We start from the raw sequence: 46,279 nt of genomic DNA, 5'->3' as shown, positions 1-46,279 counted from the left end.
ACCCTTCGGCCTCGCCGACCGATCCCTCAGCCCGGTGCTCGACCCTTCGGCCTCGCCGACCGATCCCTCAGCCCGGTGCTCGACCCTTCGGCCTCGCCGACCGATCCCTCAGCCCGGTGCTCGACCCTTCGGCCTCGGCGACCGATCCCTCAGCCCGGTGCTTGACCCTTCGGCCTCGGCGACCGATCCCTCAGTCGGCGAGGCCGACGAGCGCCGTCCGCTGCAGCAGCCCCCACGTGAACTCGGCGACCACCTCCAGCCGTACCCCGTCCCGGTCGGGCGCGGTTAAGGCCAGTCCCCAGCGTGTGGGGGCCGTGCCCTCCAGCGGGCGGGCCGGGGCGAAGGCGCGAGCGGCCTCGTCCACGGTGCAGGACCACGGGGTCAGGTCTTCGAGGGCGCGCAGGTCGGGCACGGGGGCGCCCGGTGCGCGCACCAGCCACTCGTTCCAGACCGCGCCGTCGGGGGAGACCAGGATCTCGAAGCGCAGGCCGGGCCAGAGGGGCAGGGCCCACTGCCGGGCCTCGCAGTCGATGTCGCCGAGGCGGCGCTTCACGACCGCCTCCGGTTCGCCGAGGACCGAGCGGTAGCGGGCGGCGGCGGACCGCGACCGGGGCGACCGGACCATCGCCTGCCAGCGCTTGTTGGCCTCCCGCATGTCCGCGAGCGAGGCGCCCAGTTCACGCCGGGCGTCCTCGACCAGGTCCGGGTTGTGGTCGGCCATGCGGCGCAGCAGCACCAGCTGGAAGTCGAGATGCATGGCACCCATGGTGCCCGGCCCGGTCCCGGCCATTGCCCGCGCAACCCTCCATGGCTAGCCTGTGTTCGTCATGCCGATCGCCTGTTGAAATCTCGAACAGGCTGCTCAGACCAAGGGAGGGGGCCGGACGTGGGACGCCTCGTGCCTGCCGTGACCCGGGCTCTCGACATTCTGGAACTGTTCCTCGACGGGGACGGGACGCTCTCCGCCCCCGACATCGTGCGCAGACTGCAGCTGCCGCGCACCACCGTGCACGAGCTGGTCACCACGCTCGCCGCTCGCGCGTACATCGTGCAGGTGCCGGGACAGCCCGGACGGTACCGGCTCGGCGTACGCCCGTACCAGCTCGGCAGCCGCTACGCCGAGCAGCTCGACCTCGCCGCCGAGGGACAGCAGGTGGCCCGCTCGGTGGCCGAGACCTGCGACGAGACGGTCCACGTGGCCATCCTCGAAGGTACCGACGTCATCTACATCGCCAAGGTCGACTCCACGCACGCGGTGCGCATGGTCTCGGCCGCGGGGCGCCGACTGCCCGCCCACTGCACCTCGGTCGGCAAGATGCTGCTGGCCTCGCTGCCGGAGCAGGAGCTGGCGGCGCGGATTCCGGACGGCACCGAGCTGACCTCGATGACGCCCAACAGCATCACCGATCCCGCCGCCCTGCGCGAGGCCCTGGCCGGGATCCGGCAGCGGGGCATCGCGCTGGAGAGCCGCGAGTCCAACCCGGACGTGTCCTGTGTGGCGGCCCCGGTGCGCGACCGCGCGGGCCAGGTGGTCGCCGCCCTCTCCATCTCGGTCCCCATGATCCGCTGGAGCGAGGAGCGCCGGGCGGAGCTGGAGCAGCTGGCCGTCAAGGGGGCCGGCGAGCTGTCGGAGCGGCTCGGGCACCGGGGCGGCGCATGACCGGGTACGAGGTCGCCGTCCGGGCCCGGGCGACGCTCGGCGAGGGCCCCACGTGGGACCCGGCCACGGGCCGCCTGATCTGGCTGGACATCCTGGGCATGCGCATCCACACGTACGAGCCCGCCTCGGGCCGCCGGACCGTGCGTACGACGGAGCAGCACGTCGGCGCGGCGAAGCCGCGCTCGGGCGGCGGCCTGGTGCTGAACCTGCGCGACGGCGTCGGCCTGCTGGACCCCGACGGCACGTTCCGCTGGCTGCACCACGAGCCGGTGCCCGGCCGCCGCGCCAACGACGCGGCGGTGGCCCCCGACGGGTCCCTGTGGGCGGGCACGATGCGCTACGACGAGGCGCCGGGCGGCGGCACGCTGTCCCGCCTGACCGGCGACGGAGAGGTGCGCGTCGTCCTCCCCGGCGTCACGGTCAGCAACGGCACCGGGTGGAGCCCCGACGGCCGCCTCCTGTACTACGCCGACACCCCGACCCGGCGTGTGGACGTCTTCGACCACGACGGCGAGGGCCTGCGCAACCGCCGCACCCTGACGGAGATCGAGCAGGGCGCCGGCTTCCCCGACGGCCTGACGGTCGATGCGGAGGGGTGCGTCTGGGTCGCCCTGTGGGACGGGGGAGCGGTGCGCCGCTACACGCCGTCCGGCGAGCTGGACCGCGTCATCACCCTGCCGACGCCGCGCACGACGGCTTGCGCGTTCGGCGGCCCGGACCTGACCGACCTGTACATCACGACGGCCCGCGTGGGCCTGCCGGCCCCACACCCCCTGTCGGGCTCGCTCCTGGTCGTGCCGGGGGCGGGAAAGGGCCTGCCACAACCGCCGTTCGAGGGCTGAACGACGCCGGCGACCGACGCAACGGGAGGACCCCTCACCCACCCCGGCCACACGACCACCCACAGCCAAGCCCCCTGAAGGAGCGCGGGGAACCGCGCGATCACCCCTCACGCACCCGCACCCGCCTACGCACAGCAGCCAAGCGCCGGCTTTGTAGGGGCGCGGGGAACTGCGCGATCGGCCCCCACGCACCGTCACCCGCCCACGCACGCCAGCCAAGCGCCGGCCTTGTAGGGGCGCGGGGAACTGCGCGATCGGCCCCCATGCACCCGCCCCCGCCCACGCACAGCAGCCAAGCGCCGGCCTTGTAGGGGCGCGGGGAACGGCGCGATCGGCCCCCACACACCCGCACCCGGCACCGCACCGCACCCACCCACGGCGCCGATCACCCCGCACCCGCCCCTACAAAACCCCCGCAGCCTTTCGTTCCTCCGGTGTCAGCGGCGGAGCCACGAGCCGCGGTTTCAGCGGCCCCACCGCGGCAGCGACCAGCATCCCCGGAGCCAGCAGCGTCTCCGGCCCCCGCTCCAGGGACGTCACGTCGGTGACCCTGCGGGCGACACGGCCGTTGCCCGTCGCGGCGTGCAGCAGGCGGTTGACGTAGGCGGACAGGACCCGGTCGCGCAGGGTGGGGCCGGACTCCGTGGCGCCCGGGTAGAACACGTCCGCCCCGATCGCCAGGTCCCAGGCCGTACGGACCGTACGCCCCACTTCCTTCTGGACGTGCCGGGCCAGACCGGCGGCTCCCAGTCCACCCCGGCGCCGCAGCACGTTCCGCAGCGTCAGCGCCGACTGGGCCGAGACCGACATCCCGTGCCCGTACACCGGGTTCAGCGCGCACACCGCGTCCCCGAGGGCCACGAAGTTCTCCGGCCACACCGGCATCCGCTCGTAGAAGTAGCGCCGGTTCGCGGTGGTCCGGGTGACCGTGACCTCGCTGAGCGCCTCCGCACCGGCGAGCAGTTCGGCGATGATCGGGTGCCGCAGCTCCTGCCCGGCGTAGCGCAGGAAGTCGTCGGTGTCCGCGGTGGGTTCGCCGCCCCGGGAGCCGTGGAGCGTCACCAGCCACTGCCCGTTCTCCACCGGCAGGAGCACACCGCCGCGGCCCGCCTCTCCCGCCTGCGGATCCGGCTGGAGGTTCACCACCGGGAAGCCGTCCCGCGCCTGCTCGGGCGCCCGGTACAGCCGGCTGGCGTAGGTGATGCCGGAGTTGACCTCCCGCCGCTCGGGCGCGGGCAGCCCCAGCCCGGCCAGCCAGCGGGGCGCGCACGAGCCCCGCCCGGTCGCGTCGACGACCAGCTCGGCCGCGACCGTGTGCTCGTCGCCGTCGTGCGGGTGGATCCGGACGCCGGTGACCGCCGCGTCCGTGCCGGCGAGCCCGACCGCCTCGGCCCGTTCGACGACCTCGATCCGTTCGTCGGCGAGCACCTGCGCGCGCACGGTCGCGTCCAGCAGGTCGCGGCTGCACAGGATCATGTGGTGGGACTCGGCCCACCGCCGGTACCAGCCGTGCGGGGACAGGCACACGATGTCCGTGGTGACCGGAAGCCGGTGGGCCCCCGCCGCCCGCAGCAGCGCCGTCATGCCCGGCAGCAGTTCTTCCAGGGCCCGCGCCCCGCCCGACCACAGCTGGTGGACGTGCCGGGCCTGCGGCAGGCCGCGGCGCGGCCGGGGGCCTTCGGGCAGCGTGTCCCGCTCGATGACGACGACCCGGTCGGCGAAGGAGGCCAGGGCCCGGGCGGCGAGCATGCCGGCGAGGGAGCCGCCGAGGACGACGGCGGTGGTGGGGCGGTCACTCATGGACGGGCACGCTCTCTGCTGGGGCGGCCGCACGGGCACGTACCGCCTCGATCTCGTCAAGGTGGCGCAGGGCCCGGGACACCGCACCGATCTCCTGCAGCAGGCTCGTGGTGTCGGGCCCCTCGGCGGGTTCGGGCGGCTCGGGGTGGCGGTGCCTGGCCTCGATCGCGTCCAGGATGCTCACCGCGGCCGCCAGGGCCCGGGCGCGCTCCGGCGGGTGGCCGAGGCCGAGCGCGGCCTCGTACGAGCGCCGGCCCAGGCCGGTGTCCATGTGCCGGGCCAGCGGCAGCAGCACGTCCCGGATGAAGGTCTCGCGCCGGGTCAGCCGCAGCTCGGGGGTGGCCCGCAGCACGAGCGGCACGCCTTCGCCGCTCGCGGCCCGCATCAGCTGGTACAGCGGCCCCAGTTCGCGGTGGGCGCGCCGCACCCGCCAGCGGTCGTGCAGGTACTGTCCGGCGTGCGGCAGGATGAAGCCGACCGCGATCAGGATGGCGGACAGGGCGGCCTCGGGCGGGGCGAGGTCGGTGCTGAGCCAGTCCAGGTTCCGCCCGAACCAGCGCGCGGTGACGGCGGTCAGCTTGGACGCGTCGAAGATCAGGTTCATCACGTAGCCGGCGCCGAGCAGCTTCAGCCCCCAGCGCAGCCAGGCGTCCAGTCCCTCGGTGCGCACCCAGTTCCAGATCAGTCTGGAGGTGATCAGGACGGCCACGGCGTGCGCGACGAGGTAGAGGAGGATCTCCTCCCTCATGAACGGGGTGGTGGCGTAGTACGTGTCCAGGTCCCGCAGCCGCTCCACGGGGGCGTCGGCGAGCAGGAACAGCCCCCACAGGGCGACGATCACCCCGGAGTAGACCGAGACGACCCAGCGCAGTGCCCGCCGGGTGACGGCCGAGCGGTCGGGCAGGCCGTTGCGCCAGGTGATGATCAGCAGCAGACAGGACCCGCAGAACGCGGTGATCAGCGAGTAGCACCAGGGTGCGGAGATGTTGGGTACGCCGGCCAGCCGGTTGACGGTGGCGATCGTGGAGGGCGTGCAGAAGACGAACACCCCGCAGGCGAGCAGCAGCAGCCCGCCGACCGCGCGCAGCAGCGGGTCCCGCCACAGCCGGATGATGGTGGGCAGCTTGATCACCAGGGCGGCGGTGAGCACGGCGGTCGGGATCCAGAAGGAGATGTAGAACTCGCTGAGGATGCCGGCGGGGTTCAGCGCCAGGGTCACCGCGTGGCTCCGCCGCGTCCGCGATAGCCGAGGGAGCGCTGGACCGGGTCGAGGGGTGCACCGGGGCCGGGACTGGTCAGCCGGGGCCGCAACAGAGTGGCCAGGCGGTGACCGAAGTCGTCGGCGTCGGCCTCGTCGGCTTCCCGTGAGCCGTTGCGGGCGGCCGCCGTCAGTGCCATGTCGCGCAGGGCGGGCTCGTCCGCGAGCGCGCGGGCCGCGGCGGCCCCGGCCAGGTCGTGGTGCCGGTGACCTGCGTGCAGATGCCACAACTCGTGCCCGAGGATGACCAGTTGCTGCATGGCTGCGGCCCGTTCCTCCACGATGACCAGGTCGAAGTCCTGGAACTCCACGCACAGACCGGTGACTTCGATCTCGTCCGGGAAGCGCTCGAAGCGCAGCTCCACCGGCCGCCCGGCCCGCCGCGCGCTCATCTCCTCGCACAGCGCCCGGCACAGGTCCCGTACGCCGCCCTGTGTCTGCGGTCGTGCGCAGACGGCGGCGGCGAGGTCGGCGGCGAGTGAGCGCATCGCCGAGCCCGGACGGGAGCGACGCAGCCGTGCGGCCAGCCGTGCCGCTCGCTGTCGCGCGCCCGCGATGGTCATCGGTCCCCCTCCTCACCGCCGGTGTGCGGCTCGTCAGAGCGTACGCGCCCGCGTGTGGTCACGTCATGCGATCCGGCGACCGTTGTTCAACGAGGAATGACCGCATGTGTGTACAGGTGAACGGAGGTCCGCGTACGGCTCGTTGACGCACGCGCCGTCGAATCCACGGGTTCCCTCAGAGCGTGGTTTCCGTCCGACATGTCGAGTGAGGGGGAGCGCCGGGGCCGCTCCCACGCCCTTGAGGGGCGCGGGGAACTGCGCGCCCGCCCGAGGACACCCGCACCCGCCGACGCCCCACCGGCCACCCGCCCCGGAAGGCGCACACCCATCCCGGAAGGCGCACACCGGCCCCGCCGGCCCGCAGCCGTGAAGCTGCGTCTCCGGCGGGGCGGACCCTCAGCGGCCCGGGGAAGGCACCTCGGCCACCGGCGTTCCCCCGGCCGCCCGGCCCAGCAGCGTCAGCTCGGCCTTCCCCGGCCCGGACAGCGTGGTGTACTCCGACAGGACCGCCAGGGCGAGCGTGTTGGTGCCCCGGGTGCGCAGGATGCCGTTCGGCAGGACGAAGGTGTGCTGCGGGCCGACGTTGTTGATGTACTGGCCCATGTTCCAGCCGTTGAGGAAGATCTGCGCCCGGTAGGCCCGGTACGGGTCGTCCTGGAGGGTCAGGCCGACCGAGGCGTCGATGTCGGACGGCACGGACAGCCGGAACGTCGTCCGGTACCAGGTCACGCCCTGGCGCCGCTCCGCCCGCGGGAAGGTCACCGCCTCCCAGTCCCGGTCGCGGAAGCCGGGCAGGTGCCAGCCCTCCCGCTCGCCGTACAGTCCGCCGTTGTTCAGCGGCCCGCGCACCGGATCCGGCGCCGCCTCGCCCTGGATGCGCCAGGTCACCTCGGGCGAAGCCCCCTTGAAGAGGGCGGCGCTCAGCCCGCGGGCCGCCTTGTGGGTGTCGAGCGCCTTGCCGTCCATGTCGCGCTGCATGCGCCGGACGAGGACCGACAGCACGTGCCGGCCGGGCGTGCGCAGCCGTTCCCGCACCGGGAAGACGGCGGTGGCGTCCCAGCTGCCCTTCCTCGCCGTGCTGTCCTTGTCCGGCACCGGCATCCGGTGGGTGCCCAGCGGCTCCCCGTCCAGCCATGCCATCAGCAGGCCCTGCGTGCCGGTGCTGTAGGCGAGCGAGACCTCCTCGATGCCCGAGGAGTCGGTGAAGGTCCCCCGGTACCAGACGTCCCCGTAATGGAAGCCGTAGTCGTCGGCGAACAGCACCGGCCGGCCCTTGGGGACCGGAGTGACGCTGTACGACGACGTCTTGTCGGCCCTCCGCCAGGAGGAGTCGTCGAAGTTCGGCCCGGCCTCCGGGTTCTCCGTGCGCATCCGCCAGCCGCCCAGCCGGGGCAGCTGCACCTCGGGCACGGCGGGCAGCATCCCGGTGGTCATCAGGCTGCCGGACATCGTCACCCGGGTCTCCACCTTGCGGCCGTTCCACACCAGGCTCCCGATCCCGCGCGGGCCCCACACCTCGATGCTGGTCGTCCCGATGACGTCACCCGTCAGATGCACCTCGGAGCCGCGCAGCTCGGCGTGGCGCAGCAGGGCCGGGCCGTACACCAGCAGGGTGCCGGACGGGGTGTCGTACGGGAAGATCCGCACGGCGGTGTCGTCGTCGGCGAAGAGCAGCAGCAGCGGGGTGTCGCTCTCGCCCTTGTCGACCAGCACACGGGTGAGACCGCCCGCCCCGAGGGGCGTGTTGACGTGCAGTTCGTTGCTGTCGTACGCCCAGGCGGCCTCCGGGTCGAGCCGGGTGACGACGGGGTCCTCGGGGCACTTGAGGACCAGCTCCGCCATGTCGCCGCGGCGCCCCGTGAACGCCGCGATCTCCTGCCGCCCGGCCGTCACGCACAGCATGGGCTGGGCCGTGGAGTACTTCATCGTCCGCTTGCCGAGCGGGAGTCCGGTGGCCAGCATGCGGGCGTCGTGCGCGGGCACGGTGATCGGCAGCTTTCCGGCGTCCGTGGGCAGGTCGGTGGTGACCTGCTCGCTCCCGTCGTTGCGGGCCACGTACACATGGGCGCCGGTGTCCGGGTTGGTCAGGTGGTAGACCTTCAGCCCCTCGGCCTTCACCTGCGCCGCCCGGTCTAGGCGGGCGAAGTCGGGCACGCGCTGGAGCAGATGCCCGAGCGTGTGCATCGCGGCGATCTTCTCGGTGACGTTGCGGCCCTCGTCGATGGCGGCGCCGTAGTCGTACGACGTGTAGACGACGGGCGCGGGCAGCCAGCCCCACGACGTGCCGCCGAAGGTCATGTACACGTTGTGCAGGGTGAGGCCGTTGGCGAGGTTGGTCAGGTAGAAGCGCCGCTCGTAGGCCGAGTCCCGGGTGCGCCGCGACTCGGCGTACCCCTTGCCGTCGAACCAGGCCCCGCCCCACGGGTCGAACCAGCCGCCGCCGAACTCGGGCACGAAGCCCGGTGTGCGCGGTGAGGCGGTGGCCCCGCCGGTGAGCCCGCCGGGCCCGAAGTGCCCCCAGTCCGGCGGCGTCTGCGCCGGCGACGGATACCCGTCGAAGCCGTACAGCCAGCCGCCCTTCTCCCCGCCGGTGTCGAAGGAGCCCGGCGTCCAGTAGCCGTTGCGGCCCTTGTCGTTGTGGAAGAGGGGGACGTCGATCCCGTCCGCCCGGACCTTCTTGTACAGATGGGACATGTAGTCCCGGCCGGCCGCCTCGTGGACGTGGGCGTCGTACTCGTTCTCGATCTGGTAGAGCAGGATCGTGCCCTTGCCCCGGGTGAACAGATGCCGGTGGGCGATCCGGTTCACCTGGGTCAGCCACTCGTCCACGTGCGACAGATAGGTGGGGTCGGCGGTGCGCGCCGTCCCCTTCGTCGCGGTCAGCCAGCCCGGGAAGCCGCCGCCGTCGATCTCGGCGTTGATGTACGGGCCGGGCCTGAGGATCACGTACAGCCCGGTCTCGGTGGCCATGCGCAGGAACAGGTCTAGATCCCGGATGCCGGAGAAGTCGTACTGCCCCGGCGCGGGGGAGTGGTAGTTCCACGACACGTAGATGCTCACGGCGTTGTACCCGTGAGCCCGCATCTTCTGCAGCACGTCCCGCCACAGGGAGGGGCTGGGCAGCCGGAAGGGATGCATCTCGCCGGACCACACGACCAGCCGCCGGCCGTCGACCAGCAGCGAGTACTGGTCGTACCCGATGGTGTGACGCTCTCCGTCGGCGCGCGGCGGGGCGGGCGCCGGGCCGGTCGGCACACTGTGCGCGGCGTAGGCCGAGGAGGCCCCTGGGCCGCCGCTGCCGCCCAGGGCGAAGCCGAGCGCGGCCGAGCCGGCCAGGGCACTGAAGGTACGTCTGCTGAGCGCCAAGGTGGATCCTCCCGGGCGATCTTACGGGGGCGCGGTCCGGCCATTGTCCATGGAGGTGCGCCCCACAATGGACGCATGAGGATCTCGGCACGGGCGGATTACGCGGTACGGGCGGTACTGGAGCTGGCCGTACGGCAGGGCGACGGCCCGGTGAAGGCGGAGGAGATCGCCGCCGTGCAGGACATTCCCCACAAGTTCCTGGAAGGCATCCTGGGCGACCTGCGACGTGCCGGAATCGTCGACAGCCGGCGTGGCGGGGGCGGTGGCTACCGGCTGGCCCGGCCCGCCGCCGCGATCACTGTGGCGGATGTCATCCGGGGGGTGGACGGCCCGATCGTGTCGGTACGGGGAGAGCGCCCCACGGGCTTGTCGTACACGGGAACCGCCGAGCCGCTGCTGCCCCTGTGGATCGCCCTGCGCGCCAATGTGCGCCGCATCCTGGAGGGCGTCACCATCGCCGACCTGGCGACGGACACCCTGCCGGAGCCGGTACGGGCCCTGGCGGCGGAACCGGCGGCGTGGGAGAACCCCTAGCGGCCGGACAGGTGTGAACGGCCCGAAGTGAATGGCCGGAGTTCACCCTCGCACGTCGGCGCGGGGCTTCCTACGATTCCCTCGCCTCCCCCTCCTTCACAGTTTCCGCACAGATTCTTCAAGGTTGAACGGATGGGCCGGAGGCTGAAACCCCCCACTCGACAACCGGGAGAGACCATGGCTGGTGGACTCTTGCTGAGCGGTGCCTTAGCCGCTCTGCTCACCACCGCGATACCCGCTTCGACCTCCTCGTCCCCCGTCTTCGACGACCCGCCCCCGGACAAGATCGTCATCGACGTCGCCACGGTGAACGGCTCGGGCTGTCCCGCGGGAACGGCCGCAGTCGCCGTGTCCCCGGACAACACCGCCTTCACGGTGACCTACAGCAACTACCTGGCCCAGGCCGGCGGCAACTCCGACCCCACGGCCTTCCGCAAGAACTGCCAGCTCAACCTGGTCGTACACGTCCCGCAGGGCTTCACCTACGCGGTCGCCAGCGCGGACTACCGGGGCTTCCTCTCGCTCCAGCCGGGTGCGTCCGCCACCCAGAAGGCCTCGTACTACTTCCAGGGCTCCTCGAGTACGGCGGCCAGGACCCACCCCTTCAGCGGCGCCTACAACGACGACTGGCAGGCCACCGACAGCACCGACTGGGCCCAACTGGTCTGGTCCCCCTGCGGGGTGCTCCGCAACTTCAACATCAACACCGAGCTGCGGGTGAACGCGGGCAGTTCCCCGGGCAAGGTCAGCTTCATGACGATGGACTCGACCGACGGGGACATCAGCACGGTGTACCACCTGGCATGGAAGCAGTGCCCGCGCGCGTGAGCTAGCCGATCACTGCCGAGGCGCGTCGAACTCCCGGGAGACCACTTCGACGCGCCCGGTTGCGGCATCGGACCGTACGGTGTCCAGGCCCATGCGCTCCAGTTCGGCGATCGTCGCCGCGTGGGTGGTGGTGTTCAGCGCGAGCAGCCCCACCTGGGGAGCGCCGTCGGGCAGTACGACATCCTCGGCGAGCAGCGTCTCCATCAGCCGGTGCGCGGAGGCCGACGGCAGCGGCTCGTCCACGGCCACGTGCAGCATCAGGTGTTCGAAGCCGGTGTCCATGCGGCGGGCCTGCGACACCCAGACCGTACGGACGGCCGGGAACCGGCGCACCCGTCCCACCAGGGCATCGCGCAGCGCCACCGCGACGGGATGCGTCGACCAGGTGAGCCTCAGCTGCTGCCCTCCCACCTGCTGGCCCCGCTCGCGCAACGTCTGGGACAGCAGCGGCAGCGGCACCCGCGCCCAGTTCGTGGCCGAATGGAGCGCGAGGAGGCCGACCCCGGTCTGCTGCGAGATGTCCAGCAGCCGCAGGGCGTCGCAGTGGACCGCGCCGACGGCCTCCGGCAACTGCTCGGCACAGCACTCCTCGCTGACGTAGCCGGGAAGGACGGGAGCGCCGTCCTCACTGTTCTGCAGGAACAGCACCGAGCCGTTCCCCTGCACGGGGACGTACACCCCGTGGTCCGCGAGAGCGGCGAGCAGTTGCTCCGACTCGGCGGCGGCGGCACCGCGATCGAGGATGTCGGCCAGGGCCCCGTTGATGGTCATGCCGGGGAGCATAGTGGCGGGGCATCGAATCCCAACGGCCGGTTCGCGGCGTACGCGAGGAAGCCGGCCCGGGCGGTGGGGGAGGGAGCGGGGCCGTGTGCGTCGAGGGCGGCCTGGCGCCGACAGGCCGTGGATGTGGAGTACTTACGTTCTCACAGTCGACTACGGTGAGTGTTTGCCACCTTCACGGGTACCGGCGTCCCACGGGTTGACCTCCGATCGATCTGAGCAGTGCATCTCGTCGGTCGGGGCGCACGGGAGCGCAGACTGCGGGCCGGACTCCCTTCATGCGCCGCCCGTTTCCCTTACTCAACGTGACGGCGCCTCTGATAGTCCTGTGCACGCAGTGTGACGACGACGGGTCGTCGCGACCTCTTGTGCCACGGGAGACGAGGGAGAGTCATGCCACTCGACACGGCGACAGCACCGGCGGCGGGACCGGACGCGGGGGCGGCCCAGCAGCGGGGGCAGCAGAGCCTCAGCACCGCGGCGGCGCGCAATCTCGCCACCATCACCAAGTCCGAACCCCAGATGCAGGGCATCAGCTCCCGCTGGGCGAGCCGCATGCTGCCCTGGGTGAACGTGCCCGGCGCCACCTACCGGGTCAACCGCCGTCTGTCGTACACGGTCGGCGACGGCCGGGTGTCCTTCGTGAAGACCGGCTCGAAGGTCCAGGTCGTCCCCACCGAGCTGGGCGAACTGCCGCTGCTGCGCGGCTTCTCGGACAGCGACGTGCTCGGAGCGCTGGCCGACCGGTTCGTGCAGAAGGAGTTCGCGCCGGGCCAGATCATCGTGCACGAGGGCCGCAAGGCCGACCACGTGTACCTGATCGCGCACGGCAAGGTCGAGAAGATCGGCGAGGGGCCCTACGGCGACGAGACCGTGATCGGACTGCTGGCCGACGGGGACACCTTCGGCGGCCGGCTGCTGGCCGGACAGGCCAAGAAGTGGGACTTCACGGCCCGCGCGGCGACCGCCGCCACGGTGCTCGCGCTGCCGCTGACGGCGTACAGGACGGTCGCCGACCGCCACGAGGCGCTGCGCACGCACGTGCAGCAGATCAGTTCCAACGGGCACCGCAAGCTGAACCGTTCGGGCGAGGCGGCGATCGCCCTCAGCTCGGGGCACGTCGGCGAGGAGACCCTGCCGCAGACCTTCGCCGACTATGAACTCGCCCCGCGCGAGTACGAGTTGAGCGTGGCGCAGACTGTCCTGCGGGTGCACAGCAGGGTCGCCGACCTCTACAACGAGCCGATGAACCAGACGCAGCAGCAGCTGCGCCTGACCATCGAGGCCCTGCGTGAGCGGCAGGAGCACGAACTGGTCAACAACCCGGAGTTCGGCCTGCTCCACAACGCCGACTTCGACCAGCGGATCTCCACCTACTCGGGCCCGCCGACCCCGGACGACATGGACGAACTGCTGAGCATGCGCCGCAAGACCCGCTGTTTCCTCGCCCACCCCAAGGCGATCGCCGCGTTCGGCCGCCAGTGCAACAAGCGCGGCATCTACTTCGGCGGCGTCGAACTGCACGGCAACCACCTGCCCGCCTGGCGCGGAGTGCCGCTGCTGCCGTGCGGCAAGATCCCCATCAGCGAGCAGGGCACGTCGTCGATCATCGCCCTGCGCACCGGCGAGGACGACCAGGGCGTCGTCGGCCTGTACCAGACCGGGATCCCGGACGAGGTGGAGCCGGGCCTGAACGTGCGGTTCATGGGCATCGACGAGAAGGCGATCATCTCCTACCTGGTCAGCACCTACTACTCGGCGGCCGTGCTGGTGCCCGACGCCCTCGGTGTCCTGGAGAACGTCGAGATCGCCCGCACGAACGGGAGCTGACGACGGTGTCGTTGATCTCCCGGGTCACGGCGCCCGCCGCGGCCCATGACGTGGCGGGACTCGTGCGGGCCCTGCTGTCGGGCCCGCCGGCGCCGGTACGGGGGCCGTCCGGCGTACCGGCGCCGCGCGGGCCGAGACTGCCCGCTGGCCCGACCGGGCCGGGCACTTCCGCAGCCCGCAGCGTCGCCCGTACCGCCGCCCGCGCCGCCATGCCGCCCCTCCCGCGGCGCCTGCCCCTCCCGCTGCCGCCTGCGGTGACCGGCCGGCCTCCCGGGGCGTCCGGGCCTCGCGCGGCCGTACTGCCTCCCGGCCCCACCGGGCTGGGCACCTCGGCGGCGGCTCTCGGCGCCGCGGCAGCGCTCCGCCGGGCGGCGGGGCCGGCGTCCGATCCCGCCCCCGGCCTCCACTGCCCGCCCGCCGTGCGGGACGACCCCGCGCTGGGCGAGACGGTCACCGCGGGCCTGGTCGAGTGGGCCGAGCAGATCGGGATCTACCCGGGGCAGCTCGACAGGATCCGCTCGGCCGACTTCGGCCGGCTGATCATGCTGGCGCATCCGGAGTCCGACGACCCCGAACGGCTGCTCGCGGCGGCCAAGTGTGCGCTCTCGGAGTGGGCCGTGGACGACCACTGGGTGGACGGCGACGCGGCAGAGGCCCGGCACGACCTGCTCGGCAGGCGGCTCGCGATCGCCCACTCGGTGGTCGACCAGGCACATCTGCCCCTCGCCCACGCCGCCCGGCTGGAAGCGGTCGTAGGGGCGGATCCGGTCATGCGGGCCCTGCGCGACTGCCTGCGCAACCTCGCCGGGTACGCGACCACCTCACAGGTGCGCCGACTCCGCCACGAGCTGGCCATCATGTTCGTCGCCTACGGCCAGGAGGGCTACTGGCACACCTCCGGGCACACCCCACCCGTGTGGGAGTTCCTGATGCACCGGCACGAGAACAGCTTCGTGCCGTGCATGGTGCTCGTCGACGCGGTCGCCGGTTACGAGATCCCCTACGGCGAGTTCGCCGACCCGCGCGTGCGGCGGGCGTTCACCATGGCGGGCACGGCCGGCGTGATCGTCAACGACCTCTACTCCATGGGCAAGGAGGACCCGAAGGACTTCAGCCTGCCCCGGCTGATCGCCGCCGAGGACGACTGCTCGCTCCAGGAGGCCGTCGAGCGCACCGTCGGGATCCACAACGAGCTGATGCACACCTTCGAGGCGGAGGCGGCCGACCTCTGCCTGACCGGCTCGCCGGAGCTGCGCCGCTTCCTGGCCGGCACCTGGGCATGGCTCGGCGGCAACCGCGAGTGGCACGCCGGCAGCGCCCGCTACAGACCCCTGACGGCGAGGGCGTAGAAGCGGGTCGTCTGCCGGGCGTTGTCGTTGTCGTCCGTGACCAGGTACAGCGGTCGCCGGCCCGCGTACGGCTGCCCCTTCGCCAGGGGCCGACGCCTGCTACCCCGCCTGTCCCATCCCGGCCGCGTTCGGCCAGCTCTGGGCGTTGGGCCAGCCGGTCGCGGGCGCCGGGGTCAGGCCGGGAGCCGGGGTTCCCGGCGCCGTCATGCCACGGACCTGGGCAGCGGTGAGACCCCCGCGGGCCGGGACGCCCGGAGGGGTGGGACCGGCCATGGCGGCCGGAGCGGGAACAGGGGCTGGGGCGGGGGCCGGGAAAGGGGCGGGGACGGGGACAGGGGCTGGTGGAAGGGGGGCCGGGACAGGGACGGCGGCCGGCGGAGCCGACATGGGGACGGGTACCGGCATGGGGGCCGGTGCGGGGGCCACCGGAACAGGCGCCTGGACAGGCACCGGTATCGGGGGCGGAGGCATGACCGGTGCGGGCATCGGTGCGGGCGGCGGCGTCGGAGTCGCGGCAGGTGCCACCGGCTGCTGCACGGGGACCGGCTGGGCTGCCGCCGGCATCGGCATCCCGCCGCCGGGCGGGGGTACGGCGGCGGGGAGCGGCATGCCGGTGCCGGCGGCCGGGGCGGGCGCGGCCGCGGTGAGGCGCAGGCCGGACCCGTTGGTCTCGCTCATCAGGCGGTCGACGGCCGCCGTACCCGAGCTGTAGCTGGTCCCGGTACTCAGCTCGGGTACGGCGGCTCCCCTCCTGGACCCGTAGAGCACCTGCTCCAGGCCGGACACCAGGCGACGCACGTCGACCTGGGGGCGCACCACGAGTCTCAGGAAGCGGCTGGACGAACCGATCTTGTTGCCGCACTCGCGGACCAGGATCCGGTGCTCGGTGAGCAGCCGGTCGCGGACCACGGTGCCCTCCGCACCGACGGGAAGGCGCACGAAGAGGAAGTTGCCCTGGGAGGGGTAGACGGTCAGGCCGGGCAGGGCCGAGAGATGGCTGGCCATCTCCAGGCGGTCACGGCGCACCTGCATCAGGCTCTGCGCGTACTCCGCGCCGTGCTCCTTCAGCATGAACACCACGTGCTCGGCGAAGGAGTTGAGGTTCCACTTCGGCAGCATCGAGCGGACCCGGCCGGCCAGCGCCGGGTTGGCCACCAGATAGCCGAAGCGTATGCCGTGCAGGCCGAAGTTCTTGCCGAGGCTGCGCAGGACGACGACGTTGGGCCGCAGCATCGCCTCCTGGACGACGCTCGGCTCGGCCTCCGCGTCGGCGAACTCCAGGAACGACTCGTCCACGATCACCAGGTCCAGGTCCGCCATGGCGTCCATGAACTGCACGACGGACTGCTTGCGCAGATAGCCCCCGTCCGGGTTGTTCGGGTTGCAGATCACCGCCACCCGCGTGCCCCGCGCCCGGATGAAGTCCGCGTACTGGGCGAGGTCCAGCGCGAAGCCGTTCGCCTCCTGGAGCGGGAACATGTCGACCCGCTTGCCGGTCTCCATCGGCTGGTCCGTCCAGCGGCCGAAGGTGGGGACCGGGACGGCCAGGGACTCCCGGACCAGCAGGTGGTCGATCCAGGTGATGAGCTCCGTGGAGCCGTTGCCCATCGCCACGCACTGCGGGGGCAGCTGGAGCAGGCTGCACAGCTCGGCCGTGATGGTGTCGGCGCCGCTCGGGTAGTACGTGACGATCTCGCGCAGCCGGGCCGCCATCTCCTCGAACATGGCGGGGGTCGGGAAGTAGGGGTTGCACGGAATGCAGAAGTCCACCGGGCCCGACCCGTCGCTCTCCCGCGTCAGCGCCGCCATCGAAGGGCTGTGCGCGGCGGTGTTGCGGAACAACGAGGTGACGTTGTCAGGCAAGGGAACCTCCGTCCAGGGTGGCCCGTGCGGGGGAGCACGGGCCGCCCATGGATACGGAGGGGACAGCAGTGGCGTTCAACTCGTGCGGTGTGTGAGCCGGTTCACGCCGAGAACGAGTGGATCGTCGTCGTCCGGTACGTCCGGCCAGGTCGCAGCACGGTCGAGGGGAACGACGGCTCGTTCGGCGAGTCCGGGAAGTGCTGGGTCTCCAGGGCCAGGCCGTCACCCTGCCGGTAGGTGCGCCCGGACGGGCCGACCAGTGTGCCGTCGAGGAAGTTGCCCGAGTAGAACTGCACGCCGGGCTGGTCGGTGAAGATCTTCAGGGTGCGGCCGGACCCGGGGTCGCGCAGCGTCACCACATGCTCCGGCCCCGCGGTCACCCCCTTGTCGAGCACGAAGTTGTGGTCGTAGCCCTTGGCGGTGACCAGCTGCGGGTGACCGGTGCGGATGTCCCGGCCGATCGGCTTGGGCCGGGTGAAGTCGAACGGGGTGCCCGCGACCGGCGCCAGCTCGCCGGTCGGTATCAGGCCCGCGTCGGGGGGGGTGAACCGGCAGGCGGCGAGCCACAGTTCGTGGTCGTGGATGCTGCCGCTGCCTTCGCCCGCGAGGTTGTAGTACGTGTGGTTCGTGAGGTTGACGACCGTCGGCCTGTCGGTGGTGGCCTCGTAGTCGATGCGCCAGTCGCCGTGCCGGGTGAGGGTGAAGGTCACCTTCGTCCGCAGCGTGCCGGGGTATCCCATCTCGCCGTCGGCGCTCGTGCAGTGCAGGCGCAGCCCGGTATCGGGGCCCGAGACGAAGGGCTCGACGTCCCACACCTTGGTGTTGAAGCCCTTGGCGCCCCCGTGCAGGCTGTTGACGCCGTCGTTCACCGACAGCTGGTAGGACGTGCCGTCCAGGCTGAAGCGGCCCCTGGCGATGCGGTTGCCGTACCGGCCGATGGTGGCGCCGAAGTAGGTGGTCCCGGCGGCATAGGAGGCGAGGTCGTCGTAGCCGAGGGAGACGTTGGCGTACCGGCCGTGCCGGTCGGGGATCTCCAGCGACTGGACGATGCCGCCGTAGGACAGCACCCCCAGCCGGGTGCCGCCGTTCTCCAGCGACCAGCGGTACACCTTCGTGCCGTCGGCGAGCGTGCCGAAGAGCTCCTTCACCGGTCTCCTGCCCGGGGCGGCCTCGGCGGCGGAGCCGAGCGTCGTGGCGGCGAGGCCCGCGGCCGCGGCGCCGGCGATGACCGTGCGTCTGTTCAGTTCCATGTACGGCTCCCTGTCTGCTTCTCTGCTTCTGGGTGCTCACGAACCGGACTTGCGCTTGTTCCACACATCGAACCCGACCGCCACCAGCAGGGCGACGCCCTTGATGACCTGCTGCCAGTCGGTGCCGACGCTCAGGAGGTTCATGCCGTTGTTCAGCACGCCGAGGACGAGACCGCCGATGATCGCGCCGAGGACGGTGCCGACACCGCCGCTCATGGACGCGCCGCCGATGAACGACGAGGCGATCGCCTCCAGTTCGAAGTTGACGCCCGCCTTCGGGGAGGCCGCGTTCAGACGGCCGGCGACCACCAGACCCGCCAGGGCCGCGAGCACGCCCATGTTCAGGAAGACGTGGAAGGTGACCTTCCTGTCCTTCACACCGGACAGTCTGGCCGCCGGCAGGTTGCCGCCGATCGCGTAGATGTGGCGGCCGAACACCGCGTTGCGCATCACATAGCCGTAGCCGGCCACCAGCGCGCCGAGGATGATCAGCACGATCGGGGCGCCCTTGTAGCTGGCGAGCAGCAGGGCCGGCACGAGGACCGCGGCGACGAGCGCGGTCAGCTTGAGCAGGAAGAGCCGCACGGGCAGCACGTCCAGGGCGAACTCCTGCTGACGGCGGCGGTCGCGGACCTCCTGCCCCACCACGGCCGCGATCAGCACCAGCCCGAGCAGCAGGGTGAGGTTGTGGTAGTTCGTGTCGGGGCCGGCCTCGGGCAGGAAGCCGTTGCCCATCTTCTGCAGGCCGTCCGGGAACGGGCCGAGGGTCTGCCCCTTGAGCAGGATCTCCGTCAGCCCGCGGAACAGGAGCATGCCGGCGAGGGTGACGATGAAGGAGGGTATGCCGAGATAGGCGATCAGAAAGCCCTGGACCGAGCCCGCCACCGCGCCCACCAGCAGGCACAGCACCACGGCGATCGGCCAGGCCATCCGGTGCTGCACGGTGAGCACGGCCGCGAACGCGCCGACGAACGCGGTGAGCGAGCCGACCGAGAGGTCGATGTGCCCGGCGATGATCACCAGCATCATGCCGATCGCGAGGATCAGGATGTAGCTGTTCTGCAGCACCAGGTTGGAGACGTTGCGCGGCAGCAGCAGGTCCCCGCCGGTCCAGATCGCGAAGAGGACCACGATCAGTCCGAGCGCGATCAGCATGCCGTACTGGCGCATGTTGCGGCGCAGGCCGTCCAGCACCAGCCGGAGCAGTCCGGACCCGGCGGCCGGTCCGCTCCTGCCCGGCGGCGCGGGGGCCGGGCTCTTGGCGGTCACATCCGTGCTCATCGCGTCACCTCTTCGTCCTTCGTGTTCTTCCTGTCCCTCGTCATGTGGCGCATCAGCACTTCCTGGGTGGCCTCGGCCCGCGGCACCTCTCCGGTCAGCCGGCCCGCGGCCATGGTGTAGATGCGGTCGCACATGCCGAGCAGCTCGGGCAGCTCGGAGGAGATGAGGACGACCGCCTTGCCCTGGGCGGCGAGCCGGTCGACGACCGTGTAGATCTCGTACTTGGCGCCCACGTCGATGCCGCGCGTGGGCTCGTCCAGGATCAGGACGTCGGGACCGGCGAAGATCCACTTGCTGAGGACGACCTTCTGCTGGTTGCCGCCCGACAGCTTGCCCACCGGCTCGAAGACGGTCGGCGCCTTGATGTTCATGGACGTGCGGAAGCCCTCGGCGACCTGCCGCTCCTCGTGCTCGTCCACGACGCCCCTGCGGGCCACCTTGTGCAGCGCGGTCAGGGAGATGTTGCGGTTGACGGTGTCGATGAGGTTGAGGCCGTAGTGCTTGCGGTCCTCGGTCACGTAGGCGATGCCGTGCCCGACCGCCTCGGCGACGGTCCTCGTCCGGATCTCCCTGCCGTCCTTGAGGACCGTGCCGCCCGTGTACCGGCCGTAGGTGCGGCCGAAGACGCTCATCGCGAGTTCGGTGCGGCCGGCGCCCATCAGGCCCGCGATGCCGACGATCTCCCCGCGGCGCACCCGGAGCGACACGTCGTCCACGACCTTGCGCTGCTGGTCGATCGGGTGGAGCACGGTCCAGCCCCGGATCTCCAGCGCCGGTGCCGCGCCCTCCTCGGGCCGGTGCGCAGTGCGTTCGGGAAAGCGGTGGTCGAGGTCGCGGCCGACCATGGCGGAGATGATCCGCTCCTCGGTCGTCCCGGGCGCCTTCACCTCGAGGGTCCCGACGGACCGGCCGTCCCGGACGATCGTCACCGAGTCGGCGACCTTGCGGATCTCGTTCAGCTTGTGCGAGATGATGATCGAGGTGATGCCCTGGTTCTTCAGCTCCAGGATGAGGTCGAGCAGCTTGCCGCTGTCCTCGTCGTTCAGGGCCGCCGTCGGCTCGTCCAGGATCAGCAGCCTCACCTCCTTCGAGAGCGCCTTGGCGATCTCCACGAGCTGCTGCTTGCCCACGCCGATGTCGGCGACGCGGGTCTGCGGATGCTCGTCCAGGCCGACCCGGCGCAGCAGTTCGGTGGCGTGTCCGAGGGTGTCGTTCCAGTTGATGAGCCCGCGCCGGGCGTGCTCGTTGCCGAGGAAGATGTTCTCCGCGACGGAGAGATACGGCACCAGCGCCAGCTCCTGGTGGATGATGACGATGCCGCGCCGCTCGCTCGCCCGGATGTCCCTGAAGCGGCAGACCTCCCCCTCGAAGAGGATGTCTCCCGCGTAACTGCCGTACGGGTGGACGCCGGAGAGCACCTTCATCAGGGTGGACTTGCCGGCGCCGTTCTCCCCGCAGACGGCGTGGACCTCGCCCTGCCGGACGGTCAGGGTGACGTCCGACAGCGCCGTGACACCGGGAAAGGTCTTGACGATCGAGCGCATCTGCAGGACGGGTCCCGCCATGGTCGTGCCTTCCAGTCCGTGGGAATCAGGGCGGGTCACTTCAGCTGCGACGCGGTGTAGTAGCCGCCGTCGACCAGGACCTGCCGGTAGTTGGCCTTGTCGACGCTCACCGGCTGCAGCAGGTAGGCGGGCACGACCCTGGTGCCGTTGTCGTACGACGTGGTGTTGTTGACCTGCGGCTTCCTGCCCTTGAGGACGTCGTCGACCATCGTCGCGGCGACGTCGGCGAGCTTGCGGGTGTCCTTGTAGACGGTCTGCGTCTGCTGACCGGCGATGATCGACTTCACCGAGGCGAGCTCGGCGTCCTGGCCGGTGATCACCGGCAGCGGCTTGCTGCCCGAGCCGTAGCCGTCCGACTTCAGCGAGGACAGGATGCCGATGGAGATGCCGTCGTACGGGGACAGGACCGCGTCGACCTTCTGCGACCTGTAGGAGGAGGTGAGGATGTCGTCCATGCGCTTCTGCGCGGTGGCGCCGTCCCAGCGCAGGGTGGTGACCTTGTTCAGCTCCCTCTGGCCGGAGCGGACGACGAGCTGCTTCTTGTCCAGGTACGGCTTCAGGACGCTCATCGCGCCGTCGAAGAAGTACCGGGTGTTGTTGTCGTCGTTGGAGCCGGCGAACAGCTCGATGTTGTAGGGGCCCTTCCTGCCGCTGTCCAGGCCCAGCCTGTGCACGATGTACGTGCCCTGGAGCCGGCCGACCTTCTCGTTGTCGAAGGACGCGTAGTAGTCGACGTTCTTGGTTCCGAGGATGAGACGGTCGTAGGCGATGACCGGGATGTTCGCGTCCGCGGCCTCCTGGAGGACGTTGTTCAGGGACTTGTTGTCGATGGCCGCGACGATCAGTCCCTTGACCCCCTGCGTGATCAGGTTCTCGATCTGCGAGACCTGGGTGTCCGGGTCGTCCTCGCCGTACACCAGCCTGGTCCGGTAACCCTTGGCCTTGAGGTCCTTGACGACGTTGTCGCCGTCGTTGATCCAGCGTTCGGAGGACTTGGTCGGCATGGCGATGCCGATGGTGCCGCCCTTGGCGTCGCCCGGCCGCTCCTTGCTGCCGCCCTCGCCGCTCTGCCCACAGGCGGTCAGCGTGAGGGCGAGCGAGGCGGCCGAGGCCATGAGGGTGAGGGCGCTTCTACGAGTAGGCATGGTGTTCGTTCCTCGGGTTTCTCGTCGGTGGGACAGCGGAGCGAGGTCGGTGAAGCGCCCCGTCGGGGGCGCGGGACAGCGGTCGATGTGCGGCTGTGCCGCGTGGGCGCGACCAGCCACGGGCGGCCCGCAGTCCCCATGGGTCATCCAGCGGAACCGTCGGCGGGGAAGCGGTGGAGAGGCCCCGGCAGCCGGGATCCGAGCGGCGCCATGCCGCCGTCCGCGCCGTGCCGGGCGAGCAGGTCCAGGGCGAGCCGGCCGCGCCGCACCCGCTCCCGGGCGCTGTCCAGAGTCACGTCGCGCAGGTGGGTGCCCCACGGGTAGATGCCGGGAGCCCTGGACAGGCCGAACTTCAGATAGAGCGGTGAGCCGCGCCGGATCAGCTCGGCGACCTCGTACATGCGGACATAGCCGCCGAGGTCGTCGGGGGCCTCGATGTACATGTCCATGGGGGCGGCGGACACCCGGCGGATCTCCGTGAGGTGATCGAGCGTCAGATCGCTGGGCACGTTGACGGAGTCGGCGCCCAGCCCTTCGTACACCGCGTACGAGGCGGGGTTGACCGGCCCGATCAGTGCCGAGACCTTCAGGGTGGTGTCGGCCGGGACGATGCCCCGCTGCCGCGCCCGGTGCAGGGTCCACAGCACGCCCTCGTCGGCCACCAGCAGGCACCTGACGCCCAGCTCGGTGGCCCGGACGGCGTCCTCGACACAGCCGGCGACGGCGTCGTGGCCGCGGGCGCGCGGCCCGCCGCCTCGGGAGTCGGAGCGGACCGAGCCGCCGATGTCCCAGGTGCCGCGCGGGCCGGTGAACAGGCACAGCTCGATGTCCCGTTCGCCGGTGGCCTCGACCATCTCGGTGATCTCGGCGTCGGTGAGCATCCACACGCCGCTGCCCTGGCTGATGCGGTGGACGGGTACGTCCAGGCGCGTGGCCTCCTTGAGGACGACGGCCAGCGCTTCGGGTCCCTCGCACGAGGGGATCTCGGTGCGCCAGCGGCCGCCGCCCGGGAAGCTGTGGGCAGAGGCGTCGGCGGGGTCGGGGGCGGGCGCGCCCAGGCCGAGCGCGGCGAGCACCTGCTCGCCGGGCCTGCGGGCTGCCGGGACGGGAGCGTCGGTCACAAGCTGTCCTTCATGTTCGGTATTTCGGACGAGGTTCGAAGATCTGGGCGTGGAGAGGACCCGGGTCCGGCTGCGAGAAAGAGGGGTCTGGCTCCGGCTGTGTCATGAGGGTCCGGCTCGGGCTGCGAAACGAGGGCCTGGCTCGGGCTCGGCTGTGGAACGAGGGTCTGGACGAGGGCTTGGGCCTGGCTCCGGCTGCGGGGAAGGCCCGGCCTCCGGTGCGGCAGGGCCTGGGGGGTACGTCGGCCGGGGCGCCGTCAGGTCACGCCCCGGCCGCCGCACGGCTACGGGCGGAGCAGCACCTTGCCCACCGTCGGATCACCGGCCCCCACCAGCTCGATGGCGTGCGCGAAGCCGGTCAGCTCCAGCTCGTGCGTGATTAGCGGCAGCGGGTCGAGCAACCCGGCGCAGAAGGCCCGCACGGTGTGCGCCCAGGCATCCGGCGGAGCCCCGAACACGGTGTGCACCTCCAGCTGCCGTACGACCAGAACGGTCGGGTCGAGCCCGTCCGCGCCCGGCGCCGGGATGCCCGTCAGGACCAGGCGACCGCCGCGCCTGAGCAGCGAGGCGGCGGTGCGCGCGGCGGACGCGGACCCGGCAGCCTCGATCACGACGTCGAAGTCGTCCGGCAGTGCCGGCCCTTCGGCGCTCACGAGCCGGAAGTCGGTGGCCCCGAACCGCCGGGAGAGCGCCTCCCGGTCGCCGCGGGTGCCGACGACGAGCAGCTCCGCCGGTGAGACCGCCTTCAGGAACTGCACGGCGAACATGCCGAGCGTGCCCGTACCCACCACCGCGACGCGCTCGCCCGGCCGGGCGACCGCCTTCAGCGCGGCGGCCGCCACACACGCGGCAGGCTCCAGCAGGGCGGCGGCGGTGAGGTCGGCGTCGTCCGGCAGCGGATGCAGCAGCCGGGCGGGCAGGGTGAGCGTGGCGGCCATGGCGCCCGGCCGGGTGAAGCCGGTCTCCTCGTACCCGGCCGTGCACAGCGTCGTCTCGCCCGCGTGGCAGCGGTCGCACACCTGGCAGTTGCGAAAGCCCTCGCCGACCACCTTGCGGCCGACCAGTCCCGCGGGCACCCCCGCGCCCGCCGCACGCACCGTCCCGGACCACTCGTGGCCGGGCGTGAGCGGGTAACGGACGTACCCCTCGGGCCGGTTGCCCCGGTACACCTCGCGGTCGCTGCCGCAGACACCCACCGCGTGCACGGCCACCAGCGCCTCGCCGGGGCCGGGTTCGCGGGGCGTGTGATCCTCGACCCGGTGCATGCCCGGCGCCTCGACCAGAACCTGGTGGCTCACTTCGTCCCCTTCGGCCTGCGCTGCTCCCAGCCGTCCGCCCACAGGTCGAACCGGGCCTGCTGCTGCGGGAATTCGGCGGCGGCGTCGGTGTCCAGCTCGACGCCCAGGCCGGGCGCGCCGGAGAGGTGGAAGTACCCGTCGACGACCTCCGGGGCGCCCCTGACCACTTTCTTGATCTCCGCGTCGGCGAAGTCGTTGAAGTGCTCCAGGATCTTGAAGTTCGGCGTGCTGAAGCCGAGTTGGAGGGAGGCGGCGGTGAGCACGGACCCGCCGACGTTGTGCGGGGCGACGAGCATGTAGTGGGCCTCGGCGGTGGCGGCGAGCTTCCGGGTCTCCCAGATGCCGCCGAGGTGACCCACGTCGGGCTGGAGGATGTCCGCGGCCTGGCTCTCGAACAGCTCGCGGAACTCGGTCCGGTCGTGGATGCGCTCACCGGTGGCGACCGGGACGTCCACCTTGGCGGCGACCTTCTCCAGCGCCTTCAGGTTCTCCGGCGGCACCGGCTCTTCCAGCCACGCCGGCTCGAAGGGGGCCATCTCCCGGGCCAGCCGGACGGCCGTGGCGGGGGAGAAGCGGCCGTGCATCTCCAGCATCAGCTCGGTGTCCGGCCCGATGGCGTCGCGCACGGCCTCGACGAGGGAGACGGCGTACCGGGTCCCGGCGTGGTCCAGCTCGAAGTGCCCGGTGCCGAAGGGGTCGATCTTCAGGGCGCGGTAGCCGCGCTCGATCACCCCCTGGGCGGCCTTGTGGTAGGCCTCGGGCGTTCGCTCGGTCGTGTACCACCCGTTGGCGTACGCCTTGACCCTGTCCGTCACCTTTCCGCCCAGCAACTGCCAGACGGGAACTCCGAGAGCCTTGCCCTTGATGTCCCAGCAGGCCATCTCCACGACCGCGATGCCGGACATGACGATCTCACCGGCCCGTCCGTAGTCGCCGTACTTCATCCGGCGTACGAGGTCCTCGACGGCGAACGGGTCGGACCCCCGGACGTGGTTGGCCTCGGCCTCCCGGAGATAGCCGATCAGCGCGTCGGTGCGGCCGAGCATGCGGGTCTCGCCGACTCCCGTGATCCCCTCGTCGGTGTGCACCTGGACGTAGGTCAGATTGCGCCACGGCGTCCCGACCACGTGTGTGCTGATTCCGGTGATGCGCACGACAGTTGCCTCTCAGCTGTTCGAGATTTCGTCACGCGTTCGAAATGTTGGCGTGACAGTAGGGAGGGGGAGGTGGGGGTGTCAATGGGGCCGACGCGTAACGGTTCCGGCAAGACTTTCAGGAATCTTTTCGGTCCCGCACGAAACCTTCACAGGGGCGCCTAGGAACGTGACCGGAGAGGAATCTAGTCTTCCGGCGTCATGGACTTCTGCCACCCGTGCCAACGGCACCTCAACGGCGCCCTGGCCTGCCCGGGGTGCGGCGCGCCGGCGCAGTCCGTCGCCGTGCGCGCGGACGCGCCCGCAGCTCACGGATACGCGGGCACGGTGGCGGCCCCGTACGTCGGGCAGGCCTTCGCCGGCCCCTCCGGCGAGCAGTACGCCGGCCCGCCGGGCCATCCCGGCCCCACCGCCCCCTACGCCCCGCAGCCGTCCGGCGGGTTCGCGAACGGCGGCACCGGGACGTACGACCACACGCACCGCGGCGCCCACGACGACTATGCCGATCACGATGGTCACGCCGACCACGCCGACCACGCCGACCACGGCGACCACGGCGACTACGGCGACCACGACGACCGGGACGACTTCGCGGACCCGGACCCGGACCCGGGCGACTCCGTGGGCCGGCACGGCGACGCGGGCCCCGACGGGTCCGGCGGCCGGGCCGCCCGGCGTCAGTCGCGGGGCCGGGGCCGCGGCGCCGGCACCGGCGGCGGCGAGGCCGCCGAAGGCGGCTCGGCAGACGCCAGCCGCCGTGACCGCAAGGCCGCCGCGCACCGGCGCCGCCGGCGCCGCACCGTGCTGATCACCGCGGGCTTCGTCCTGGCGGCCGGCGGTCTCAGCCTCGCCGAACTCGGCATGGACGCCCCCTTCTCCGGCAACAAGCCGGCGGCGGCCGGTGACACCTCGGTGGACGGCGGCACCACGTCCGCCTCCCCGGACCGGACGGCCGCCCCCCTCGACGACACCTCGGGCAGCGCGGCCGGCCCCGACGCCTCCGTCTCCCCGGACGCCTCGGCCTCCGCCTCCGCCTCCAAGTCCCCGAAGGACAAGGCGTCCGCGTCCGCGTCCGCCAAGAGCACCGACCAGGACCAGCAGTCGGCCACGACGGGCCCGGGCTCGGGCCCGGCCGCCTCGGCGCCCACTGCACCGGCGACCTCCAGGCCGGCGCCCACCCCGACCTCGAACCCGACGACCTCGAACCCGGCCCCGCAGCCGTCACCGTCGAAGACCTGCACCCGGTTCCTGTGGTGGTGCACATAACCGGCTCCTGTGGTGGTGCGGGCAAGGGGGCTGCGGGGGAACCCGGCGGCCCCGGTCCCGCCCTCGCGGCCGTCGCCGTCGAAGGCCTGCACCCGGTTCCCGGGGCGGCGCACGCAAGGGCGCTGCGAGATCGCCGTGGTGCGGTCCGGGCCCGCTGAGCCGTCCGCCCGAGCCGGTCGAGCGCGCCGGAGCCCCCTGCGCGCCCCCGTACCACCCCGTGCTCCCCGCGTCCGGGGTATCGGTGACACCGACCCGCCGGTGAGGCGGTTGAGTCGAAAAGGCACACCTCGCCGTACCGATCTCGGGAACGCCCGGCGGCGGAAGGGGCGTTGTGCACAGCGGGAGCAGCGAACAGCGGCTCGGTTGAGGAGAACGGATGACGCAGGGGATCATCGTCCACGGCACGGTCGGCGAGGGCTTCGAAGCGGTGCGCGAGGAGTTCGCCGCCTTCGTCGCACAGGAACGGGACGACTACGAGGGGCAGTTGTGCGCCTACGTCCACGGTCGGCAGGTCGTCGACCTGTGGGTGGGCGAGGGTGTCGGCGGGGACTCGCTGTACGGCGTGTTCTCGTCCACCAAGGGCGCCGCCCACCTCGTCGTGGCCCTGCTGGTGCAGGACGGCACACTGGAGCTGGACCGCAAAGTCACCTACTACTGGCCCGAGTTCGGCGCAGAGGGCAAGAGTGCACTGACCCTGCGCGACCTTCTCGCCCACCGCGCCGGCCTGGTCGGCACCGACGCGGGCTTCAGCCCGGCGGAGCTGGCCGACGACCGCGTGCTGGCCGAACGCCTCGCCGACCAGCGGCCGTTCTGGCGCCCCGGCACCAATTTCGGCTACCACGCCCTGGTGATCGGCGCGCTGACCGGCGAGATCGTCCGGCGTGCGACGGGCCGTACGCTCCAGGAGCTGTACGAGGAGCGGGTCCGCGCCCCGTACGGCCTGGAGTTCTACCTGGGCCTGCCGGTCTCCCGGGAGCCGCGCTTTCGCAGTACGCAGCCGATGCTGCCGACGGCCGAGCAGGCCGAGCTGCTGGCCGCGCAGCCCTGGGGGCCGCACACGCTCACGGCCATCGCCTTCAACGAGCACGCGGCCGAGCCGACGGTGCTGGAGTCGCTGCCGAACGACCGCACGGTCCGGGCCAAGGGCCCGGCCTCGGTGGGCGGCGTCGCCTCGGCGCGCGGGCTGGCCGGGATGTACGCGGCGGTGATCAGCGAGGTCGGCGGCAAGGCCCCGCTGCTGAAGGAGGACACGGTCGCGGAGTTCGGCCAGCTGCACTCCGTCGGGTACGACGTGGTGTCCCGCGGCCACAGGTCCTTCGGCCTCGGCTTCCAGGCCACGGCCGACGCGTGGCATCCCTTCCTGGGCGCGGGCGCGATCGGCCACAGCGGGGCGGCCGGCTCCCAGGCCTTCGCCGACCCGCGCAGCGGCCTCGCCTACGGCTACACCCGGCGGCGTTTCGCGTTCCCGGGAGGGGCGGCACCGGAGAACGACAGACTGGCGAGAGCGGTGCACAGGGCGGCGCTGGCGAGCAGCTGACGTCCGCTTTCGACGCCGGGAGCCGCAGCCGGCCCGAAGGGGTGCGGGGCTGTACCGATGTGCGGCTCTGCCGCGTGGCCGCGAGCAGCCCACGACGACCCGCGGTCCACGTGGAACCGCACCCCGCGGACCCCACCGGTCGAAGACGGCAGCCGCACCCCACGTCCAGGGATGCGGCTGCCGTAGTACGCAACGAGGGATCTCAGGCCAGCGTCACGGTGATGTTGCCCCGCGTCGCCTTCGAGTAGGGGCACACCTGGTGCGCCTTCTCGATCAGCTCGCGCGCGGTCGCCTCGTCGGCGTTCGGGATCCGCGCGGAGATCTCCACGATGATCCCGAAGCCCTCGTCGTTCCGGCCGATCCCGACCTTCGCGGTGACGGTCGAGCCGGAGACGTCGGCGCCCTCCTGGCGGGCGACGACCCCGAGCGCCCCCTGGAAGCAGGCGCTGTATCCGGCGGCGAACAGCTGCTCGGGGTTGGTGCCGGCGCCGCTGCCGCCCATCTCCTTGGGCGGGTTCACGACGACGTCGAGCTTGCCGTCGTCGGTGGCGACGCGGCCGTCGCGGCCGTTCTCGGCGGTGGCGACGGCGGTGTACAGGACGTCGGATTGCTGGATGGCCATGCCGGTTGTCTTCCTCCTCGGTCCGCCGTGACTCGCGCCCACGATCGACGGCGGATTTCGGAAAGAAGTTACCGCATGTCGGAAAGCCAGCAGAAGCCCCGGACCGGTCAGAGCTTGACGATCATCTTGCCGGTGTTGTCGCCGCGCAGGACCCCGAGGAACGCCTCCAGGGTGTTCTCGACACCGTCGACGACCGTCTCGCGGTACTTCAGCGCACCCGAGGCGACCCAGGGGCCGACCTCCTGGACGAACTGCGCCTGCAGGTCGTAGTGGTCGCCGACGAGGAAGCCCTCCATGCGGCCGCGGGTCTGGATCAGGCGGGCGAGGTTCCTCGGGCCGGGGGCGGGCTCGGTGTTGTTGTAGACCGAGATCATGCCGCAGATCGCGATCCGGCCGCCCTGGTTGAGCGAGCCGATGGCCGCCTCCAGGTGGTCGCCGCCCACGTTGTCGAAGTACACGTCGATGCCGTCGGGGGCGGCCTCGCGCAGCTGCTCGTCCACCGGCCCGTTCCTGTAGTTGAACGCGGCGTCGAAGCCGTACTCCTCCAGCAGCAGCTTGACCTTCTCGTCGGACCCGGCCGAGCCGATGACCCGCGAGGCGCCCTTGAGCTTGGCGATCTGCCCGACCTGGCTGCCCACGGCACCCGCTGCGCCGGAGACGAACACGACGTCGCCCTCCTTGAAGGAGGCGGTGCGCAGCAGGCCGGCGTAGGCGGTCAGGCCGGTCATGCCGAGCACGCCGAGGTACGTCGACAGGGGCGCGGCCGCGGGGTCGACCTTGACGGCGTGCTGGGCGTCCAGGGCGGCGTACTCGCGCCAGCCGAAGAAGTGCAGGACGTGGTCGCCGGCCGCGATGCCCTCGGCCCTGGACTCGACGACCTCGCCGACCGCCCCGCCCTGCATGACCTTGCCCAGCTCGAACGGGGCGGCGTACGACTTCGCGGCACTCATTCGGCCGCGCATGTACGGGTCCACGGACAGGTACTTGTTCCGTACCAGCACCTGGCCCTCGCCGATGGCCGGGACGGGAGTCTCGACCAGGGCGAAGTCCTCGGGCCGCGGCCAGCCGACGGGGCGGCTGAGCAGGTGCCATTCACGGTTGGTCATGTCGATGCCTTTCCAGATTTACTTCAGTACCTGAAACAACCATGCTCCTGAATATTTCAGGATGTCAAGTAACCGGGTATCCTGGAGGGCATGTCCACACCCGAGAAGACCCGCCGCCCCGACGCCCTGACCATGGAGGTCGTCGAACTGATCGGCGACGTCGTGGCCCGGTTCTACGCGGACTACGAGCTGGCGGCGGGCGAGCACCGGCTGACCGGTCCGCAGGCCCGCCTGCTCAGCCTGCTGTCGCTGGAGCCGCTGCCGATGCGCAAGCTGGCGCAGAAGCTGAAGTGCGAGCCGTCGAACGTGACCGGGATCGTGGACCGCCTGGAGACCCGCGGCCTGGTCGAGCGCCGCCCCGACCCCGCCGACCGCCGCGTGAAGCTGGCCGTCGCCACCGACGAGGGCCTGGAGGTCGCCCGCGACCTGCGCGAGGGCCTGCGCTTCGCCCGCGAGCCCCTGGCCGGCCTCTCCGACGAGGAGCGCGGCGTCCTCAGGGACCTGCTGCGCCGGATGCTCGACGCCTGAGGACCGCCCTGCGGGTAAAGTTTTCGCCATGCGCGATCTCGGGGTGGGCTTCGGCTATCTGCTGCAGGGCCAGCGGTGGGTGGGCCGGCACGGCCGCCAGTACGGCTTCGGCCTGTTGCCCGGCCTGATCACACTCGTCCTGTACGCGGCGGCGCTGGTCGCACTCGCCGTGTGGGGCGAGGACGCCGTCTCCTGGGCGACCCCGTTCGCGGACCACTGGGCGAGCCCCTGGCAGGGCCTGTTCCGCGGCTTCCTCACCGCCGTCCTCTTCGCCCTCGGCCTGCTGCTTGCCGTCCTCACCTTCACGGCCGTCACCCTGCTGATCGGCCAGCCCTTCTACGAGAGCCTGTCGGAGAGCGTCGACGCGGACGTCTCGTCCGACGGCACGGCACCGCAGTCCGGCCTGCCGCTCTGGCGCGAACTGTGGATCTCCGCCCGCGACAGCCTGCGCATCCTGGTCCGGGCCGGACTGTGGGGCGTACTGCTCTTCGCCGCCGGCTTCCTGCCCTTCGTCGGCCAGACCGCCGTTCCGGTCATCGGCTTCTTCGTCACCGGGTTCTTCCTCACCGAGGAACTGGCCGCCGTCGCCCTCCAGCGCCGCGGCGTGGACCTGCGCGCCCGTCTCGCCCTGCTCCGCTCCCGCAAGACCCTGGTCTGGGGCTTCGGCACCCCCCTCGGGCTGGCCTTCCTCGTCCCGTTCGTCGCGGTGTTCCTGATGCCGGGCGCGGTCGCGGGCGCCACCCTCCTCGCCCGAGACCTGCTGGGCGAGGAGAGCGGGGCCGAGGAGGAGACCGAGGACGAGGAGCAGCTCATCTCCTGAACGCGGCCCCGGCGGCCACCGTCACGATCGCCCGCACCTGGGCGATGATGTCCAGCCGGTTGCGCACGAACTCGGGGTCGGTCACCGTCCCCGTCGCCGGATCGGTGTTGCCCGTGCCGAACTGCAGGACCGGCGTGTGCACATGGCCGCCCGGCAGGGTGTCGTGCAGACCGAGCCGGTCGCGCAGCAGGGTCGCGCGGTAGGCGATCTCGTTGGACAGGTAGTCCCCGCCGCCCCCGGCCCGGGCCGTCGAGCCCGGGGTCGGCCCGTCCGGCCGTACGACCGCATCGGTGCCTCCCGCCGGGATCTCGGTCACCTCGGTGTGGTCGTAGACGGGGAACCGGCCCGTGTCCGCGGCCGTGACGGCGGCGTACGGCAGGGTCGTCGCCGTCCACTGGGGCTGCGTGGCCGGATCGGTGACGGGGACGGTCCCCGTGCGCGAGACGTTGTCGTTGTCGGGGAAGCCGCCCCGCCAGGCCCCGTTGGTGCGCTCGACGTCGAAGCGGCCTGCCCTGCCCTGGCTGACGGTGGTGAACAGGTCCACCCCGGGAAGGTACGGCCGCAGCGTCCGCTCGACGGTGCCCTCCGCGAAGTCCTGCCAGCGCACGGGGAACAGGGCGGTCTCCACCCGGGCGGGACCCGCGGCCGTCTCGATCACCGCGCCGTCGAGCGCGAGCGCGCTCGCCCCGGACGGGTTCGAGATGCGCATGTCCCGGTCGAGGGTGAAGGGGTCGAACCCGGTGACCAGGATGCGCCTGAGGTGCGGTGTCCGGGGATAGCGGATGTCCGTCTGGCCGCGCGAGGTGCGCTCCAGCTCGTCCAGCAGGGCCGAGCGCCGGACGTCGGTGAGGGCGAACCCCGGCTCCCAGGTGCGCACTTGCCGGGTCATGCCGAGCCGCGCCCAGTACAGGGGCCGGTCGTCGTCCCGGCTCAGGTCCGCCCGTGGCCCGCCACCACCCTTGCGGGGAGGCGCCGCGCGCGTTCCCGGTTCCGCCGGCCCCCGCCCCTGCGCCCGGTCGACGGCCCGCCGCCACAGCGCCGATCCTTCGCGGACGACGATCCGGCGGGCCTGCGCATAGGAGCGGGCGCCCGTCAGCTCACGGGCGAACTCCGGTGCCACGTCGTCGAATCCCGAGCGCGCGAGGATCTCCTGGGGCACCGCCCCGTCGAGCCGCTGTTCCTCGACGGTGGGGGAGAGGGCGGCCGGGGCCGCGGGGGCCGCGGATGCGGGAGCCGGCAGGCCGGCCAGCAGGGACAGGCCGAGCAGCGCGGTCCGTATGCGGAGGGAGGTCAAGGCGGTTCGGGTCCTTCCGTCGCTGGGGCGCGTGGTGCGGTGGACGGCGGAAGTATCGCGTGCGGGGTGTGGTCTACGCCATGGTGCGAATCAGCCGCGCCGCCTCCTCGCCGAGCACCGCGAGGAACGCCCCTGCGGCCGGTGGCACCGACCGCCCCCGCACGGTCGCCGCGTACACCGCCCGCGCCGGAGCCTCGTCGTCGCGGACCGGAAGCAGGACGACGTCCGGGCGTACGGACGCGGCGGCCAGTCCCGGCGCCAGGGTCACGCCGAGCCCCGCGGCCACATAGCCCTGCTTGGCGGTCCACTCGGCGACCACATGGGCCACCCGTGGCCGGAACCCCTCCCGCAGGGCCGCGTCCAGCAAGGTCCCCTCGGGCCGGTCGCCGCCGGAGATCCAGCCGGCGTCGGCGAACTGCGCGAGCCGCACCCCGTCCGCGCCGGCCAGCGGATGGGCGGCGGGGACGGCCACGTACAGGGGCTCGTCCAGCAGGTGGTGCAGGTCGTAGGCCTCCAGGGGCGTGCGGACCGTCGTGGAGACGACCGCGAGGTCCAGGTGCCCGGCGGCCAGCCGGTCCAGCAGGCCGGGTGTGAGCCCCTCCTCGCGCTCGATGCGGACGGCGGGATGCAGGGTGCGGAACGCGCCCAGAGCCTGGGGGACGAGGGCCGCGTCCGCCGTGGCGAACGCCCCGAAACGCAGCCGCCCGCCCGCCAGTTCTTCCAGCGCCGCGAGGCCGCGGACGGCACCGTGCAGAGCGTCGGCGACCGTCTCCGCGTACGGCACCAGCGTCCGGCCCGCCTCCGTCAGCCGCACCCCGCGCGGCAGCCGGTCGAACAACGGCCCGCCGCCGAGCGCCGACTCCAGAGAGGCGACCTGCCGGGACACCGCCGACTGGGTCCAGCCCAGTGTCCGGGCGGCCACCGTGAACGAGCCGGTGCGGGCCACCTCCAGGAAGGCGCGCAGGTGCCGGCGCGTACCCGCCGGGCCGACTGAGACCGCCGGCGGGTGCGGGTGCGCGCGTGGACACGGGCGGACGTGGGCGCGGGTGCAGGTGCGCGGGGGCTGGTCGTGCAGTTCCCCGCGCACCTTCGGGAGGCGCTCCCGGCGTCAGCGCCTCACTTCGCCGGTTCGCCCAGCAGTCGCAGGAAGTCGCGGAACGCGTCCGGCATGTCGACCGACTCCGGGTCCAGCAGCCACTGGTACTGCAGCCCGTCCATCACCGCGATCAGCAGCGGGGCGGTGCGCTCGGGGGTGAGTCCGTTCGGCAGCAGGTCGCCGTACTCGGCGCGCAGCGCGTCCGTCATGGTCTCGCGGACCTGGGCGTAACGCCGGGTGAAGTAGGCGCGGGCCGGGTGCCCCTCCGTGACGCTCTCGCCGAGCAGCGCCGAGAACGTCTGGACGATGGCCGGGCGCATCGCGTTGTACTCGACCAGCGAGGCCAGCAGGTCGACCCGCCACCGGGTGTCCGGCACCGCGTCCCACCGGTCCCGCTCCTGGAGCACCGCCACCAACAGGGCGTCCTTCGTGGGGAAGTAGTGCAAAAGGCCCTGCTGCGTGAGCCCGACCCGCTCGGCCACGGCGGCCAGGCTCGCCCCGCGGTAGCCGCGCGCGGCGATCACCTCCAGGGCCGCCCCGACGATCTCCGCGCGCCGCTCCTCGCTCCTGACCCTCGCGTTCATGACGTCACCGTACGGCATCCCTTCGGCCAAAATATAACGGCAGGATAACAACACCTACCGCTCTACAGGTGGCGGATGCAGGATGAGAGGGATCCAAGGGACTTCAGCGAGGAGGCACCGCCGTGGCGGAGACGGACAAGGCACGTACGGACGAGGCCCGCGAGGCGGTCGTCCGGGCAGCCCTCGGGCGGCTCGATCTCGACGCCAAGACGCGGCTGCTGGCCGGCCAGGACATGTGGACCCTGCCCGCCCTGCCGGAGATCGGCCTGGGGACCCTCGTCATGTCCGACGGCCCGATCGGCGTGCGGGGCGTGCGCTGGACCGCCGACGACCCCTCCGTCGCCCTGCCCTCGCCGACCGCGCTCGCCGCCACCTGGGACCCCGTACTCGCCCGCCGCGCGGGCATGCTGCTCGCCCAGGAGGCCCGTCGCAAGGGCGTACACGTCCTGCTCGCCCCCACTGTCAACCTGCACCGCTCGCCGCTCGGCGGCCGCCACTTCGAGTGCTACAGCGAGGACCCGTACCTGACGGGCGTCATCGGTGCCGGTTACGTCACCGGCGTCCAGTCCGGCGGCGTCGGCACCACCGTCAAGCACTTCGTCGCCAACGACGCCGAGACCGACCGCTTCACGGTGAACAACGTGGTCCCCGAGCGCGCCCTGCGCGAGCTGTACCTGGCCCCCTTCGAGGCGATCGTGAAGAACGCCCGCCCCTGGGGCATCATGACCGCCTACAACCAGGTCAACGGCACGACGATGACCGAACATCACCACCTGGTCGACGAAGTCCTGCGCGGCGAATGGGGCTTCGACGGCTTCAACGTCTCCGACTGGATGGCCGCCCGGGACACCGTCGGCGCCATCGAGGGCGGCCTGGACGTCGCCATGCCCGGCCCGCAGACCGTCTACGGCGAGGCCCTCGCCCGGGCGGTCCGTGCCGGCGAGGTCGCCGAGGCCACGGTCGACGCCGCCGTACGCCGGGTGCTGCGCCTGGCCGCCCGCGTCGGCATCCTGGACGGCGCCGAACCGGCCGTCGCGAAGCCGCCCGCGCCGGTCGACGGCGAGGCCCTGGCCCGCGAGATCGCCCGCCGCTCCTTCGTCCTCGTCCGCAACGAACGCGGCGCACTTCCCCTGAAGCCGGGCACGGTCGCCCTGATCGGCGCCGCCGCCCGCGACGCCCGCGTCCTCGGCGGCGGCTCCGCCACCGTCTTCCCGGCCCGGATCGTCTCCCCGCTCGACGGCCTCACCGCCGCACTCGCCGACGGCACCCTCACCTACGCGGTGGGCGCCGACCCGGTCACCGAACTCGCCGTCGCCGAGCAGGGCTTCACCCTCCGCGCGGTCTGCCGCGACGCCGCGGGAGAGGTCATCGGCGGCGGCTCCGTACCGGGCGGGGGGATCCAGTGGATGGGTTCCGACCTCCCCGAGGGCGTCACCCACGACCGCCTCCACACCGTCGAACTGACCGGCACCTTCACCCCGCGCGAGTCCGGCCCGCACACCTTCGGCATCAGGGGCATGGGCGCCTTCACCCTCACCGTCGACGGGACGACCCACTACGACGACGTCCAGCGCCCCGCGAGCGACGACCCGTTCGAGACCCTCTTCGCCGCCCCCGCGCCCCGCGCCCGGCTGGAACTCGCCGCGGGTGAACCCGTCGAGGTCTCCCTCACCCACGTCGTGCGGTTCCCCGAGAACATCCCCATGAAGGTCGTCACCTTCGCCCTCGCCCACTCCGCCCCGCAGCGCGACCCCGACGAGCTGATCGCCGAGGCCGTCGAAGCCGCCCGCGCCGCCGACACCGCCGTCGTCATGGTCGCCACCACCGACCGCGTCGAGTCCGAGGGCTTCGACCGCAGCGACCTCGCTCTGCCCGGCCGCCAGGACGACCTGGTGCGCGCCGTCGCCGCCGCCAACCCGAACACGGTCGTGGTCGTCAACTCCGGCTCCCCGGTCGAACTGCCCTGGCGGGACGAGGTCGCCGCCGTCCTGCTCAGCTGGTTCCCGGGCCAGGAGGGCGGAGCCGCCCTCGCCGACGTCCTGACCGGCGCCCACGAACCCGGCGGCCGGCTCCCCACCACCTGGGGCTCGCTCGCCGACGCCCCGGTCCGCCGGGTCACCCCCGCCGAGGGCGAACTGCCCTACACCGAGGGCGTCCTCATCGGCTACCGCGCCTGGGAGCGGGCCGGGCGCACCCCGTCGTACCCCTTCGGACACGGCCTCGGCTACACCGACTGGGCCTACGAGTCCCTGGAGACGGACGGCACCGCCGCGCGCATCCGCATCCGCAACACCGGCGACCGGCCCGGCCGCGAGGTCGTCCAGGTCTACGTCGCTCCGGCCGAGCCCGACGCCGAGCGCCCGGCCCGCTGGCTGGCCGGCTTCGCGGGCGTGCAGGCCGGGCCCGGCGAGAGCGTCGAGGTGACCGTCGAACTGCCCCGGCGCACCTACGAGGTCTGGGACGAGACGGCGAAGTCGTGGGCATGTGTGAAGGGTTCGTACGAGATCGCGGCGGGCCGCTCGATCGACGACCGCAGGCTCACCGCTCCGATTAACGTCTGATCCGGGACAAGTCCCCCCTGAACAGCCCCGGTCCGGGACCTGACCTCCGGACCGGGGCTCATGCGGTCCGGGCGGATGTGGCAGACTCCCGGGCCGCGCACACAGCAGAAAACGGGCACGGGGGAGAAGCACCATGTATCCAGGGCAACAGCAGCCACAGCAGCCGGGGTCGTACGGACAGCAGCCGCAGCACCCCCAGCCGGGGCCCTACGGACAGCAGCCCCCCTACCAGCAACCCCAGCCGCAGCAGCCCCCGTACCAGCAGCCGTACCCCCCTCAGCAGGCCTACCAGCCCTACCCGCCCCAGCAGCCGTACCCGCCCCACCAGGCCCAGCAGCCGTACCCGCCGCACGCGTACAACTCCCCGCAACCGCCGCAGCCGGCCCCGAACCAGCCCCCGGTACCCGCCCAGCACCTCGGCGAGAGCCGGATGCGGCTGGACCCCGGTCTCACCCCGGACCAGCGCGACCTGGTGCTGAAGATCCAGCAGCGGGCCAAGCCCATGGCGTACGGCCTCGTGCTCGGCATCCCGCTCACCTTCGGGGGCGTCCACTACGGCATCACGCACACCCCCGTCGGCTTCGCCGGCGCGGTCGCCGGACTGGCCCTGCTCGTCTTCGGCGTCCTCTCCCTGCTGCGGATGCAGGCACTCAAGCGGCAGCTGCGGCTGATCACCGCGGACGCCTGGCGCTCCCCGGCGGCTCATCTGCCCGGCGCCCGCAAGGCCGCCACCCAGGCCGCCTACCTCAACGGCCTGCTCGTCCTGCTGTCCCTCGCCGCGACCGGCTACCTGCTCTACAAGGGCGCCGGCTGGGGCGCGTACGGCAACTCCTTCGGCTTCGGCGCCCTGATGCTCGCCGCCGCCCTGCCGTTCGGCATGGCCCTGGCCGCCGCGACCACCATCCCGCAGCTGCTCCAGGTGATCCCGGCCGGCGCGAAGGTCGGCCGCAGCCTGTACTCGATCATCTTCGCGCTGGCCACGACCGTGACCGGCGAGGGCATCAAGAGCCACGACCTGCCCCCGATCGCCGCGGGCGCCGGCACGCTGCTGATCTGCGGGGGCGCGATGGCCCTGCTGGGCAAGGCGGCCAAGCGGATGCGGGGCGAGACCGTCTAGCGCACGGAGAAGCCGTACACCGTCTCCGAGCGGTAGACCTCGCCCGGCCGCAGCACCGTGCTGGGAAAGCCCGGCCGGTTGGGGGAGTCCGGGAAGTGCTGGGTCTCCAGGGCGATGCCGTCACCGGGGGCGAAGGGGCCGCTCAGATGGTCGGCGGTGTAGAGCTGGAGGCCCGGTTCGGTCGTGGCCACGGTGAGCACCCGCCCCGATGCCGGGTCGTACAGCTCGGCGGCCTCCTCGGGCGCCCGGGTCACGCCCTTGTCCAGGACGAAGTTGTGGTCGTAGCCGGAGCCGACCGTTGTGGCCGTACGGAAGTCGAAGCAGGAGCCGGTCACCTCCGCCAGGGCACCCGTGGGGATCAGGTCCGCGTCGACCGGGGTGTACCGGCCGACCAGAGCGCCCAGATACGGCTCCGGGTGCCCCAGATACCCGTCGAGCCCGGGGAACCCCAGCACCACGTCCGCCGTGCGCAGGTCCCGGTCCGGGAACCTCGAACGACTGCACGATCCCGCCGTACGACAGCACGCGCACCCGCACTCCGGCCCGCTCCAGGGTCCAGCGGTGCACCGGAGTGCCGTCAACAAGCGTGCCGAGAAGTTCGCTCACGCAAGAAACCCTAGGTCAGGACTTCTCCGCGGTGATCGTGCGGTAGGCGATCTCGGCGAGTCTCGCCTGGCCGTTCCGGCTCGGGTGGAACCAGTCCCAGTGGCTGAGCTGTTCCGTGTCGAAGTCGTAGTCGAAGACGGCGTTGTCGTCGAAGCGGCAGCGGCGGTCCTTGGCGCAGACGTCCTTCAGCACCGCGTTGTAGGCCTCCACCCGCAGCTGCACCTTGTCCCGGCGCACGGCGGCCGCATGGGTGAGATCGTCCGCGTCGCGCAGCATCGACGGACAGATGCCCAGCTTCCACACCTGCTTGCCCAGCGGATTCCCCCGGCCCTCGGACCACAGCCGCTTCAGGTTCGGCACGCTGGCCACGTACACCTGTGTCTTCGGCAGCGCCGCACGCAGGGTGCTCATCGCCTCCTCGAAATCCGCGCGGAAGCCGGCCACCGAGGTCATCGCCCGCGCCGACGAGCGGCAGGCGTCGTTCGCACCGACCATCACCGTGACCAGCTCCGGGCTGCGGGTGGCCGCCTGTGCCATCTGCTCCGGCAGGTCGGCCATCCGGGAGCCGGTCACCGCGTAGTTCCAGCTGCGCTCCGCCGCCCCCGTCACCCCGAGCAGCCGCACCGCCAGGCTGTCCACCTTGGCGTCGCTGCCCGTCGCCCACGACACCTCCGGACAGTCGGAGAGCACGGTGCACGCGTCGAAGCCGCGCGTGATGGAGTCGCCGACCGCGGCGATCGAGTCCGGGCTGCGGTTCCACACCGGCGCGCGCCTGGCCGCGGACCGCGACGCGCTCGCCCCGGAGTCCGTACCGCCGCCGCCCCCGCCGAAGGCGTCACAGCCGGCCGTCGTCATCAGGGCCGTCACCACCAGGGCAAGCGCGGCTCGCGCACGGTGCCTTCGGTTCCGCATCCCTGCTGGTCTCCTCGCTCGACGGTGGACTGCTCCCGGACTGCTCCCTCCCATAACAACGCGTGGGAGTTCCCGCGCCGCTTCGATGGAACGGCTCACACCCGTACAAGCGTCCCCCTGGGTGAATGGCAGGGGTTTCCTGGCACCAGGACCGACGGTACGTCACCCTCCTTGCGCCGACGCAGGGTAGCCTCGCCATCAGCGCGGCCGTCGTGCCACTGCCGCCAGCCAGGCCGCAAGGTGTCCCGCTCAGCCCGGAGGTTCCGGTGACGACACGTGGAGTTCTGTACGTGCACTCCGCGCCGCGCGCGCTGTGCCCGCACGTCGAGTGGGCCGTCGCCGGGGTGCTCGGCGCGCGCGTCAGCCTGGACTGGATCCGGCAGCCGGCCGCACCCGGTACCTGGCGCTCGGAGTTCTCCTGGCAGGGCGAGGTCGGCACGGCCTCCAAGCTCGCCTCCGCCCTGCGCGGCTGGCACCTGCTCCGCTTCGAGGTCACCTCGGAGCCCGTCCCCACCGCCGAGGGCGAGCGCTACAGCTGCACCCCCGACCTGGGCATCTTCCACGCGGTCACCGGCATCCACGGCGACATCCTCATCCCCGAGGACCGCCTGCGCGCGGCCCTGCAGCGCAGCCGGCGCGGTGAGACCGACCTGGAGGCCGAACTGTCCAAACTGCTCGGCAAGCCGTGGGACGACGAACTGGAGCCGTTCCGCTACGCCGGCGAGGGTGCACCCGTGCGCTGGCTCCACCAGGTGGTCTGAGGCTGCCCGAGGGGCAGCCGGCCGTGAAGGGGCGCGGGGCCGTGTCGAATCGCGGCTCCTCCGCGTGGGCGCGACCGGCCCGGACGGCCCCGCACCCGGCAACAGAACAGAACCTCAACGGCGCATGGCCCCCTCTCCGCCACGGGAGAGGGGGCCATGCGCCGTCGGGGGACTCAGATCGTCCGGAACGCCAGGACCACGTTGTGCCCGCCGAAGCCGAACGAGTCGTTGAGCACGGCGATGCGGCCCTCGGGCAGCTGACGCGCCTCGCCGACGACGACGTCCGCGTTGACCTCGGCGTCGAGGTTCTCCACGTTGATGGTCGGCGGAGCCGTACGGTTCACCAGCGCCAGGATCGAGGCGACGGTCTCGATACCGCCGGCACCGCCCAGCAGGTGGCCCGTCATCGACTTGGTCGCCGAGATGGCCATGTGGTCGACGTCGTCGCCGAACACCTTGCGCAGCGCCTTGATCTCGGCGACGTCACCCTGCGGCGTCGACGTGGCGTGCGCGTTCACGTGCACGATCTCGGCCGGCTTCAGGTCGGTGTTGTCCAGCAGGTTCTGCAGCGCGTGCGCGATGCCGTTGCCGGACGGCTCGGGCTGCGTGATGTGGTGGCTGTCGGCGGAGATGCCCTGGCCGACCGCCTCGACGTAGATCCGGGCGCCGCGGGCCTTCGCGTGCTCCTCGGACTCCAGGACGATGACACCGGCGCCCTCGCCGAGCACGAAGCCGTTGCGGTCGGCGTCGTAGGGACGCGAGGCGCCCTGCGGGTCGTCGTTGTTCTTGGACATCGCCATCATGTTGCCGAACGCGGCGATCGGCAGCGGGTGGATGGCGGCCTCGGTGCCACCGGCCACGACCACGTCCGCACGCCCGGTGCGGATCATCTCGATCGCGTACCCGATGGCCTCCGCGCCCGAGGCGCAGGCCGAGACCGGGGTGTGCACACCGGCGCGGGCACCCAGCTCGATACCGACGTTGGCCGCCGGGGAGTTGGGCATCAGCATCGGCACGGTGTGCGGGGAGACGCGGCGTACGCCCTTCTCCTTGAGGATGTCGTACTGGTCCAGGAGCGTGGTCACACCGCCGATGCCGGAGGCGATGACCGCACCCAGACGGTCGGGGTTCGCGGACGGGTCCTCACCGGCCTTGGCGGTGAAACCGGCGTCCTTCCAGGCTTCCTGAGCGGCGATCAGCGCGAACTGCGCGGACCGGTCCAGCTTGCGGGCCTGCGGCCGGGGCAGGATCTCGCCCGGCTCGACGGCGATCTGAGCGGCGATGCGGACCGGCAGGTCGGCCGCCCAGTCCTGCTCCAGGAGGCTGACGCCGGACGTGCCGGCGACAAGGGCCTCCCAGAACGAGGCTGCGTCGCCACCCAGCGGTGTGGTTGCGCCGATACCGGTGACGACCACGGTGCGATTGGTCGGGCTCACGGGAATTCTTTCTCCAACGGATGCGGGAATCTACGGCGCCACCGCCGGGTGGCGGGGCCTTGCGGCCCTAAGGCCTAAGGGGTGGCTCAGGCCTGGTGCTTGAGGATGTAGTCGGTGGCGTCACCGACGGTCTTCAGGTTCTTGACGTCCTCGTCCGGGATCTTCACGTCGAAGCGCTCCTCGGCGGCGACGACAACCTCGACCATGGACAGCGAGTCGACGTCCAGGTCGTCGGTGAAGGACTTGTCCAGCTGGACGTCCTCGGTGGGGATCCCGGCGATCTCGTTCACGATCTCGGCGAGACCCGCGACGATCTCTTCCTGAGTGGCGGCCATGTCAGGCGCTCCTTCTTAGATTCCAGACGGTTTAACGGCGCCCGCCGCGACAGCGGCAGGGTGGTGCGGCGACCGTGCCGGATCACACGACCCGGCACGGAGTGCCTAGGGGAGGGTAACGACCGTGGCGGCGTAGACGAGACCCGCCCCGAATCCGATGACGAGCGCGGTGTCGCCGCTCTTCGCCTCGCCGGTCGCCAGAAGCCGCTCCATCGCGAGCGGAATCGAGGCGGCCGAGGTGTTGCCGGTGGTACGGATGTCCCGGGCGACCGTGACATGCTCCGGCAGTTTCAGCGTCTTCACCATCGAGTCGATGATCCGCACGTTGGCCTGGTGCGGAATGAAGACGTCCAGGTCGTCCGGGGTGATTCCGGCCGCGTCCAGCGCCTGCTGAGCGACCTTCGCCATCTCGAACACGGCCCAGCGGAACACCGCCTGGCCCTCCTGCGTGATCGCAGGGAACTTGACGTTTCCGTCGCTGTCCAGAGGCAGCTTCGACACGTCGCCGAGCCGGAAACGGTCCCAGGGGACGGTCTGCTTGATGGTCTCGGACTTGTCGCCCTCGGAGCCCCACACGCTCGGGCCGATCGCCGGCTCCTTGGAGGGGCCGACCACGACCGCGCCGGCGCCGTCGCCGAACAGGAAGGCCGTCGCCCGGTCCTCCAGGTCGGTCAGGTCGCTCAGCCGCTCCACGCCGATGACGAGCACGTACTCGGCGGAACCTTCCACCACCATGCCCTTGGCGAGGGTCAGGCCGTAGCCGAAGCCCGCGCAGCCGGCCGAGATGTCGAAGGCGGCGGCCTTGTTCGTGCCGAGCTTGTCGGCGATCTCGGTGGCGACGGCCGGGGTCTGGCTGAAGTGCGAGACGGTCGAGACGACCACGGCGCCGATCTGCTCGGCGTCGATGCCCGCGTCGGCGATCGCCTTGCCGGAGGCCTCGACGGCCATCGCGGCGACCGTCTCCTCGGGGCCCGCCCAGTGCCGGGTCTCGATGCCGGAACGCGACCGGATCCACTCGTCCGACGAGTCGATCTTCTCCAGGATCACCTCGTTGGGCACGACACGGGTCGGCCGGTAGCCGCCGACACCGAGGATGCGCGCGTACGGGGCGCCCTTGCTGGGCCTGATCTTGGACATGCTCCGGTGCTCCTTCGTCAGGCGCCCGCCGCGTCGGCGGCAGGTGTCGACGCCTCGGCGATGAGCTCGCGGGCAGCGTCGAGGTCGTCGGGGGTCTTCAGCGTCACGCGCTTGACGCCGGGCATGGCACGCTTGGCCAGACCGGTCAGCGGGCCGCCCGGGCACACCTCGATGAGCGCGGTGGCGCCCAGCTCCTGGAAGGTCTCCATGCACAGGTCCCAGCGCACGGGGTTGGCGACCTGGCCGACCAGCCGCTCCAGCACCTCGGTGCCGCTCCCGACGGCCCTGCCGTCCTTGTTGGAGACGTAGGTGAACCTCGGGTCGGACGGCCTGAGCTCCACGGCAGCCTTGGACAGGGCCTCGACGGCAGGTGCCATGTGCTCGGTGTGGAAGGCGCCGGCGACCTCCAGCCGGACGACCTTGCGGACGCCCTCGGGCATGTCCTCCATCAGCGCGGTGATCTGCTCGCGCGTTCCGGCGGCGACGATCTGGCCCGCACCGTTGATGTTCGCCGGGGTCAGGCCCAGCTTCTCCAGGTGCGCGACGGAGACCTCGGGGTCGCCGCCGAGCAGCGCCGCCATGCCGGTCTCGGTGATCGCGGCGGCCTCGGCCATGGCCAGTCCCCGCTTGCGGACCAGACCCAGCGCGGTGATGTCGTCGAGGACGCCCGTGACCGCGGCGGCGGTGAACTCACCGACGCTGTGACCGGCGACGGCACCCGGAGCGATCTCGGCGATGTCACCGAGTGCCGCGGTGGACAGGATCCCGGCGGCGACCAGCAGCGGCTGCGCCACCGCGGTGTCCCGGATGGCGTCCGCGTCGGCCTGGGTGCCGTAGTGGATCAGATCCAGTCCGATGGCGTCCGACCATGCGGCAACGCGATCGGCAACACCGGGGAGGTCGAGCCAGGGGGTCAGGAAGCCGGGCGTCTGAGCGCCCTGGCCGGGAGCGACGAGTACGAGCACTCTCACACTCTCTCTTGGGGACGGCCATGGCCGCCCGTGAGGACAGGGACGAAGAACAGGGGGGGCTTTTGTGGGCACCCGACAAATACCTAGAGTTGGAGGTCTCCATCGGCCAGACGCCCCAGGATCAGTGCGATTCGCAGTGTGAACGCGGATCGTACATCCGATGGCGACCAGCCGGTGACGTCTGTCACACGTCGGAGCCGGTAGCGCACGGTGTTCGGGTGAACGAAGAGCATGCGGGCCGCGCCTTCGAGACTGCTCGCCTGCTCCAGGTAGACACTCAGGGTCTCCAGGAGCGCCGAGCCGGCCTCCTCCAACGGTCTGTAGATCTCCTCCACCAACTGCTCACGAGCGCTCGGATCGCCCGCGATGGCCCGCTCCGGCAGGAGATCGTCCGCCAGCACCGGCCGCGGCGCGTCCTGCCAGGCGGAACACGCCTTGAGGCCCGCGGCGGCGGCCTGCGCGGACCGGGTCGCGGCCTGCAGATCGGGGACGACGGGCCCGGCGACGACCGGACCGGCCGCGAACGGCCCGATCAGCGACTTGGCGACGGCGAGCGGGTTCGCGCTGCCGCCGGCGATCACGACGAGCCGGTCCCCGAGCACCCCCGTGAGCACCTGGAGCTTGGCGTGCCGGGAGGCCCGCCGGATGGCCTCCACGGTCAGCTCGCTGTCCCCGTCGGGCGCGGTCCCGAGCACGACACACACGTGCTCCGGCGAGTTCCACCCGAGCGCGGCGGCCCGGCTCACGGCGCCCTCGTCGGCCTCCCCGCTGAGCACGGCGTTGACGACCAGCGACTCCAGCCGCGCGTCCCAGGCACCGCGTGCCTCTGCGGCCTGGGCGTACACCTGGGCGGTGGCGAAGGCGATCTCCCGCGCGTACACCAGCAGGGCTTCCCGCAGCACGCTCTCGTCCCCGGGAGCCGCGACCTCGTCGATCGCGCTCTCCATGACCTCGATGGTGGTCCGCACCATCTCCACGGTCTGCCGCAGCGTGATGGCCCGGGTCAGCTCGCGCGGTGCCGTGCCGAAGACATCCGTGGAGATCGCCTGGGGCGCGTCCGGGTGCCGGAACCACTCGGTGAAGGCGGCGATGCCCGCCTGGGCCACGAGCCCGATCCACGAACGGTTCTCCGGGGGCATGGCCCGGTACCACGACAGGGTCTCGTCCATGCGGGCGATGGCCTGCGCGGCGAGACTCCCGGAGGACTTCTCCAGCCGCTTCAGGGTCGCCGAGTGCGAGTGGACGTGCTGCGCTGCGGGGTCGCTGGGGTGGGACTCGGGTTCGGGCACGGGACAAGACTGCCTTATCCGGACGGGACCGTGCGTCGCCGGGTCAGGGGGTGAGGTCTACGGTGGTGCCCGTGATGGACGTACGGCGCGCCGGCGAGCGCTACCGCGGAGGGGACCCCGAGGCCGGGATCGACTCCCGCCACGCCTTCTCCTTCGGCCCGCACTACGACCCCGAGAACCTGCGCTTCGGCGCGGTGATCGCCTGCAACGAGGAACGGCTGGCGCCCGGGGCGGGCTTCGACGAGCATCCGCACAGCCACACCGAGATCGTCACCTGGGTCGTCGAGGGCGAGCTGACCCACCGCGACTCCACCGGGCACGAGACCCGGGTCCGCCCCGGAGACGTCCAGCACCTGAGTGCGGCGGCGGGCGTCCGGCACGTGGAACGCAACGACGCGTCGGTGCCGCTGGCCTTCGTCCAGATGTGGCTGGCGCCCCTGGAGCCGGGCGGCGAGCCCTCGTACGAGATCGTTCACGGCATCGCCGACTCCACCCCCTACGCCGTACCCGGCGCGGGCGCGATGCTCCACGTCCGCCGCCTGGGCCCGGGGGAGCGGACGGCCGTTCCGGACGCGGCGTACCTGTACGCACACGTGGTCCACGGGGAGATCCGTCTGGGTGGGGAGGCGCTGGGGCCCGGTGACTCGGTGCGGATCACGGGGGCGGAGGATTTGGATGTGGTGGGGGTCACGGCTTCGGAACTCCTGCTGTGGGAGATGAACCGGTAGCCGCGGCCCGGCTTTTCGGCTGCGGGCACGCGGTCGCCCGTCGCGCAGTTCCCCGCGCCCCTTCGAGGTGCTCCGGGCCGGCGTCG

The 46,279-nt window shown here is 71.9% G+C and carries 39 protein-coding genes and 1 pseudogene; 14 read left to right on the top strand and 26 right to left on the bottom strand.

Annotation, left to right across the window (positions count from 1 at the left end; translation table 11 throughout):
* Window positions 1-190: 190 nt before the first annotated feature.
* Window positions 191-790, bottom strand: a complete 600-nt coding sequence (locus ACFZCP_RS18635; protein WP_391428125.1) for a hypothetical protein — start codon at window positions 788-790, stop codon at window positions 191-193.
* 96 nt (window positions 791-886) lie between these two features.
* Between ACFZCP_RS18635 and ACFZCP_RS18630 the strand changes: the two genes are divergently transcribed.
* Together ACFZCP_RS18630 and ACFZCP_RS18625 are read left to right on the top strand one after the other, a co-directional pair.
* The gene (locus ACFZCP_RS18630; RefSeq protein ID WP_362678834.1) at window positions 887-1,660 is read left to right on the top strand and encodes an IclR family transcriptional regulator; all 774 of its coding nucleotides are present in this window, start codon (window positions 887-889) and stop codon (window positions 1,658-1,660) included.
* The gene (locus ACFZCP_RS18625; protein ID WP_391428123.1) at window positions 1,657-2,502 is read left to right on the top strand and encodes an SMP-30/gluconolactonase/LRE family protein; all 846 of its coding nucleotides are present in this window, start codon (window positions 1,657-1,659) and stop codon (window positions 2,500-2,502) included. The genes ACFZCP_RS18630 and ACFZCP_RS18625 overlap by 4 nt, the downstream gene beginning before the upstream one ends.
* A gap of 402 nt (window positions 2,503-2,904) precedes the next feature.
* On the opposite strand, the gene ACFZCP_RS18620 is transcribed toward ACFZCP_RS18625, so the two are convergent.
* The 4 genes from ACFZCP_RS18620 to ACFZCP_RS18605 form a co-directional block, all read right to left on the bottom strand.
* Entirely contained in the window at window positions 2,905-4,302 is a 1,398-nt protein-coding gene (locus ACFZCP_RS18620; protein ID WP_391428121.1) for an FAD-dependent oxidoreductase, read from the bottom strand.
* Complete coding sequence (locus tag ACFZCP_RS18615; RefSeq protein WP_362678840.1) at window positions 4,295-5,521, bottom strand: MAB_1171c family putative transporter; 1,227 nt, start codon at window positions 5,519-5,521, stop codon at window positions 4,295-4,297. The genes ACFZCP_RS18620 and ACFZCP_RS18615 overlap by 8 nt, the downstream gene beginning before the upstream one ends.
* On the bottom strand, window positions 5,518-6,123 hold the full coding sequence (locus ACFZCP_RS18610) for a toxin-antitoxin system, toxin component family protein (protein WP_362678844.1): 606 nt from the start codon (window positions 6,121-6,123) through the stop codon (window positions 5,518-5,520). Before ACFZCP_RS18610 ends, ACFZCP_RS18615 begins: the two co-directional genes overlap by 4 nt.
* A gap of 396 nt (window positions 6,124-6,519) precedes the next feature.
* Entirely contained in the window at window positions 6,520-9,489 is a 2,970-nt protein-coding gene (locus ACFZCP_RS18605) for a beta-galactosidase (RefSeq protein WP_391428119.1), read from the bottom strand.
* Window positions 9,490-9,564: 75 nt separating this feature from the next.
* Between ACFZCP_RS18605 and ACFZCP_RS18600 the strand changes: the two genes are divergently transcribed.
* On the top strand, window positions 9,565-10,023 hold the full coding sequence (locus ACFZCP_RS18600) for an Rrf2 family transcriptional regulator (RefSeq protein WP_391428117.1): 459 nt from the start codon (window positions 9,565-9,567) through the stop codon (window positions 10,021-10,023).
* Window positions 10,024-10,200: 177 nt separating this feature from the next.
* Window positions 10,201-10,851 carry a DUF4360 domain-containing protein gene (locus ACFZCP_RS18595; RefSeq protein WP_391428115.1) on the top strand — a complete coding sequence of 217 codons (651 nt, stop codon included), beginning with the start codon at window positions 10,201-10,203 and terminating at the stop codon, window positions 10,849-10,851.
* 9 nt (window positions 10,852-10,860) lie between these two features.
* Here ACFZCP_RS18595 and ACFZCP_RS18590 read toward each other — a convergent pair whose 3' ends face one another.
* On the bottom strand, window positions 10,861-11,622 hold the full coding sequence (locus ACFZCP_RS18590; protein ID WP_391428113.1) for a hypothetical protein: 762 nt from the start codon (window positions 11,620-11,622) through the stop codon (window positions 10,861-10,863).
* Between the two features lie 402 nt (window positions 11,623-12,024).
* Between ACFZCP_RS18590 and ACFZCP_RS18585 the strand changes: the two genes are divergently transcribed.
* Both ACFZCP_RS18585 and ACFZCP_RS18580 read left to right on the top strand, forming a co-directional pair.
* A complete protein-coding gene (locus ACFZCP_RS18585; RefSeq protein ID WP_391428111.1) occupies window positions 12,025-13,461 on the top strand; it encodes a family 2B encapsulin nanocompartment shell protein in 1,437 nt (478 codons plus the stop codon).
* 5 nt (window positions 13,462-13,466) lie between these two features.
* Window positions 13,467-14,810: a family 2 encapsulin nanocompartment cargo protein terpene cyclase gene (locus tag ACFZCP_RS18580; protein ID WP_391428109.1), complete on the top strand. Its 1,344-nt coding sequence runs from the start codon at window positions 13,467-13,469 to the stop codon at window positions 14,808-14,810.
* Between the two features lie 99 nt (window positions 14,811-14,909).
* Here ACFZCP_RS18580 and ACFZCP_RS18575 read toward each other — a convergent pair whose 3' ends face one another.
* From ACFZCP_RS18575 to ACFZCP_RS18540, 8 genes are all read right to left on the bottom strand, one after another.
* Window positions 14,910-16,673 (bottom strand): aminotransferase class I/II-fold pyridoxal phosphate-dependent enzyme, encoded by a 1,764-nt coding sequence (locus ACFZCP_RS18575; protein ID WP_391428107.1) that lies wholly within the window; start codon window positions 16,671-16,673, stop codon window positions 14,910-14,912.
* A 101-nt stretch (window positions 16,674-16,774) separates the two neighbouring features.
* The gene (locus ACFZCP_RS18570) at window positions 16,775-17,923 is read right to left on the bottom strand and encodes a galactose-1-epimerase (protein WP_391428105.1); all 1,149 of its coding nucleotides are present in this window, start codon (window positions 17,921-17,923) and stop codon (window positions 16,775-16,777) included.
* A 36-nt stretch (window positions 17,924-17,959) separates the two neighbouring features.
* Window positions 17,960-19,204, bottom strand: a complete 1,245-nt coding sequence (gene mmsB, locus ACFZCP_RS18565; RefSeq protein WP_391428103.1) for a multiple monosaccharide ABC transporter permease — start codon at window positions 19,202-19,204, stop codon at window positions 17,960-17,962.
* Window positions 19,201-20,769 (bottom strand): multiple monosaccharide ABC transporter ATP-binding protein, encoded by a 1,569-nt coding sequence (gene mmsA, locus ACFZCP_RS18560; RefSeq protein WP_391428102.1) that lies wholly within the window; start codon window positions 20,767-20,769, stop codon window positions 19,201-19,203. Before mmsA ends, mmsB begins: the two co-directional genes overlap by 4 nt.
* A gap of 35 nt (window positions 20,770-20,804) precedes the next feature.
* Window positions 20,805-21,914, bottom strand: coding sequence for a multiple monosaccharide ABC transporter substrate-binding protein (gene chvE / locus ACFZCP_RS18555; protein ID WP_391428100.1), 1,110 nt, complete (start codon window positions 21,912-21,914; stop codon window positions 20,805-20,807).
* 143 nt (window positions 21,915-22,057) lie between these two features.
* Entirely contained in the window at window positions 22,058-23,035 is a 978-nt protein-coding gene (locus ACFZCP_RS18550; protein ID WP_391428098.1) for a hypothetical protein, read from the bottom strand.
* A gap of 284 nt (window positions 23,036-23,319) precedes the next feature.
* Window positions 23,320-24,333, bottom strand: coding sequence for an alcohol dehydrogenase catalytic domain-containing protein (locus ACFZCP_RS18545; protein WP_391428097.1), 1,014 nt, complete (start codon window positions 24,331-24,333; stop codon window positions 23,320-23,322).
* A complete protein-coding gene (locus ACFZCP_RS18540) occupies window positions 24,330-25,487 on the bottom strand; it encodes an enolase C-terminal domain-like protein (RefSeq protein WP_391428095.1) in 1,158 nt (385 codons plus the stop codon). The genes ACFZCP_RS18545 and ACFZCP_RS18540 overlap by 4 nt, the downstream gene beginning before the upstream one ends.
* Window positions 25,488-25,688: 201 nt before the next feature.
* Here ACFZCP_RS18540 and ACFZCP_RS18535 point away from each other — a divergent pair, with 201 nt between their 5' ends.
* The gene (locus ACFZCP_RS18535) at window positions 25,689-26,753 is read left to right on the top strand and encodes a hypothetical protein (RefSeq protein ID WP_391428093.1); all 1,065 of its coding nucleotides are present in this window, start codon (window positions 25,689-25,691) and stop codon (window positions 26,751-26,753) included.
* A 376-nt stretch (window positions 26,754-27,129) separates the two neighbouring features.
* Entirely contained in the window at window positions 27,130-28,290 is a 1,161-nt protein-coding gene (locus tag ACFZCP_RS18530; protein WP_391428092.1) for a serine hydrolase, read from the top strand.
* A gap of 202 nt (window positions 28,291-28,492) precedes the next feature.
* Here ACFZCP_RS18530 and ACFZCP_RS18525 read toward each other — a convergent pair whose 3' ends face one another.
* Window positions 28,493-28,912 (bottom strand): organic hydroperoxide resistance protein, encoded by a 420-nt coding sequence (locus tag ACFZCP_RS18525; protein ID WP_362678893.1) that lies wholly within the window; start codon window positions 28,910-28,912, stop codon window positions 28,493-28,495.
* 107 nt (window positions 28,913-29,019) lie between these two features.
* A complete protein-coding gene (locus ACFZCP_RS18520; RefSeq protein ID WP_391428090.1) occupies window positions 29,020-30,018 on the bottom strand; it encodes a zinc-binding dehydrogenase in 999 nt (332 codons plus the stop codon).
* A 90-nt stretch (window positions 30,019-30,108) separates the two neighbouring features.
* Here ACFZCP_RS18520 and ACFZCP_RS18515 point away from each other — a divergent pair, with 90 nt between their 5' ends.
* Window positions 30,109-30,546, top strand: a complete 438-nt coding sequence (locus ACFZCP_RS18515) for a MarR family transcriptional regulator (RefSeq protein ID WP_362678899.1) — start codon at window positions 30,109-30,111, stop codon at window positions 30,544-30,546.
* Between the two features lie 28 nt (window positions 30,547-30,574).
* The gene (locus ACFZCP_RS18510; RefSeq protein ID WP_391428087.1) at window positions 30,575-31,366 is read left to right on the top strand and encodes an EI24 domain-containing protein; all 792 of its coding nucleotides are present in this window, start codon (window positions 30,575-30,577) and stop codon (window positions 31,364-31,366) included.
* Here ACFZCP_RS18510 and ACFZCP_RS18505 read toward each other — a convergent pair.
* The 3 genes from ACFZCP_RS18505 to ACFZCP_RS18495 form a co-directional block, all read right to left on the bottom strand.
* Window positions 31,356-32,660 (bottom strand): pyroglutamyl peptidase, encoded by a 1,305-nt coding sequence (locus ACFZCP_RS18505; protein ID WP_391428085.1) that lies wholly within the window; start codon window positions 32,658-32,660, stop codon window positions 31,356-31,358. The two genes, ACFZCP_RS18510 and ACFZCP_RS18505, sit on opposite strands and share 11 nt — an antisense overlap.
* Window positions 32,661-32,733: 73 nt before the next feature.
* Window positions 32,734-33,624, bottom strand: coding sequence for a LysR substrate-binding domain-containing protein (locus ACFZCP_RS18500; RefSeq protein WP_391428323.1), 891 nt, complete (start codon window positions 33,622-33,624; stop codon window positions 32,734-32,736).
* A 152-nt stretch (window positions 33,625-33,776) separates the two neighbouring features.
* Window positions 33,777-34,358, bottom strand: a complete 582-nt coding sequence (locus ACFZCP_RS18495) for a TetR family transcriptional regulator (protein ID WP_391428083.1) — start codon at window positions 34,356-34,358, stop codon at window positions 33,777-33,779.
* Window positions 34,359-34,462: 104 nt separating this feature from the next.
* On the opposite strand from ACFZCP_RS18495, the gene ACFZCP_RS18490 reads away from it, so the two are divergent.
* Together ACFZCP_RS18490 and ACFZCP_RS18485 are read left to right on the top strand one after the other, a co-directional pair.
* The gene (locus ACFZCP_RS18490; RefSeq protein WP_391428082.1) at window positions 34,463-36,901 is read left to right on the top strand and encodes a glycoside hydrolase family 3 C-terminal domain-containing protein; all 2,439 of its coding nucleotides are present in this window, start codon (window positions 34,463-34,465) and stop codon (window positions 36,899-36,901) included.
* A 133-nt stretch (window positions 36,902-37,034) separates the two neighbouring features.
* Window positions 37,035-38,018: a hypothetical protein gene (locus tag ACFZCP_RS18485; protein ID WP_391428081.1), complete on the top strand. Its 984-nt coding sequence runs from the start codon at window positions 37,035-37,037 to the stop codon at window positions 38,016-38,018.
* On the opposite strand, the pseudogene ACFZCP_RS18480 reads toward ACFZCP_RS18485, so the two are convergent.
* Both ACFZCP_RS18480 and ACFZCP_RS18475 read right to left on the bottom strand, forming a co-directional pair.
* A pseudogene (locus ACFZCP_RS18480) lies at window positions 38,015-38,624 on the bottom strand (hypothetical protein). The gene ACFZCP_RS18485 and the pseudogene ACFZCP_RS18480 overlap by 4 nt on opposite strands.
* Before the next feature lie 15 nt (window positions 38,625-38,639).
* Window positions 38,640-39,536 (bottom strand): SGNH/GDSL hydrolase family protein, encoded by an 897-nt coding sequence (locus ACFZCP_RS18475; protein WP_391428079.1) that lies wholly within the window; start codon window positions 39,534-39,536, stop codon window positions 38,640-38,642.
* Window positions 39,537-39,802: 266 nt separating this feature from the next.
* Here ACFZCP_RS18475 and ACFZCP_RS18470 point away from each other — a divergent pair, with 266 nt between their 5' ends.
* Window positions 39,803-40,297 carry a DUF3145 family protein gene (locus ACFZCP_RS18470; protein ID WP_391428078.1) on the top strand — a complete coding sequence of 165 codons (495 nt, stop codon included), beginning with the start codon at window positions 39,803-39,805 and terminating at the stop codon, window positions 40,295-40,297.
* A 173-nt stretch (window positions 40,298-40,470) separates the two neighbouring features.
* Here the strand turns inward: ACFZCP_RS18470 and fabF are convergent, their stop codons facing one another.
* The 5 genes from fabF to fasR all read right to left on the bottom strand — a co-directional run bounded on the left by fabF (window position 40,471) and on the right by fasR (window position 45,465).
* Window positions 40,471-41,733, bottom strand: coding sequence for a beta-ketoacyl-ACP synthase II (gene fabF / locus ACFZCP_RS18465; RefSeq protein ID WP_362678934.1), 1,263 nt, complete (start codon window positions 41,731-41,733; stop codon window positions 40,471-40,473).
* Between the two features lie 86 nt (window positions 41,734-41,819).
* Window positions 41,820-42,068, bottom strand: a complete 249-nt coding sequence (locus ACFZCP_RS18460) for an acyl carrier protein (RefSeq protein WP_018545314.1) — start codon at window positions 42,066-42,068, stop codon at window positions 41,820-41,822.
* Window positions 42,069-42,173: 105 nt separating this feature from the next.
* On the bottom strand, window positions 42,174-43,205 hold the full coding sequence (locus ACFZCP_RS18455; RefSeq protein ID WP_391428076.1) for a beta-ketoacyl-ACP synthase 3: 1,032 nt from the start codon (window positions 43,203-43,205) through the stop codon (window positions 42,174-42,176).
* A 17-nt stretch (window positions 43,206-43,222) separates the two neighbouring features.
* Window positions 43,223-44,170 carry an acyltransferase domain-containing protein gene (locus tag ACFZCP_RS18450; protein ID WP_391428074.1) on the bottom strand — a complete coding sequence of 316 codons (948 nt, stop codon included), beginning with the start codon at window positions 44,168-44,170 and terminating at the stop codon, window positions 43,223-43,225.
* 89 nt (window positions 44,171-44,259) lie between these two features.
* Complete coding sequence (gene fasR, locus ACFZCP_RS18445; RefSeq protein ID WP_391428073.1) at window positions 44,260-45,465, bottom strand: fatty acid biosynthesis transcriptional regulator FasR; 1,206 nt, start codon at window positions 45,463-45,465, stop codon at window positions 44,260-44,262.
* 74 nt (window positions 45,466-45,539) lie between these two features.
* Here fasR and ACFZCP_RS18440 point away from each other — a divergent pair, with 74 nt between their 5' ends.
* The gene (locus ACFZCP_RS18440) at window positions 45,540-46,193 is read left to right on the top strand and encodes a pirin family protein (RefSeq protein WP_391428322.1); all 654 of its coding nucleotides are present in this window, start codon (window positions 45,540-45,542) and stop codon (window positions 46,191-46,193) included.
* Window positions 46,194-46,279 lie beyond the last annotated feature (86 nt).

This window comes from Streptomyces sp. NPDC007971, assembly GCF_042958635.1.
GTDB lineage: Bacteria > Actinomycetota > Actinomycetes > Streptomycetales > Streptomycetaceae > Streptomyces.
Note: the sequence above shows the minus strand (reverse complement) of the source record. Positions and strands in the feature narration are given on the sequence as shown.

Excerpts from the sequence above, each read along its gene's own strand:
- ACFZCP_RS18495 (WP_391428083.1), bottom strand. The coding sequence starts at position 34,358 with ATGCCGTACGGTGACGTCATGAACGCGAGGGTCAGGAGCGAGGAGCGG.
- ACFZCP_RS18530 (WP_391428092.1), top strand. The coding sequence starts at position 27,130 with ATGACGCAGGGGATCATCGTCCACGGCACGGTCGGCGAGGGCTTCGAA.
- mmsB (WP_391428103.1), bottom strand. The coding sequence starts at position 19,204 with ATGAGCACGGATGTGACCGCCAAGAGCCCGGCCCCCGCGCCGCCGGGC.
- ACFZCP_RS18620 (WP_391428121.1), bottom strand. The coding sequence starts at position 4,302 with ATGAGTGACCGCCCCACCACCGCCGTCGTCCTCGGCGGCTCCCTCGCC.
- ACFZCP_RS18460 (WP_018545314.1), bottom strand. The coding sequence starts at position 42,068 with ATGGCCGCCACTCAGGAAGAGATCGTCGCGGGTCTCGCCGAGATCGTG.
- mmsA (WP_391428102.1), bottom strand. The coding sequence starts at position 20,769 with ATGGCGGGACCCGTCCTGCAGATGCGCTCGATCGTCAAGACCTTTCCC.
- ACFZCP_RS18485 (WP_391428081.1), top strand. The coding sequence starts at position 37,035 with ATGTATCCAGGGCAACAGCAGCCACAGCAGCCGGGGTCGTACGGACAG.
- ACFZCP_RS18455 (WP_391428076.1), bottom strand. The coding sequence starts at position 43,205 with ATGTCCAAGATCAGGCCCAGCAAGGGCGCCCCGTACGCGCGCATCCTC.
- ACFZCP_RS18600 (WP_391428117.1), top strand. The coding sequence starts at position 9,565 with ATGAGGATCTCGGCACGGGCGGATTACGCGGTACGGGCGGTACTGGAG.
- ACFZCP_RS18440 (WP_391428322.1), top strand. The coding sequence starts at position 45,540 with ATGGACGTACGGCGCGCCGGCGAGCGCTACCGCGGAGGGGACCCCGAG.
- ACFZCP_RS18520 (WP_391428090.1), bottom strand. The coding sequence starts at position 30,018 with ATGACCAACCGTGAATGGCACCTGCTCAGCCGCCCCGTCGGCTGGCCG.
- ACFZCP_RS18595 (WP_391428115.1), top strand. The coding sequence starts at position 10,201 with ATGGCTGGTGGACTCTTGCTGAGCGGTGCCTTAGCCGCTCTGCTCACC.
- ACFZCP_RS18610 (WP_362678844.1), bottom strand. The coding sequence starts at position 6,123 with ATGACCATCGCGGGCGCGCGACAGCGAGCGGCACGGCTGGCCGCACGG.
- ACFZCP_RS18525 (WP_362678893.1), bottom strand. The coding sequence starts at position 28,912 with ATGGCCATCCAGCAATCCGACGTCCTGTACACCGCCGTCGCCACCGCC.
- ACFZCP_RS18475 (WP_391428079.1), bottom strand. The coding sequence starts at position 39,536 with ATGCGGAACCGAAGGCACCGTGCGCGAGCCGCGCTTGCCCTGGTGGTG.
- ACFZCP_RS18570 (WP_391428105.1), bottom strand. The coding sequence starts at position 17,923 with ATGGAACTGAACAGACGCACGGTCATCGCCGGCGCCGCGGCCGCGGGC.
- ACFZCP_RS18510 (WP_391428087.1), top strand. The coding sequence starts at position 30,575 with ATGCGCGATCTCGGGGTGGGCTTCGGCTATCTGCTGCAGGGCCAGCGG.
- ACFZCP_RS18535 (WP_391428093.1), top strand. The coding sequence starts at position 25,689 with ATGGACTTCTGCCACCCGTGCCAACGGCACCTCAACGGCGCCCTGGCC.
- ACFZCP_RS18585 (WP_391428111.1), top strand. The coding sequence starts at position 12,025 with ATGCCACTCGACACGGCGACAGCACCGGCGGCGGGACCGGACGCGGGG.
- ACFZCP_RS18625 (WP_391428123.1), top strand. The coding sequence starts at position 1,657 with ATGACCGGGTACGAGGTCGCCGTCCGGGCCCGGGCGACGCTCGGCGAG.
- ACFZCP_RS18590 (WP_391428113.1), bottom strand. The coding sequence starts at position 11,622 with ATGACCATCAACGGGGCCCTGGCCGACATCCTCGATCGCGGTGCCGCC.
- ACFZCP_RS18515 (WP_362678899.1), top strand. The coding sequence starts at position 30,109 with ATGTCCACACCCGAGAAGACCCGCCGCCCCGACGCCCTGACCATGGAG.
- ACFZCP_RS18635 (WP_391428125.1), bottom strand. The coding sequence starts at position 790 with ATGGCCGGGACCGGGCCGGGCACCATGGGTGCCATGCATCTCGACTTC.
- chvE (WP_391428100.1), bottom strand. The coding sequence starts at position 21,914 with ATGCCTACTCGTAGAAGCGCCCTCACCCTCATGGCCTCGGCCGCCTCG.